Below are 54,701 nucleotides of genomic sequence, written 5' to 3' on the forward strand. Positions count from 1 at the left end.
CTTCGCCTTCGCGGGTGGCGCGACGGGCGTCGTCCAGCAGTTCGAGCTCACCGCCCAGACGGATGGCGGAGTGGTGTCCAACCCGGTCCGCACCTTGAACGTGGGGGGCGCCGTGGTGGGCCTGGCGGTGGACGATGCCCAGCGCACGCTCTACGTCGTCCAGCAGGGCGTGGGCATCTGGCAGTACGGCGCGGAGCCCGACACCGCGGATGCGCGGACCTCGGTGGATGCCGTCACGGGAGGCGGGCTCTCCCAGCCCCTGGGCGGCGTGGCGCTCTACAAGGCTTCCGGAGTCCGGGGCTATCTGCTGGCGGCGAGCGGGGGCGACAACTCCGTGCGCATCTACGAGCGAGCGCCCTCCGCGCATACCTTCCGGGGCAGCGTCACCCTCGCCGCGGATGGCGGGATCGATGCCGTGGATCGTCCGCGCTTCGTGGTGGCGAGCAACCTCGCCCTGGGCAGCCGCTTCCCCTTGGGGATGGTGGCCGTGCACGACAGCGCCAACTTCACCGGCAACGAGAACTTCAAGCTCGTCCCGTGGCCGGCGATCGCCAACGCGTTCACCACGCCCCTGGTCGTGGACACCGCTCCCGGGAACGGAACGGGGACTGGGGACGGGGGCACGCCGGACGCGGGCGTGGACGGGGGCGGTGGTACGGGTGGCATCGGACCGCCGGTCGGCCGTCCGGGCGAGATGCCGGACGGCGTCGAACGGCCCGAGGGCCCCAGTTGCTACTGCGCCTCGGTGTCCGTGCCGGGCTCGGTGCTGTTCGTGCTGGCGGGCGTGCTGCTGCTCTCGCGCCGGCGCCGCGGAGCCTGATGCCGGTTGCCTCCGGGGGGCGGCTGGGCTCAACTCGGCGCCCGCATGCATCCCTCTCGACTCCTCCTCGCGCTGGGGGCCCTCGTGGCCTCCGGTTGCGCCAGCGCTCCGCGTCTCGCGGAGTCTCAGACTCCTCCCGCCCAGACCCAGGCCGTGAAGGCCCCCGCCGAGCCCGTGCGGCTCACCCTGGTGGGCACCAACGACTTCCACGGCTGGTTGATGCCCCACACCACCACCCTGGCCGGCGGCCTGGAGCTGCGGGAGGGTGGGGCGGCCGTCTTCGCCGGCTACGTGGCCCGGCTGCGCGCGGACAACCCGGACGGCGTGCTGCTGCTGGACGCGGGTGACCTCTTCCAGGGGACGCTCGCCTCCAACCTCACCGAGGGCGCTTCGGTCGTCGACGTCTACAACCAGCTGGGCTACGCCGCCGCCGCGCTCGGCAACCACGAGTTCGACTACGGGCCGGCGGGTCCCAAGGCGGTGCCCGGGCCGGGAGAGGATCCCTTCGGGGCGCTCGTCGCGCGCATCCGCCAGGCGCGCTTCCCGCTGCTCTCCGTCAACGTCCGCGAGGCCGCTTCCGGCCAGCATCCCGCGTGGTTCGGCAATGACGGCACGCTGCTGGTGACGCTCAAGGGCGTGAAGGTGGGAGTCATCGGCCTCACCACGCCCTCCACCCCCCGCATCGTCAACCCCGCGCTCGTGTCCACCCTGCGCTTCGACGACATGGTGCCCGCCACGCTGGAGGCCGCGAAGCGCCTGCGCGCCCAGGGCGCCGAGGTGGTGGTGGGGGTCGCCCACGCCGGTGGCAAGTGCGCCGATCTCTCCAACCCACGTGACACCTCGAGCTGTGACCGGAAGGACGGGGAGATCTACGAGCTCGTCGAGTCGCTGCCGCCGGGCACCCTGGACGTCGTCTTCGCCGGCCACACCCACCAGGCCATGGGTCACTTCTTCGGGGACGTGCCCGTCCTGTCCACCTGGGGCCTGGGCCGCTCCTTCGGTGTGGTGGAGCTCTTCGTGGACCCGGAGAGCCGCAAGGTGCTGACCGAGCGCACCCGTCTCCAGGCCGCCATCCCCGTGTGCGCCCAGGTGGACGAGAAGACGGGCAGCTGCGACCCGCGCAAGCTGAAGGAGGCCGGCGCCACGGTGCGGCTCGTGGCCCCCACCTTCCTCGGAGGGCCCGTGGTGGCGGACAAGGAGGTGGAGGCGCTCGTGGCCCCCGTGCTCGCGCGCGTGGAGGAGGAGCAGCGCCGGCCGCTCGGCGTCACCGTCACCGCGCCCCTGGGGCGCAACTACGAGAACGAGAGCGCGCTCGGCGACGTCCTCACGGACTCGCTGCGGGAGATGGAGAAGGTGGACGTGGCCCTGCTCAACTCCGGCGGCCTGCGCGCCAACCTGAAGGCGGGGCCGCTCACCTATGGCGACCTCTACGAGGTGTTGCCCTTCGACAACACGGTGGCCATCGTCACCGTCACCGGGGACGAGCTGCGGCGCCTGCTGGTGGCCGCCTATGGCACGGGCAGTGGCGTCTTCCAGCAGTCCGGGCTGAAGGTGAAGCTCGCGCGCTGCGCCGGCCCCGAGCGCCTGCGTGACGTCACCCTGGCCAATGGCAAGCCGCTCGAGCCCAAGCGCCTGTACCGGGTGGTGCTGCCGGACTTCCTGGCCCGAGGCGCCGCTGGACTTGGCACCGTGCTGTCCCAGGTCCCCCCCGAGCGTATCGACCTGGGCCTCGGCCGCGAGCAGATCCTCCGTGACGCGCTCGCCACATGGTGGAAGAGCCGCGGCGCGCCCATCTCGGCGCCCGCTACAGGCCGCATCAGCTTCGTGGAGGGCGGTGAGTGCGCCTCCAAGGGCCCCGCGGCGCCCCGCTCCGTGCGGCCTTGACAAAAGGGCCGACATCGCGCGCGGGCCGGAAAATCGGCTCGCGCGCGGCCGGGCACTTCGCTGGAGCATGCGCAAGTGGCCGAGATCCGGGCAGATCACGGCCCGAGCCTAAAAATCGGCCTGGGATCAGTTTCCAACTCCCGGATTCCTCCTTACTCTAGGGGAGGCGCGTCGTGATTCGCCGAGCCTCTCAAGGCCCGAATCACGGTCCGCCGGCAGGGAGGGAAAGACATGCTTTACAAGGTGACCCCGATGATGCCACCGCCGGCCTCCAAGGAGGCCAAGGCGCGTGAGCCGGGGCAGCCGCGCAAGCGGCGCAAGTCGGCCGTCTACGATGCCGACGGGCACGAGGTGCTCATCTCGCTGATGTGCATCAAATGCCGCTCGCTCAAGCCGCTCGCGCAGTTCGGCCTGCGCAAGATGGCGGATGGCGCCATCCGCAACCAGCCCTGGTGCCGCACCTGCCGCTCCGGCGCGGGGACGCGCAAGCCGAAGGCTGGCGAGAAGGCCAACGAGGTGCTCGAGGCCGTCAACGAGGCCGAGGCTCCCGAAGCGCCCAACCTCCAGGTCGTGCCGGTTCCGGCCGCCTCCGAGGAAGAGACGCCGATCTCCGTCGCCTCTCAAGGCTGACGCAGGGCCAGGCTGATCCGCCGGGGACCGTGTCCTCCCGAGGGCCGGAGCGCTTCGCTTCGACCCGGAATGGATCGATCCGTCCTCGGTGCGAGGTGCGGAGCCTGGAAGAGGCGCGGAGTGTGAGAAAATGATGCGCCGGGGATCGGAGTGGGCGCTACCGGACAGCGCTTCTCCATCCGTGCTTCACGGGCATTCCTGGACGCGTACAACGGACGCGTGATCGCTCTGAAAACCAGGGACCCGAACGTCCTCCGTAGGAACAACGTCAAAGTCACGGGCAGGGGAACGCAGCCGATGCTGTTCGCGCACGGTTTTGGCTGCGATCAGCACATGTGGCGCTTCGTGAGCCCCGCCTTCGAGGATGACTACCGGGTCATCCTGTTCGACTACGTCGGCTCGGGCCGGTCGGATCTCCGCGCGTACAACGCCGAGCGCTACTCCGATCTGAACGGCTACGCGCAGGACATCCTCGACATCTGCGAGGCCCTGGAGCTGGAGGACGTCATCCTCGTCGGGCACTCCGTCAGCAGCATGATCGGGCTGCTGGCCTCCATCAAGGAGCCCAGGCGCTTCCAGCGCCTCGTCTTCGTGAGCCCCTCGCCCCGCTACATCAACGACGCTCCGGACTACGTCGGCGGCTTCGAGCGCAAGGACATCGAGGAGCTGCTGGACACGATGGACAAGAACTACATCGGCTGGGCGAGCTTCCTGGCCCCGACGATCATGCAGAACGGGGACAGGCCGGAGCTGAGCGACGAGCTCCGGGACAGCTTCTGCTCCACGGATCCGAACATCGCCCGGCGGTTCGCGCAGGTGACGTTCTTCTCGGACAACCGGAAGGATCTGCCCAAGCTCACCGTGCCCTCGCTCATCCTCCAGTGCTCGGAGGATCTGATCGCGCCGAGGGAGGTGGGCGAGTATCTCCACCGCCACGTGCCGGGCAGCACGCTGCGGGTCATGAAGGCCACGGGCCACTGCCCGCACATGAGTGCCCCCGAGGAGACGATCGGCCTCATCAAGGACTACCTGGGCTCCCCATGCGTGCCGTGATGGCTTCGCGTAGAGACGAGATGACGACCGGACACGCGGAAGATCTGCTCGACATCGCGCCCTGCGGTTTCTTCTCGTTCACCGATGAGGGAACCCTCGTGGTCGTCAACGACACGTTGCTGGGCATGCTGGGATATACCCGCGACGAGCTGGTAGGCAGCCACGTGGAGACGATCCTGACACTGGCGAGCCGCCTGTTCTACCAGACCCATTTCTTCCCGCTGCTCCGGATGCAGGGCAAGGCGGAGGAGATCTCCCTCTCGCTGAGCTCGAAGGGCCGCGAATCCGTTCCCGTGCTCCTCAGCGCCGTGCGCAGGGAGCGCGAGGGAAAGGTCGTCAATCACTGCGCGCTCCTTTCGGTGCGCGAGCGTGGGAAGTACGAGGACGAGCTGCTGAGGGCGAAGCGGGAGGCGGAGGAGGCGCTGCGCAGCAACGAGCAGCTGGTCCAGGCCCGGCAGGAGTTGCAACTGCGGGCCCAGGAGCTCGACCAGCAGCTCCACCGGCTGGAGCAGAACAACCAGGAGCTCACGCGCATCAGCACCATCCTGGCGCATGATCTGCGGGAGCCGATGCGCAAGCTCTCCGTGTTCGCGTCCCTCTTCACGAAGGAGGACCGGCAGGTGCTGTCCCTGACGGGCCAGCGCTCGTTGGATCGGATCAAGGCGGAGAGCGCGCGCATGGATCGGCTGCTCACGGCGCTCCAGCAGTTCGTGTCGCTGGACATGACCGATGAGCCGACCGAGGAGGTGGACCTGAATGACGCGGTGAGCAGCGCTCAGCAGATGGTGTCGGAGAGGACCGAGCGGGGCGCGCCGAAGGTGCGGAGCGAGCCGCTCCCGGTGATCCACGGCCGGCGCCGGCAGCTGGTGATGTTGTTCTACCAGCTGCTCGACAACGCGGTGAAGTTCCGCACCCCCGAGGTGTTCCCGCAGGTCGACATCGACTTCCAGGTGCTCCAGCTCAACAGCTTCCGGGCGATCAAGGACAAGTACCGCTACGTCGATTTCGTGCGGATCGTGCTCGAGGACAACGGAGTCGGGTTCCACGGCCGCTACAGCGATTACGTGTTCGAGGCGCTGAGGAAGTTGGACACGAACAGCCCGGGCCCTGGAATCGGTCTGGCCATCTGCCGCAAGGTGGTGGAGAGCCACGGCGGCTCCATCTCGGCCGAGTCGGAGCCGGGCCGCGGGGCCAGGTTCACGATCCTGCTGCCGCTGGAGCAGTGACAGCAGTCACCGCTCCCGTACGGAGGGGTCTACAGGCGCAGGCCCGCCGGGAGCGTGTCGCCCAGGGCCCGTGCTTCATCCGCGGCCTCGAGCGCCACCACTTCCGTCACCATCCGTACCCAGGTGTCGGACGCCTTCGACTTGCGCAGCGCCTGGGCGGCCCTGGCTCGCAGCTCGGGGCTGATGTCCCGCGTCCGGTCTCCCGTGAGCCGCGCGAGCTGCGCCGCCGCGAACTGCGCCCCGTCGATGCGCTCGAGGCCCAGCTCCAGCAGCAGGGACAGCCAGGACTCCGCCACCTCCACGTCCACCACCTTGTGGCCGCTGCCGTACAGCGGCACCCGCGCGCCCAGCCGTCCCAGCGCCCATGCCCAGGGGCCGCCGCTCTTGTTCTCCGCCTTCAGCCGTGCCGCCACCCAGCCCCCCAGCTCCGCCTTGTCCTCCGGCGCGATGTGCTCCAGCGAGGCCGCCGTGCGCACCATCTCGTCCAGGCCCTCGGGCTGGATGCCCTTCTGCTTCGTCTGCGGCTGCGACGTCTCCGGCGGCACCCTCCGCGCCAGGTGCGGCTTCAGGTAGTCGTACAGCTTGCGCTGCTGCGCCTCGCTCAGTCCGCCCGCCATCCGCCGCCACATCACCCAGAACTCGATCCAGACCGACTTCTCGGTGTGGTGCTGCACCAGCGGGTCGAACAGCGAGAACGTCTGCTCCGCCCGCCAGTGGTCCAGCGGGTAGCCGAAGCCCGGCCGCAGCGTGAAGCCCGTCAGGCTGTAGAAGACGCGCTCGTGGTCCGCCGTGCGGCGCCGCTTCGACGCTCCCGCGAACAGGGAGCTCCACAGCTCGCGCAGCACCGGCACCCGCCACGTCTCCTTCGGGCCCAGCACCTTCTCCAGCGTGCGCGACAGCTGCTTCACGTCCTTTGGACCAATGGGCAGCGGCTTGTTCCCGTACACCCGCTCGACGTTCTCCTTCGCCTCGGCGAAGCGCGCGGGCATGGACTCGGTGACGGTCAGCTCGCGCTCGCCACCCGTGCCCCGCAGCTCGAACTCCAACCGCCAGCGCTCGTCCGCCACGTTCGACACGGCGAAGAGCTCCAGCGTGCCGATCTCCGTGAGCCCCGCCTGCAGGTGCACCGGCACCTCCGCCGTCTTCCCCGAAGTCCCCTTGAGCACCGTGTGGATCGGCGGCAGCGGCTTCAGGTCCTCCGTCAGCGCCACCACGTCGCCCGGCTTGTCGATGCGGTCGCTCGTGGTGGAGTGCAGCGTGAACTGCACCGGGCGCCCCAGCGTGAGCGTGAAGGAGCGCTCGCCGATGTCGACCTGGTTGCCCTCCTCGAAGCCTCGCGGGATGAGGCACAGCACCGGCTGCTCCGCGCTGTCCGCCGCCCGTTGCAGGGACACGTAGTACGCCCGCGCCGCGCCACCGCCGATGCGCAGGCCGTGCCCGCGCCGCACCAGCCCGTAGTAGGCCGCGCCGCGCGCCACCGCCAGCTCCAGTGACTCGTGCTTCAGCAGCCGGATGCGCGGGGCTCCCGGCCACCAGGCGCTCACCGCCTCCACCAGCCGCTCGGACAGCTGGGGCGAGTTGAAGACACCGCCATTGAGCAGGATGGCGTCCGGGCGGGGCAGGGCACCTTCCGCGGGCGCCGTCTCCCCGAGCGCCGCGAAGCCCGCCGCCGCGTGCTGCGCGAGGAAGGCCGCCAGGTGACGGGTGATGGCCGCGTCCTGCGCGTACGGGAGCCCCAGCTCCTGGAGCGCCATGCGCGACACGCGTCGCGGACGCTCGTTCGAGCCCGAGCGCGGGAAGAAGCCATCCATGACGATGGCCTCCGCCTCCTCGCGCGTCAGCTCCGTGGACAGCGAACCTCCCAGCAGCCGGCTGCCCTCGGCCACCAGTGACACGCCGTAGCGCTCGGGCGGGCTGGAGCCCAGCAGCGCCTCCTTGGCGGTGCGGGCGGCCTGGATGGCCTGCGTCCACTGCGTGGCGGACAGGCGCCGGTTGCCATCCGGGAAGAGCTTCTCCTCCACGCGCCTGGCCAGCGCGGCGTCCATGTTGTCGCCGCCGAGCATCAGGTGCTCGCCCACCGCGAGCCGCCGCAGCATGGGGCCCTCGGGGGACACGCCCGCGTGCACCAGGGTGAAGTCCGTGGTGCCGCCGCCCACGTCCACCACCAGCACCAGCCGCACCGTCTCCAGCGACTTCGCCAGGTCCTTCCGGTGGCGCGCCGTGTAGTCGTAGAAGGCCGCCTGCGGCTCCTCCAGGAGGGTGAACTTTTCCAGGCCCGCCTTGCGCGCGGCACTCACCGTGAGGGCTCGCGCCGCCTCGTCGAAGGAGGCGGGCACGGTGATGACCACCTCCTGCTGGGCGAGCGGCGCGTCCGGGTGGGCGTGGTTCCACGCCTGGGCCATGTGCTGGAGGAGCAGGGCGCTCGCCTCCACCGGGGACACCTTCGCCACGTCCGCCGGAGCGCCCCACGGGAGGATGGGCGCCGAGCGGTCCACGCCCGGGTGGCACAGCCAGCTCTTCGCCGACGTCACCACCCGGCCCGGCACCCGGGCGCCCTGCCAGCGGGCGAGCTCGCCCACCACGTGCGGGCCGCTCTCGCCCCAGGGGAGGCGGAGCGACCCGGCGGCGAGCTCATGTCCGGCGGGCACGTAGACGCACGAGGGCAGCAGCGAGCGCGGGCTCACCTCGCCCTGGCGCACCAGCTGGGGGACGGGGAAGTCCTCCACGGGTGCGGCGGGCCCCTTCGAGGGGTCCACCGAGGCGACGGCGCAATGGGTGGTTCCGAGGTCGATGCCGACGATGTGCATAGGCGTGCGTGCGGCCCTCCCTGGCCGCGGGCCCCTTCTACTCCTTCATGCGGACGTTGAGCTCCAGCTTCCACTTCCCGGGGCCGTCCTTCTGCAGGCAGCGCAGCTCCAGCGTGCCCACCTCGGTGACGGCCGCCTGGAGGTTGACGGGTGTGAGGTCCCCGAAGGGCGTGGGCGTGCCCGGGAGCGTCGTCTCGATGGGGGCGAGCTCCTCGAACTCGTCGCCGTCCACGTCGTCCACCATGACTCCCACCTTGTCGTCGCGCCGCACGGACGAGGCGAAGAAGCGGAAGCTGGTGGGCTCGCCGGTGACGAGGCCGAACTCCTGCGGAGGCACGTCCGCCTGGGTGCCCTCCTCCATGCCGAAGGGGGCCACGCACAGGGCCTTCACGGGGGGCTCCATGCCGGGCACCGCGGGCATCGCCGTCTCCACGCCCACGTAGTAGGCGCGCGCCGTGCCGCCGCGGATGCGCAGGCCGTGGCCCTGCCGCACCCAGCCGTAGTAGGCCGCGCCGCGTGCCACGGACAGGTCCAGGTCCGCGCCCGACAGCTCCTGGGCCGGCTGGCCACCATCCGCGGTGAGCCACGAGTTGAGCACCTCCATCACCCGGGCCTTGAGCGGGCCCGCCTTGAAGACGCCACCGTTGAAGAGCACGGCGGTGGGGTGGATGAAGGACTTGCCGCCCACGTCCACCGGCGAGTCCGGCGAGTTGGCCAGCGCCTGCGCCTGACGGGTGAGGAAGGCGGCCAGGTGCCTCGTCACCGCCGGGTCCTGGGCGTACGGCAGCGCCATCTGCGCGAGGCCCGTGCGCCGGGCCATGCGCGGCAACTCCGTGGCGGGGGAGGGCGGGAAGAAGCCATCGGTGAGGACACGGTCCAGGTCCTCGCGGGCCAGCTCCGTGCGCAGCGTGCCGCCGATGAGCGACGAGCCCCGGCCCGGAATGGCGATGGGTGCCTTCGCCATGGCCGGGTCCGCGTACAGGGTCTCCTTGGCCATGCGGCAGCCGTAGGTGAGGGCGTTGAACTGCCAGGCGTCCAGCTTCTTGCCCTCGGCGGTGAGGCGCTGGTTGAGCGTGTGCGCCAGCGCCAGGTCCATGTTGTCGCCGCCCAGGAGGATGTGGTCGCCCACCGCCACGCGCGTGAGCTCCACGTCGCCCGCCCTGTCCCTCACGGTGATGAGCGAGAAGTCCGTGGTACCACCGCCCACGTCCACCACGAGGATGACCTCGCCCACCTTCACCCGCTTGCGGAACGCCTCGCCCTGCGCCTCCAGCCACGCGTAGAGCGCCGCCTGCGGCTCCTCCAGGAGGATGATGTTCTCCAAACCCGCGGCCCGGGCGGCCTCGAGCGTCAGGTCGCGCGCGGCGGCGTCGAACGAGGCCGGGACGGTGATGATGACGTCCTGAGAGGCCATGGCGTTGCCCGCGTCCTCCTTCGTCCGGGCGAAGGTGTGGTCCCACGCCTCGCGCAGGTGGCGCAGGTAGCGGGTGGAGGCCTCCACCGGCGAGACGCGCTGCACCTCCTCGGGCGCCTGCCAGGGCAGCAGGGCGGCGCGCCGGTCCACGCCCGGGTGGCTCAGCCAGCTCTTCGCCGAGGACACCAGCCGGGTGGGCACCTTGGCGCCGTGCGCGCGGGCGAACTCACCCGCGATGCTGGTCGCCGCCGGGTTCCACGGCAGCGCGAGGCTGCCCTGGGGGAACTCCTGGCCGCTCGGCAGGTAGAGGAAGGAGGGGAGCAGCGGCCGGGCCTCCACCGTGCCGGGCGCCGTCAGCTGCGGGATGGGCAGCATCGACTGCGCGGCGCCCCGGGGCCTGGCCTCCTCCAGGTTGAAGTAGGAGACCGCGGAGTGCGTGGTGCCGAGATCGATTCCAATCGCGTATCGGGCCATATGGGCTCAATCTGGTGTCAGGGCAGCTCGACTTCAGCGGGCGCGAGGACCCGAGGGTCCATCGCCGGACTGGTGGACGGGAATTTCACGGCCGTGGTCACCCAGCCGTGGTGCTTCAGCGCGCCGTTGTAGGGAGGCTGGCCCGCCACGTTGCCGGTGAGGCGGATGCGCTGGGCGTCGAAGCCGGCGGGCACGTTCACCGCGTCACCCTCGGACTGGGGCAGCACCGGCTCCAGGGTGAGGTACTGGCGCAGCACCTTGCGGCACCCCTCGTGGACGATGCGGGCCGCGGCGCCCACGTCCGCGTCCGGGAAGGCGGCCACGTCCTCCTGGAGGAAGTCGATGAGGCGCCCCTCCCGCTGGAGCATGGCGAGCACCTGCAGGGCCGAGGCGTGCTCCCGCTCGGGGGGCGGCGGAGCGGGCGGTTGCTTCTCCACCGGCTCTGCCTTGTTCGGCAGCTCGGCGGGCGTGGCTCCGGCCGGCAGCAGGCCAGCCTTGTCGGCCTCGCGCACGGGCAGTACGGCCTGCGCGAACGGCGGGTTGAACCAGATCCGCCAGAAGCACACGAACGCGAGCCAGAAACGGGCGAAGAACGAAAGCGAGGGCTGTTCGGTCATCGGCCCCGGATAACAGAGCGCCGGAGCTTTTCAACGAACTCGAAGCCCAAATGAAAAGGGCCTCACTGTTTCCAGTGAGGCCCTTCTCACTTCATGGTGGAGGTGGACGGGATCGAACCGACGACCTTCGCATTGCGAACGCGACGCTCTCCCAACTGAGCTACACCCCCACATTGGGTGTCCTACCGGCGACGCGGTTTCTCGCCGCCGAAAGACGAACGGGCAATTACAGGACCCTATTCCACGTGTCAAGCCGGGAATCTTCCGGCCCTCTTGTGCGATTGACGCGCGGCAACTCGGGGTGTCATAAGAACCCCCTCCACAGGCGCCCCTTTCGGAATGTCTACTCCATCATCGAAGACGTTGAGCCCGGCCGAGCTTGCGAAGCTGGAGCACTCGTTCGCTTCCGACCCCTCATCTGAAGCCTACAAGCCACTGGCCGAGGCCTATCTGGCCATGGGCCGTTTCATGGAAGCGATGGTCGTCTGCAAGAAAGGGGTGAAGGCTCACCCCAATCGTGCCGATCCCCGCCTCCTCCTCGCCCGCGTCTACTCCGAGCAGGGCAAGGACAAGAAGGCCCTGGAAGAGGTGCTCGGCGCCCTCCAGGTCCAGCCCACCGACAAGGCCTCGCTGCGCATGGCCGGTGTGCTCCAACTCAAGACCGGCGAGGCCGACGCGGGCAAGGCCAACCTCCTCAAGGCGTACGAGGCGGATCCGGCCGATGCCGACACGCTGGCGGCGATGCAGCAGTACGCGGTGCCGGCCCCCGTGGCCGCCGCGCCCGCGCCAGCACCCGTGGTGGCCGCGCCCGCGCCCGTGGCGGCTCCCGCTCCCGTAGCGGCTCCCGCTCCGGTGGCCGCCGCTCCGGCGCCCGCGCCCGTGGCCGCCGCTCCGGTGGCCGCGCCGGCTCCCGCGCCCTCCCGCAAGCACGCGGCCGAGGACGAGGAGGAGGCGCCGCGTCCCAAGCGCTCGCAGCCCGCGCGCCCGGTGGCCCGTGCGGCGGTGGTCGATGACGACGTCGACACCGACGACGACGATGACGCGCCCCGCAAGCCGCGCAAGTCCGGCTCCGGTGCGAGCAAGTACGTCACGCTCGGCCTGCTGGTCGCCCTGCCCGTCATCCTGGGTGGCTTCTTCGTCCAGGGTCGCATGGCCGCTCAGCGCAACCGGGAGATCAAGAAGCAGCTCGAGGCCGCCACCGAGCAGCTCAAGCACGACTCCTTCGACTCCTACAAGAAGGCCTGCGAGGCCGCCGACAAGGCGCTCGAGGTCGACGCCGACTCCACCGCCGCGCACGGCTACCTGGCCTACGCCTACGCCATCCGCTGGGGTGAGCACGGCGGCGGCGACGAGGCCAAGCGCCGCGCCGAGGATCACCTGGTCTCCGCCAAGAAGAGCGGGGAGATCAGCTCGCACCTCTACGCCGCCGAGGCGCTCGTCAAGACGTACGGTGGCAAGGGCAAGGAGGCTCTCACCGAGCTCGAGCAGCGCGTGAAGTCCTTCGACGAGCAGGGCAAGCGCAGCTCGCTGCTGTACCTGACGCTCGGCCTCATCCAGATGAACGCGGGCGACATGGAGCGCGCCAAGGACAACCTGGAGAAGGCCCAGGGCCTGTCCCCGGATGATCCGCGCATCTACGCCGCGCTCGGCGCGGTGTACCGCCGGCTCGGCCAGGACGGCACCGCCTGGAAGAACTACGACTTCGCCCTGCGCTACGAGAAGGACCACCCCGAGTCGCTGCTCGGCAAGTCCCTGCTGATGCTGGAGCAGGACTCGCCCAACTACGAGCTGGCGGCCGTCATGGTGAAGAAGCTGCTGGAGGCCCAGCCGCCTCCGTCGCCCCGTCAGCTCGCGGCGGCCTACCTGGCGCGCTCGCTGCTCATCTCCCGCGTGTCCGCGGGCATGGACAAGTTCAAGCCCGAGGAGCAGGCGAAGATCTCCGAGGTCACCGGCGTGCCCACCGACAAGGAGAAGGCGCGTCAGGAGCTGATCAAGGCCGAGGACACCGGCTTCACCCTGGACAAGCTCAGCCCCGAGCTGTCGCTCATCAAGGGCCGCCGGCTGCTCCTGGAGAACCAGTTCGACCAGGCCGCCACGGAGATCCGCAAGGCCATCAAGATCGACCCCACCCGCGCCCAGTTCTACGTCGAGCTGGCCAAGGCCCTCATGGGCAAGCCGGGCGGCGAGAAGGAGGCCTCCGAGGCGCTCGCCACCGCCATCAAGACCATGGGTGACAGCCCCAAGCTGCTCACCATGCTGGGTGACGCCTACCGCCGGCAGAACAAGCTGGACGACGCGCTCAAGACGTACGAGCGCGCGGTGAAGGACGCCAACGCCAAGAACCCGGAGGCCCGTCTGGCCATCGGCACCATCTACCGCCAGCGCTCGGAGTGGACGAAGGCGCAGGAGTCGCTGGAGAAGGCGGCCACCGAGTTCATCGGCCAGCCGGACCGGGCCGCCACGACGCTGCTCGAGCTGGCGCGCGTCTTCGAGGGCAAGGGCGACACCGCCAAGGCCGACGAGACGTACCAGAAGGCGCTCAACGCGGACGAGGAGTACGCTCCGGCCTACTTCCACTACGCGGCGTTCCTCGCCAAGGACAAGAAGCAGGCCGCCAAGGCCAAGCTGCTGGCGCAGGAGTACATCAAGCGCGAGCCCAAGGGCGAGTTCGTGGCCCAGGCCCAGGCGCTGTGAGCCGGGCTCCCGCTTCCCACAAGCGGGACTGATGTCGACGGGCGCGGGGATGGTCTTCATCCCGCGCCCGTTTGCTTGATGTGGGCCGCCCCTCTGTGTAAGGGGAATGGCGTTTTCCAGCAGGGGAGTCCGCGTGAGCGCGCGAGCCGTGAGCCAGTCGAACATCGCTTCGGATCTGCTGTCCCTCACCAAGCCCAGGCTGTCGGGCCTGGTCATCGCCACCACCGCGGGCGGCATGTGGCTGGCCCCGGGTGAGCTGACGGTGAGCCGCATCCTGGTGACGCTGCTGGCCACCTCCGGCACGGTGGGCGCCGCCAACGCGCTCAACTGTTACTGGGAGCGCCACAGCGACCGCTTCATGGCGCGCACCCGCAACCGCCCGCTGCCCTCGGGCCGCATGGAGCCGGCGATGGCGCTGGGCTTCGGCCTGCTGCTGGCGGCCGTGTCCCTGCCCGCGCTCGCCCTGGGCGCCAACCTGCTCACCGCCGGGCTGGGGCTACTGGCACTCATCAGCTACGTGCTCATGTACACGCCCCTCAAGCCGCGCACCTCGACCGCCATGCTGGTGGGCGCGGTGCCCGGCGCGCTCCCTCCGCTCATGGGGTGGACGGCCGTGACGGGGCAGATCGACGCGGGCGGCTACGTCCTCTTCGCCATCCTCTTCCTGTGGCAGATCCCCCACTTCATCGCCATCGCCCTGTTCCGCAAGGACGAGTACGCGGCGGCCGGCCTCAAGTCCGTGCCGCTCGAGCGGGGCGATGACTCCAGCCGCCTGCAGATCGTCCTCTACCTGGTGGCGCTGGTGCCCATGACGCTGCTGCCCTTCCAGCTGCGCATCGCCGGAGGCTGGTACCTGTCGGCCGCGGTGGTGCTGGGCCTGTCGTTCCTCGGGCTGGGGGCCATGGGGCTCTTCCGGAGGCTGGGAAGGACCTGGGCCCGCCAGACGTTCCTGTTCAGCCTGCTGTACCTGGCCGGCCTCTTCGCCGCGCTGATGCTCGACAGCGGGGGACACGGTTGATTCGAGGATGTCCACGGCCCTGAAGGCCCTCTCTCCGGCGCCTGGCCGCTCCGCGGCGCCCCTGCTCCAGCTCGACGGTCTCACCCGGCGCTTCAAGCAGCGGGTGGCGCTGGATGGGTTGAGCCTCTCGGTGCGGGCGGGGGAGATCGTCGGCCTGCTCGGCCCCAACGGCGCCGGGAAGTCCACCACCTTCCAGCTGCTCGCCGGACTGCTCGCCCCGGATGCCGGGCGCGTGCTGTTCGAGGGGCGGCCCCTGTCGCTCAACGATCCGGCCCTGCGCCAGCGCATGGGCATCATCTTCCAGCGCAGCAGCCTGGATGACCTGATGAGCGCGCGGGAGAACCTGATGCTCGGTGCCCGGCTGTATGGGCTGACGGGCGCGTGGGCCCGCGAGCGCGTGGAGCAGATGCTGCGCCTCATCGGCCTCGAGGAGCGCGGGGACGAGCGGGTCTCCACCTGGTCCGGAGGCATGCGCCGGCGGTTGGAGCTGGCGCGCGCCCTGGTGCACCAGCCGAGCATCGTCCTCATGGACGAGCCCACCCAGGGGCTCGACGAGGCCTCCTTCCGCTCCTTCTGGGCGCACCTGCGCGCCCTGCGTGACGCCGAGGGCCTCACCGTGCTGCTCACCACGCATCGCGCCGACGAGGCGGAGATGTGCGACCGGCTCGCGGTGCTGGACTCCGGCCGGCTGGTGGCCACCGACACCCCGGCGGCGCTGGCCTCCCGGGTGGGCGGGGACATCCTCACCCTGGAGGCCCGGGAGCCCGAGGCCCTCGCGGCCGAGCTGCGCACCCGGTTGGGCCTGGAGGCCCGTGTGGTGGAGGGCCGGGTGCAGGTGGAGGTGGAGCAGGGGCACGCCCTGGTCCCCCGGCTGGTGGAGGCCTTCCCGGCCGGCCGGCTCGCCTCCGTGTCCTTGCGCCGTCCCACGCTCGCGGACGTGTTCCTCCAACTCACCGGCCGCGTGCTCGGGGCGGACCAGCCCGCCGCCGAGCCCGCTCGCCGCAGGAGTCGTCATTGATGAATGCCCACGCCACCACCGCTCCCGGCTCCGAGGTGCCCGAGACAGGGCCGTCCGGGCCGGAGCTGGACATCCGACGGGACTCCGGCGCGGAGGCCAGAGCCCCGAGCGCGCTGGCGCTCCAGTGGTCCACCGTGCGCGTGCTGCTGGCGCGCGACGTGGTGCGCTTCTTCCGTCAGCCCAGCCGCATCGTCGGGGCGCTCGCCCAGCCCATCCTCTTCTGGTTCGTCATCGGCGCGGGCTTCGCCGGCTCCTTCCGCGTGGAGGGCGCCCAGGGCATGGACTACCAGCGCTTCTCCTTCCCCGGTGTCGTCACCATGGTGGTGCTCTTCAGCGCCATCTTCGCCACCATCTCCGTCATCGAGGACCGGCGCGAGGGCTTCCTCCAGTCCGTCCTCGCCGGGCCGGGCTCCCGCCTGGCGGTGGTGCTGGGCAAGGCGCTGGGCTCCTCGGCCATCGCGCTGCTGCAGGCCTCGCTCTTCCTCCTCTTCGCCCCCATGGCTGGCGTGAAGGCCGCCACCCTGGACGTGCCGCTGCTGTTGGGGGTGATGGTGCTGTCCGCCCTGGGCCTCACCGGCATGGGCATCGCGCTCGCCTGGTGGGTTCGCTCCACCGCCGGCTACCACGCGGTGATGAGCATCGTCCTGTTGCCCATGTGGGTGCTCTCCGGCGCGATGTTCCCCCTCAAGGGGGCCGGGCCGCTGCTCGCCTGGGTGATGCGCCTCAACCCCATGCGCTTCTCCGTGGAAGGCATCCGGCGCGCACTCTACGGCGCCGAGGCTTCACTCGCCGTGGGGACCGCCTCCTCCGGCGCGGGTCTCGAGGTTCCGGTGCTGCTCGCCTTCGCCACCGTCTTCCTGGCGCTGGCCGCCTTCAGCGTCAGCCGCCGTGAATGATGGGATGGTTTGTCCTGCGTTGACTTCCGGGTCCTCTCTTCTGCTACGACAGGAAGACCCAGTACATCAGGCAGCCCGCACCCGAGCCGGTACGTGGGGGCGCCACGAGGGAGAGTTCACATGAAGCTGCGTATGCTGGGCGTCACGGTGCTCGGTGCCGTGGGGCTCGCCGCCCTTCCGGCCTGCAAGGAAGAGCAGTCCGCGCCGGTCACCGGCCGGGCGTCCACCCCCCCGCCCTCCGCTCCGGCTCCGGCCGCGGTGAAGAAGGCCGAGGCCCCCGCGGAGGCTCCCGCCCCCGAGGTCGGTGGTGGCACCGTCCGAGGCACCGTCTCCTTCAAGGGCATGCCTCCCGCGGCGGCCCCGGTCGCGCCCAGCGAGGATCCCGCCTGTCAGGGCATGGCGCTGACGGACCAGTCCCTCCAGGTGAAGGACGGCAAGCTGGGCAACGTGCTCGTGCGCGTGCGCGGCCTGGTGCCCCGCTCGCGTCCGGCGAAGCCCGCGATCATCGACCAGCAGCAGTGCACCTACCTGCCGCGCGTGCAGGGCGTCGCCGCCGGTCAGCCCATCCTCATCAAGAACAGCGATGGCACGCTGCACAACGCGCGCGCGCTCGCCGGGGCGAAGACCCTCTTCAATGTGGCCCAGCCCCCCAACGGCAAGGCCGTGGAGCGCAACCTGCCCGCCGAGGCCGAGGTGGTCCGCCTCAAGTGCGACATCCACCCGTGGATGGTCTCCTGGGTGGTGGTGAATACCAATCCGTACTTCGCTACCTCCGGCGCCGATGGCTCCTTCTCCATCGAGCACCTGCCCGCCGGCAGCTACACCCTCGAGGCCTGGCACGAGACGCTCGGCACCCGGACCGCCGAGGTGTCCGTGAAGGAGGGCGAGGCCACCTCTGTCTCCTTCGAGTTCGCGGCGACCGCGCAGGCGAAGGGCTCCGCCACCGGGGGCATGAAGTAGGGGACGGATACCCTCACCCCGGCCCTCTCCCAGAGGGAGAGGGTGGTTGGTTTGGAACCCTCTCCCTTACGTTTGGGACGAGGGCCCCTCTCTCCGCAGGGTGAAGCCCACCCGGGCTCCTCCTCCCGGTCGGTTCTCCGCGAAGGTGTCGCCACCGTGCGCCCGGGCAATCCGCTGCACCAGCGCCAGCCCCAGTCCCAGCGAGCCCGCCTCTCGCGCCTCTCCGCCCCGATCCTTCCGGTAGAAGGGCTCGAAGATGCGCGTCTCCTCGCCGGGCAGCAGCCCCGGGCCCCGGTCATCCACGCAGAAGGCCAGTCGTCCGTCGCGCTCGAGCAGCCGCAGGGTCTCGGCGCCTTGTCCGTGCTTGCGTGCGTTGTCCAGCAGGTTGGCCAGTGCCCGCCCCAGCAGCGTGGCGTCCCCCACCAGCTTCGCGTCGGCCACCTCCACCGTCAGCGTCTCCACCGGCTGCCCCATCCGCTCCAGCGCCCGCACCGCCAGGTCCTTCCCATCCAACTCGCGAGCGCTCAGCTGCCCGAAGTCCAGCCGCGAGCTCGCCAGCAGCTCGCCCACCAGGGCGTCCAGCTCCACCACCTCGCGCTCCATCTGGTCCGCCGTGCGCTCCGGGCCTCCGGCGTCGCGCATCAGCTCCACCAGGACGCGCAGGCGCGCCAGCGGCGTGCGCAGCTCGTGTGACACCGCCGCCAGCAGCTCGCGCTGGTCCGCCATCTGCCGCTCGATGCGAGAGGCCATCTCGTTGAAGGCCTCGGCCAGCACGGACATCTCCCCGGTGGCGTGCCGGCCCAACTGCACGCGCGCGTCCAGCTTGCCCTCACCGAGCTCCTGTGCGGCCCGTGCCAGTGTGTCCAGCGGGCGTGACAGCTGCCGGGCGAGCCACCCCGTGGCCATCCACAGCGTGGCTCCGGCCAGCAGCAGCACCATGGGCCCCCGCCAGGGTTGCCGGGGCCGGAAGCGTCCGTAGCAGGCCTTCGCCGTGCCGAGCTTCACGCCCTCGCGCTCCACCGGCACGGTGAGCTCCGAGTGGGGGGAGCAGGGCCCGCCGGTGCGCACCAGCAGGGCCCCGGAGGCATCTCGCAGCTCCACGTCGAAGCCCAGGTCCCGGGTGACCGACCGGACGAGCGCGTCCCGGCGCGCGGGCTCGTCCCACACCGCGGCGAGCTGGTGGCTGACGAAGGTGCGCACGCGCTCCGTCTCTTGATGCCAGGGGGAGCCGCCCATCAGGCCGCCCATCACGCTCATCACCGTGCCCACCACCAGGACGGTGATGAAGATGGACACGCCGAACCAGACGAAGAGCCGCCGGCGCAGGTGGGCCCGGATGAACCAGCCCAGCCGGCTCATGGGCCCTCGCCGCCGGGCCCAGCCCCCATGCCCGTGAGGCGGATGGCCCGGGTGGAAGCGCGAGTGCCGTCTCATGGGCCCTCTTTGGCGAAGAGGTAGCCCACGCCGCGCACCGTCTTGATGAGGCGTGAGCCCTCGTCGCCCAGCTTCTGCCGCAGGTGGGAGATGTGCACGTCCACGGTGCGCTCGCCCACCACGGTGTCGCTCCGGCCGGCCTCGCCGAGCAGCGCGTCGCGGGGAATGACGCGCCCCGCCCGCCGTACCAGGGCCACCAGCATGTCGAACTCGAGCCCGGTGAGCTCCACCAGCCGGCCGCCCACGCGCACCTCGCGGGCCGATACGTCGATGGAGACGCCGCTGGACTCCAGCTTCTCGGCCACGGACGCGGGTTGGGCGCGCCGCAGCACGGCCCTCAGGCGCGCGAGCAGCTCTCTCGGGCTGAAGGGCTTGGCCAGGTAGTCATCCGCGCCGAGCTCCAGTCCCACCACGCGGTCCGTCTCGTCGCCGCGCGCGGTGAGCATGAGGATGGGCAGGGTGCTCTTCGCGCGGATGCGCCGGCACACCTCCAGCCCGTCCATGCCCGGCATCATCACGTCCAGCAGCACGGCGTCGTAGGTGTTGGCCTCCAGCGCGGCCAGTCCGCGTCCTCCATCGGGTGCATGGGTGACGGTGATGCCGTGCTGCCCGAGGTACTGCGCGAGCAGCTCGTACATCCGGGTGTCATCGTCGATGAGGAGGACGCGGGTGGCCATGGGCGTGCTTCGACTCTAACGCGGGCCGGGCTCGCCCGGAGTGCCGGTGACGGGGGCCTGGGCCTGGGAGTGTCCGTGGTGGTGGCAGGACCAGCCGTGGCCACGGCCGTGGCCGTAGCGGTGCCAGCGATAGAGGCTGGCGAAGCCGGACGAGTATCCAGCGAGGGTTCCAATGGCGAGCAGGACGATGAGGGCGCGGCGGCGCATGGTGTGTTCCTTTCGGGGTTCCGGGGTTCTGGACGGCTCAGTAGGACCGGGCGCCGCGCCAGCCGCCGCAGCCGCCTCCGTAGCCATGGCGGCGGTAGCCGTGACCCCAGCCGTGCTCGATGAGGTCCGCCAGCTCGCGCCGCTGCTTCGCATCCAGCGCCTCGTGCGTCTTCGACAGTGAGGCGCGCAGCGTCTTGCGCAGGTTGTCGATGAGCTCGTCGTGCTTCGCGTCCAGCTCGCGCAGGGCGGCGCCATCGAAGGCCTCGCCCCGCAGCGAGCGGGCGATGGCGGCGCGCGTGGCACTCATCTCGTCCCGCATCTTCTCGAAGGCCTCGGTGAGATCATCCGCGGCCTGGACGAGGACCTTCTCCTGGCCGGGCGAGGTGTCCAGGCGCTCGAAGAGCCAGCGCATCCGGCCGCGCCAGCTCCAGCGGCCTTCGTGGTGGTGGTGGCCCCAGCGGCGGTTGCCGCGCAGGGTGTAGAAGAGGCCAGCCAGGCAGGCGGTACCGACAACGAATCCGAACATGGTGCTGCTCCTTCCGTGAGCGGCCGGGCAGTCAGCGGCCCGGCATCCATCGGTTGGTGCAGAAGGTACGGGGGGGGTGTGAAGCGGGCGCCCAGTACTTATGAAGAAGTGTGAAGGCCGGTGCGGGAAGACCGGTAGGGAATGGGGGAGGTGCGGGGACCGTTACCTCACCCTGGCACCCCAAGGTCCGGGGTGTCTGTTCAGCAGTCCGTAGAAGCAGAACGCAGAAAGCAGGAAAGAGTATGGCAACTGGTACCGTGAAGTGGTTCAACGACGCGAAGGGCTTCGGCTTCATCGCGCCGGACGACGGTGGCGAGGACGTGTTCTGCCACCACACCGCCATCAACATGGATGGCTTCCGCTCCCTGGCCGAGGGTCAGAAGGTGCAATACGAGGTGACGCGCGGCCCCAAGGGCTTGCAGGCGCAGAACGTTCGTCCTGCCTGAGCCTTCGAGCCACGGCCCCCCGGGCCGTGTCCTTCGCGCCCGCTCTTCTCTTCGAGGGGGGAGCGGGCGTGTCATTGCGGGGTTCGTCTCGTCTGTCGCTCCTTACCTTGTCCGGCAAAGGCCAACCGCCAACGTCCGCGAAGGAGACGAGATGGGCGACACCAGCGTGAAGAAGGTCGACTCCCAGCATTCACCCAGGGGGCAGATGGGGCAGAAGTACCTGGCCGGAGGCATCCGCGTCTCCATGCGCCTGTGGGAGAACGAGCAGCCCGCCGAGCCGCTGCCCCCCACCGCGCGCGATTACGAGACCGTCGGCTACGTCATCAAGGGCCGCGCCGAGCTGCACCTCGAGGGACAGGTGCTGCTGCTCAACCCGGGCGACTCGTGGCTCGTGCCCAGGGGCGCCAGCCACACGTACAAGATTCTCGAGTCCTTCACCGCCGTGGAGGCCACCAGCCCGCCCGCGGCCGTCCACGGGCGCGACGAGAAGGTCCGCGACGACCAGGCCAAGGCTTGAGCAGGGGAAGGGGAGTGGGCCCTCCTGGATTCGAACCAGGGACCAATCGGTTATGAGCCGGGAGGGAGCGGGTTAGCAGGGGTTCGCCGCCCCTGTCACCGGCTCGCAACCTGCGGAAAGGGCTGGGGTTCCGCAAGGGGCAGGGACGGTGCCGGTTGGCACTGCTCCCACGGCTTCGACTGGCCGTGGTGCGCCGGTGGTGCGGAACGTGGTGCGGCCGGTGGGCCCGCCGATGCTCACGGTGCGCGAGGTGGCGGAAGAGCTAGCCGTCTGCCGGGCCACCGTCTACGCGCTCCTCGAACGTGGGGAACTGGAGCGGGTGTGGGTCGGGCGCTCCATCCGCATCCCGGCCGCGTCCCTGGATGCGTTCATCGCCCGGGGGCGGCGCTGAGGAGCAAAGAGGGTTCCAACGTCCTATCCCTGGTTCGGCTCTCAACCTCTTGGCTCCGGCGGCGCATTGCCGCGCCTGTATTGACACATTGTCTCCGACAGCGGAGCGTCTTGAGGCACGACAGCGGGAGCCGCCATCATGCCGAACCTGGAAAGCGACACATGCCGCAACTGCCCCTACCACCCCCGCCAAGGGCTGGTCCCCAGTCCCAGGAGTGGTCGGGCCCACGTTCCTCTGAGCGCTGAGGTTCACGGCTCGGAGACGCTGCTGCTGTTTCAGGCTCCTGGCATCAACGAGTGGAGCGACGGCAGGGTGCTGTCGTCGCAGGAGAGCCGCTCTGCAGGCCAGAGATTCGACACTGCGCTGGCGAACGCCGGAAAGCGTCGTGAAGACTTCGACATCGCGGAGGCGGTCAACTGCTACCCTGGCCAGAATGCGAACGGACGTGACCTAACGCCGAAGATCGGCGCGGTCGAAGCGTGCAGCCGGTGGCTCGCAGAACTCATCAATGAGAAGAGGTACACGAAGGTCGTGCTCTTCGGCCGTGTTGCCGAGCAGTCACTGGCGCTAGCGTGGTTCTCCACCCCAACTATCGCGCATTCGATCACGAGCATCGTGAGGAAGCAGTACATCAACATGGAGCGCGATGAGTCGATAGCCGAGGCCCTTACAGATCTTGAGGCGTCGGAGCCTGAGGCGTCGGAGCCTGAGGCGCCTCCGGAATGAGGAAAAGGCGTCTTCCTCGCCCGGTACAGCGTCGATGCGCGTCCGATGGTTCCCGGTTCCCGCCCCTGTAGGCGGAACCGGAACCTTTCAAGCTTGTCGGCGGTTGCCCGCCTCAAGGATCGCCCGAATCCGCTTGGCCGATTCGAGCGCCTGCTCTGCGCGTTTGATTGCGTCGCCGCTATCGGCCGCACGGGCGAGATCGCGCCGAACCGCTCCCGGATTGTTACGTCGGCCGCCCGGATCGAAGGCGTCGCTCTGGTAGTACTCGTGCGCCTGTTTGCAGCGCTCAAGGTGCTTCTCGGCCTCTGCAACGTCGGCACTCCGCGCGATATCCCGGTCGTAGTTCTCAAGCGCCTGCTTCGGGTCTGCGAGGAGCTTCTCGACATCCTCCTTCAGAGTCCTCCTCGTGGCGCTCAACGAGCAATGGGCCCAAAGTTCGCGGTCCGTCGGCCGGAAGTACCATGTGACTTCTTCCCACCAGCGATCGCAGCGGTACTCGAATCCGTTCTTCGTGTGAATTTTCTGAGCTTTCTTCGGCATCAGAACCACCCCTCCGTCACACGATTCCGCCGCATGCCGTGACGGTAGGCGGGCTGTCGGGAAGGGTGCAACGGGGCTCGGCCGAAGGGCGGAGCGGTGGAGTATCCCCGCGCGCCCCATCGGCCGAACATCAAAGCTACCTACGGAGGACTAGGGAGCGGCGGGCGGGGGTTCCTTCGACTCCTCACCCTGAGCGCTGGGGGACTCCGGGGCCGGTTCCCTCGCCTTTCGTCTCTTGGACCCCCTCCCATTCCTCGCCATCCGTTCCTCCAGGATCATCGCCTTCCGCTCCTTCCGCTCCTTCCGCTCCTTCGCTTCGACCCCCCAGGCCGAGGGACGGGCAAGCACCAGAGGCATCCCACGGGCGCTCCACGGGAACAGGACGATATCCCCGTCAACGTCGTCCAGTGACTCGGGGAGGGTGATCGCGTTGTGAGGCCCCCAGATGTGCTCTGGGTCCTCCTCTCCACGAATCACCCGACGCACTTGCTCGAAGCGTCCCCTCACCAGGGAGAGTATGGAGAGGATGCATACGGGGGCATTCGCCTCCGTCTCATCATCCATGAAGCCCTTGCGGGTCTGGTAGTCCGCGAGGATCTCCGCTCCCCGTGTGGCACTTGCCAGGGTGGATAGCTCCAGGTCGAGGCTAACCGCCCTCGGTTCCTGGCTCCTTACCTCGGTCTCTTCGGTCATGCAGGCCGTCCTTTCGTCGATTGGGCCGGCAGACATGGTAACTCGTATGTGGTGTAACTCGTCAGTTACATGACCTGTGGGCTAATGCGGCCGTAGCCGCCCAATAAGGTCGGAAACATACGAGTTGTGTAACTTGTGAGTTGACCCGGCCAATGTCGCCTCGTGCCTGCCGCCCCTCGCAAGTCACCTCACTCCCACGGACCTTCCGAAGTTCGGACACGGAAGGACTTGGCTCCCCTTATCAAGCGGGAGCTAAAGCGCCTCGGGAAGCGACTCCGAGAACTTCGGGAAGAGCGGGGGCTTACTCAGGAGCAGGCCGCCGAGATGATCGGGGTTCACCCCAAGTCGATGCCGCGCATAGAGGGAGGCACCGCGAATCCCACGGTGGCTACCCTGGTAGCCGCATCCGTGGCCTACAAGGTCCCTTTGCGCGACCTGTTCCCCGAGGAAGAACAGGGAACTTGATCCACCGGGCTGCCTTGAAGAACCCGGGAGGCGGCGGAGGAGAGCCGCCTTAGACCGAGCACGGGGCGCCGGAGCGGACCCACGGGAAGGCGCCCAGGAGCCCCGGAGACCCGAGCCGCTAACCCGAGACCCCGGAGCCCCGAGGCCCCGAAAGAGGCCCAGCGGGGCACCGGATGTTCTCCTAGCGCTACTTTTTGATGATGGCAGGCACCGTGAATCGCCACGCGGGATGTGGTCGTAGGATGGACCCCGGCTTCGCAGCGTTGGCCCTTTCGCCGTTGAGCTTGAGCAGATACGAGCGCGGGATGTTGAGCGCGTACCCACCTCCCGTCAGGGGCACTGCGCCTTCCGGTGCGGTCCCAACTAGTCCCCGGTTCTGAATGTCCACGGACAACTCGTGAGCGCGCAAGAAGTCGAATCCAATCAGCACCTCCTCTGCGTCCGGGATACAGATCACATCGAGGGTCGACTTAAACCCCTGCTCCTCGTACATCGTCCAGGCGACGAGGCACCGGTATACGTCGCGGGCCGTCGGTTCGTACCCTGGACTCGACACGTCGATTGTGCCGCACGGGTCGAGTTCAAGCTCGTCGACGACCGCCTGCGTAATGCACGTTTGCTGCGCGCCGATGTCAATGACCGCGTTGGCGGTGGTGTACGAGCGGGTCCCGTTGCGAAACGTAAACTCCTCAACGACCTCCAACCCTTGGCTCATTCGATCCTCCTGTAGCGCGGCGTTGCAGCGCTCCAAACCCGGAGATACGCCGGGGCTCGATCCCGTCAAATTCTCATACACGCCGGTTCGTGCCCTTGTCGTTCTGGCGGACAGAGCAGAACCCCCACAGCCTCCCGCTCGGCTTCCTGCGAGCCGCGCGGCGTGGAGGGCCCACGGCGGCGCCCTGACGCGCTGAGCGGGCCCAGGCGCGACGAACGGCCACGGGCGAGGGGCAGGGAAGGGCGCGGCGTAGGAGGGTCCACGGAGGCCCCTGGCGCGGCTGCGGCGCGGGCTCTGGGGAGGACACCCCAGGGGGGCCTTCGAGACCTATGGACCCTCAGCCTTGCGACCGCGCCCCAGTCAATTTCTCGCGCCGTCAAAATCCTAGTCCCTTTTCGGAGCCCACCCATGCCCACATCTGGACTCACCGCAGGACGCCCGCCCAAGCCCGACGAGTTGAAGCGCCTGGAGGGCACCGTCCGGAAGGACCGGGACACAACCCCCGGGCGCCCGCTACGGCGCCGCTGGCGGCCCTCCCGCGCCCTCCAGACCTCACGGGGCGGGAGCGGGCGCTTTGCTTGTCACCCCGTTCCCCCCTTGCTACGGCTGTTCTTGCGGGCACGGCTGGCCGGCCAGCCAGGTTCCCAGGTCTGGCGGCCCGCACCTTCTCAGCCTGGGGGAACGCCTGGGAGCGTTCATGCCAGCAACGAGAGCGGCACGCGCAACGCGCCTGCCGGTTCACGGGCGCACGGCCGGGCGAGGGGCGGCGGCTGCATCGCTTTCGCGGCGCTCCTGGTACGCGCAGAACTTCGCCGGACAGCTCCGCTCGCAGGGAGACCGGCGCGCGGCTGAGAAGCACCTCCGCCCCCGCCTGAGTGCGCTGGCTCTTCCCGAGGTGACAGCGGCCCGCATCGATGAGGCGCTCTCGGCCGCTGCGGACGCGCTCACGCCCAAGTCGCTCAACAACCTCCAGGGTTTCGCACAGACCATCTTCTCCAAGGCCATCCAGCGCGGGCTTTGGATGGGCGCCAACCCTGCGGATGCCGTGCCCCGGCGCAAGGTGCCCAAGCGCGTGCCGTTCTACCTCAAGGCCGAGGAGGTGGGGCCGGTGCTCGCCCAAGTGCCCACCGAGTGGCGGTGCCTCTTCGCCACTGCCGTCTATACGGGGATGCGGCGGGACGAACTCGTGGCCCTCCAGAAGGTGGACGTGGACCTTGAGCAGGGGGAAATCCTCGTCACGCGGAGTTGGGAGGCGGGCACCACGAAGAGCGGGCGGGCTCGCGTCGTCCCCATCCACCACGAATTGAGGCCCTATCTCGTCCATGCGATGCGAGAGAGCCCCTCGGGGCTGGTGTTCCCCCGCCCGGATGGCTCGATGCACTCCCCGAACGTGGACCTTGCCGCGTTGCTCCGCTCGGCGTTGAACCGGGCCCAGCTTGTCGAGGGGTGGGCCCACAAGTGCCGCCGCTGCGGGCACGTCGAGCACTCGGCTTCCTCCGAGGTGCGCCGCTGCTCCAAGACGGGCTGTGGCTACACGCTCTGGCCCTCGCCCAAGCCGCGCACCATCCGCTTCCACGACCTGCGGCACACCACGGCCACACTGCTCCTCAAGGCACGGGTGCCGCTGGCGGTGGTGCAGCGCATCCTCGGGCACTCCTCGCCCACCATCACGGCGGGGGTCTACGGACATCTCGACGTTGACGACATGCGCGCGGGCCTGGAGCAGCTCAGTTTCCAGCCAGCCGAGGAACCCCTTGCCGAGGTGCTCCCGCTGGCGGTGGGCGGCCCGCATGGTGCGCCGGTGGTGCGGAACTCGGCGGGGGCGGCTCAACGCGCAGACGCCTCCTGGGAGATTCCCGAGGCGCTGTGCGGGGTTAAGGGGAATGGGCCCTCCTGGATTCGAACCAGGGACCAATCGGTTATGAGCCGACAGCTCTGACCGCTGAGCTAAGGGCCCCCATGCCACCCATGGACGGCGCCGAGGCGCCGTACCAACCCGGGAAGTATCGCGCACCCCGCTCGCGCGCAAGGGGGGCGCGTGCCCGGCCTGCTCAGCGCTTCACTCGCCAGCGCGTGCCCTCTCCTTCCATGCCCACGCCCTCGGCCTTCAGCCGCCGGGACTGTTCCACGGCTACGCTTGGTGCCAGCGTCCCGTTCGAGCGGATGACCCTCCACCAGGGCACGTTCTCCAGCGTCTTCAGCTCCCTCCCCACTCCTCGCGCTGCTCCGGGCCTGCCCGCGTAGAGCGCTACCTGCGCGTAGGAGCGCACCTCCCCTCGCGGAATGGCTCGCACCGCCCGGCGCACCGCCTCGGGAAAGGGTGGGGGAGGCTCCGGTTTTCGTTCCTTCCCCGTCCTCGGCGCTGTCTTCCGCTTCGTCGGCATCGGACCTCCCACGGCGTAGACCCTCACCCCAGCCCTCTCCCAGAGGGAGAGGGGGCTTACACGGAAAAAGCCCCCGATCCTCGGTGGGAACGGGGGCTTCTTCTTACTTCAGCCGCCCCATGACACGGAGCGACCTCCTGGGACGGGTACCCTCACCCCGACCCTCTCCCGCAGGGAGAGGGAGGAGGGGGGCTCAGCTCTCCACGAAGGAGCGCAGACGCTTCGAGCGGCTCGGGTGCCGCAGCTTGCGCAGCGCCTTGGCCTCGATCTGCCGGATGCGCTCGCGCGTCACCTCGAAGTCCTGGCCCACCTCTTCCAACGTGTGGTCGCTCTTCTCTCCGATGCCGAAGCGCATCCTCAGCACCTTCTCCTCACGCGGCGTCAGCGTGGCCAGCACCTTCCGAGTCTGCTCGGCCAGGTTCATGTTGATCACCGCGTCCGACGGCGACACCAGGCTCTTGTCCTCGATGAAGTCGCCCAGGTGGCTGTCCTCTTCCTCGCCAATCGGCGTCTCCAGGGAGATCGGCTCCTTGGCGATCTTCAGCACCTTGCGCACCTTGTCGAGCGGCAGCTCCATCTTCTCCGCGATCTCCTCCGGCGTCGGCTCGCGGCCGATCTCCTGCACCAGGTAGCGGCTCGTGCGGATGAGCTTGTTGATCGTCTCGATCATGTGCACCGGGATGCGGATGGTGCGCGCCTGATCCGCGATCGCGCGGGTGATCGCCTGGCGGATCCACCACGTGGCGTACGTCGAGAACTTGTAGCCACGCTTGTACTCGAACTTGTCCACCGCCTTCATCAGGCCGATGTTGCCCTCCTGGATCAGATCCAGGAACTGCAGGCCGCGGTTCGTGTACTTCTTCGCGATGGACACCACGAGGCGCAGGTTGGCCTCGACCAGCTCCGTCTTGGCGCGCTCGGCGCGGCGCTCACCCAGGCGGATGGCCTCGTAGTTGCGCCGCAGCTCGTCCACCTCGAGGTTGGCCTCCTCCTCCACGCGCTTGATGTTGCGCGTCGCGGTGCGCACGTCGCGCTCCAGCGCGTCCAGCTGCTCGCTGGTCACGTTGAGCTTGCGCTGCGCCTTCTTCATGGCCTCGGGATCCTCCTTGGCCTCGCGCAGCAGCTCGCGCATCTGCTCCAGCGGCACCCCGTAGCGGCGCTCCAGCTCGCGCAGCTCCGCCTCCGCCTTCTCCACCCGCTCGATGAGCCCCTTGAGGTTGGCGACGATGCGGTCCACCTGCTTCTTGTTCAGCCGCATCTCCTCCAGGACCTCCATCATCTTGGTCCGGAGATCCTTCACCTCCTGCTTGAGCTCCTTCTTCTTCACCTCGGTGAGCTTCTTCTTGCCGAGCAGCTCCGCGTCCAGCGCCTCGCAGTCCTTGGCGAACTTGCGGATGCGCTCGATCTGCTTGTTGATCTGCTCGATCTTGTTCAGCTCGCTCTGCGCCAGCTGCTGCGGCTGGGCCTCGCCCTCGGCGCCCTCCTCCGTGGCCTCCACCTCGGCCTCGCCCTCACCCTCGCCCTGGGCCTCCTCGGGCGCGTCCTTGATGACGTCGCGCACCCGCAGCTTGCCGTTCTTCAGCTTGTTGCCGATGTCGAGGATCTCCACCATCGCCACGCGGCACGCCAGCAGCGCGCGCAGCACTTCCTTCTCGCCCTCCTCGATGCGCTTGGCGATCTCCACCTCGCCCTCGCGGGTGAGGAGGCTCACGCTGCCCATCTTGCGCAGGTAGAGGCGCACAGGATCGTTCGACTTGCCACCCGGCTCGTCGTCCTCGTCCTTCTCGTCCTCCTCGGCCTCGGCGCGCTCTTCCTCCACCGCGACCGTGGGCTTGATCTCCGTGCTCTGCGCGGCCTTCTGGGCGTCGACGATCTCGATGTCGTTGTCGCCGAACATGCTCATCACGTCGTCGATCTGATCCGACGACACGATGTCCGCGGGCAGGGCGTCATTGACCTCGTCGTAGGTGAGGAAGCCCTTCTCGCGGCCAGCGGCCAGGAGGTCCTTGACCTCCTTGCGGTCGGCGATGGGCTCCTCATCCACCTCGTCCTCCACGGCGTCCGGATCGACCTCGACGGCGGCGGCCGCCTCCTCCGCGGCCTCCTCGGGATCGACGTCACCGTCATCCACCTGCGTCACGGCCTTGCGCTTCTTGAGCGTCTCGGTGGCCTTCTCCGCGGCGGCGGCCTTCTCGCTCTTGTCGGCCTTCTTGGCGGACAGGGCGTTGGCGTCGGCGGTCTCGGTACCCTTGGCCGCGGCGTCCTCCGGCTTCTTCTTCTTGCGGATCTCCGGGGCCACCTTCTTCTTGGGCTTGACGGCCACCTTCGAGGAGGGCTTCTGCGTCGGCATTCGGGTACTTCTCCTTGGAAAAACAGGGACCTGGCCTGGAGCGAGCCGGCCGATCTATCGCAAAGTGGAGGATTCTTACAAACGCGAACTCAAACCGGTTGCATCGGTGCCTTTGTTCCCGGGGGAGGCGGGCGGATTTCCTCTTCCACCCTTTTCTTCAATGCGAGCAACTCGATCCGCTGTGCCAGGAGGCGCCGGGTCTCCTCGGACAGGTCATGTGCGCCCACCGTCTGGCGGGTGGCGCGCTCGATGTAGGACAACTGCTCGCGGATACGGCGGAGGATGAGGTTCCGGCAGACGAGCAGGAACGTATGCTCGAGGGCCGAGCCGCCTTCCGGCAGCTGGCGCCAGGCGGCCTCCAGGGCCCGTTTGACGGTGTCGTGGGCCTCGAAGAGGGCGTCCTCGACGCCGATGCCGGAGGTGGCCTGGGCGAGCGCCAGGCGCAGGCCAGGGTGGGCCAGCTCGTCGCAGACGCGGAAGGTATCGCGGGCCACCAGCCGGGGCTCGCGCAGGGCGGCGGCCACGTACATGGCCTCCAGCGCGTCCGGGGGCTTCACGGGAGGCGGGCGGGGGGCCGTGGGGGCCGCTCCCCGGGCAGGCTGTCCATTGGGCCGGCCCGCCTGGGAGGACGCCTCCTGGCCGGGCTTGGGAACGGGCTTCACCTGGGGAGGCGCCTTGCCGCGCAGCGTGGCCTCCAGCTCGGCGGCGGGCAGGCCGCACCAGGCGCTCAGCGCGGTGAAGAAGGCCGAGCGCACCAGCCCCACCGGCAGCTGGGCCGACACGGGCTTGAGCCGCTCCAACGCGGCCATCTTCTCCTCGAAGGAGGCCTCCTTCCCCTGGGGCAGGACGGTGAGGAAGACGTGGTGGGTGAGGGGACGGGCCTCGGCGAGCAGCCGCTCCAGGCCCGTGGCGCCCTCGCGGCGGATGAAGGTGTCCGGATCGTCCCCCTGGGGCAGCAGGGCCACCTTGGCGGCCGCTCCCGCGGCGAGCAGGGGGCCGGCCAGGCGCTCCACGGCGGCGAGGCCCGCCTGGTCTCCGTCCAGCAGCAGGAAGAGCTCCCGGGCCTCGGCACGGCCGAGCACCTTGAGGTGGCCGGGGGTAAGGGCGGTGGAGCACAGCGCCACCGTGTGCTTCACCCCCTCCTGGTGCAGCGCGATGCAGTCGAAGTAGCCCTCCACGAGGACGGCGGCCTTGCGGCGGCGGATCTCATCGCGCGCCTGGTCCATGCCGAAGAGGGTCTCGCTCTTGTTGTAGAGCCGGGACTCGCGGGAGTTGAGGTACTTGGGGCCCTCCTCCGCGTCCACCAGCCGGCCGCCGAAGGCGATGGGACGGCCCTCCGGGGCGCGGATGGGGATGATGAGGCGGCTGCGGAAGAAGTCGTAGTAGCCGTCGCCCTTCTGACGCTTGGAGATGAGGCCCGCGTTGAGGCCCCAGTCGATCATCCCCACCTTGGCCAGCCGGTCCGCCAGCGAGGTCCACGCGGCCGGGGCCCAGCCCAGCCCGAAGGCGCGGGCGGTCTCCTCGGAGATGCCGCGGCTGGCGAGGTACTCGCGGGCGCGGCGGCCCTCCTCCTCCCACAGGAGTGTCCGGAAGTGCTCGGCCGCCTGGTCGGTCACGTCCTTGAGCTGCTGCCGCTCCCGGGCGCCCGGGTCCTGCGCCGCCTCCAGGTCCACCCCCACCTCGCGGGCCAGGTCCCTCACCGCGTCGATGAAGGTTTTTCCCAGGTAGCGCTGGACGAAGGACACGGCGTCGCCACTGGCCCGGCAGCCGTGGCAGAAATAGAAGCGCTTCTCCGGGACGACATAGAAGGAGGGCGTCTTCTCCTGGTGGAACGGGCAGCGGCCCTTGAACTCGCGGCCGGCCTTCTTCAGCTCGACGTAGCGCGAGACGAGGTTCACCAGGTCCACCCGCTCGAGGACCTCCTGGATCTTGTGCTCGGGGATCACAGCCACCCCCTCCGCCCGGCGAGGCCGGACCGACATGGCCCGCGCGCCAGCTCCAGCGGACGAGTATGGGGCGCACCCCTGACACAGGGGGCACGGACCCCCGGGGCAGGAGGGCCGATGTAGGTCCGGCTCGGGTCGGGGGTATGCAGAGGGAGGGCCATTTCCGGCGCTTCGAGGGCCGCCCGGAACCTGGGCGGGAAGTCAACCGGAATACCCTTAATGGCCGATCAGCGGCCGGGCAAGTTCTCAAGAACCCGCCCGCCGCCATTCGAGGCCGGAAACGTCAGGACAGCTTGGACAGCTGGTTCTTCACTTCCTCGGAGATGGCGCGGCCCTCGGCCCGGCCCTGGAGCTTGGGCGTGAGGAGCTTCATCACCGCACCCATGTCCTTGGCGCTCTTGGCGCCCGCCTGGGTGATGGCGGCCTGGACCTCGGCGCGCAGCTCGTCGGCGGACAGCTGCTTGGGCAGGTAGTTCTGGAGGACGGAGATCTCCTGCTCCTCCTTCTCGGCCAGCTCGGGGCGGCCGCCCGTCTTGTACTGCTCGACGGAGTCGCGGCGCTGCTTGATGAGGGTGCCGATGACCTGAAGGATGGCGCCCTCGTCGAGGGGGCCGGAGGCGCCGGGCTCCACTTCCTTGTACTTGATGGCGCTCTTGAGCATCCGCAGGACGCTGGTGTGCAGCTCGTTCTTCGACCGCATCGCGTCCTTGAGGTCGGCGTCGATGCGCTCTCTCACGGTGGCCATGACAGGGCTCCAGGAATGTGTGGGAAGGGTGCTACAGGGACGAGAGCCAGGGCGCGAACTGACGCGGCCCCGGCTCCCGTGGGGCGGCTAGTACGTCTTGCGCGCCTTCTTCACCGCGCGCTTCTTGGCCGCGAGAGCCTTCTTCTTCCGCTTCACGGAAGGCTTCTCGTAGTGCTCGCGCTTACGGATCTCGGAGAGGATACCAGCCTTCTCGGTGGCCTTCTTGAAGCGCTTGAGGGCGCTCTCGATGGACTCACCATCCTTCACTCGAATGCCGGGCATGCCTGTCACCTCCTTCCGCGTGCGCTAGATGTTGGGGGGCGCCGATATGACGCAGCGGGCGTGAAAACGCAAGGACACCCGCAGAAAAGGGCTTGCCGGGTAGGCTAAAATAGACCCTCCGTGACCCCCGCCCTCTTCCTCGTCCTGTTCTTGTCCGCCGGTCAGCACGGCGGCCAGGGAGCGATCGGCTGCTGGACATCCTGCCAGAGGCACATCCAGGACTCCGCCCTTCGCACCCAGGTCTGCAAGCTGTGCGTCACCTCCGGCCGCTCCGATGCCTGGGTGATGGAGCTGGGGCGCAGGCCTGGTCTCCATGCCTCGGCGGCGCTGAAATCGGCCCTCTCCGACCCCGACTGGCGGGTGCGGTGGGGATCCCTACGGGCCCAGGCGAAGGCCCGCGGCCTCACCGAATCCCGAGTGCTCGCCGACTGGGTCGCCGACGTCCCAGCCAAGGAGGAGGTGCTCGCCTGTCTCACCGCCGCGCGGGCCGCCGCGGACACGGGCCGCTCCACCGCCTCCTTGCTCAAGGACGCGGGGAGCAGGGGAGGGGCGGCGGCGGCCCGGGTCTGGTCTCGCCGGGACGCCATCCGGGAGGCCCTGGAGGTAGAGGTGTACGCCGAGAACGCCGCCCTCCGGGGTGAGGCGCTCGCCCACCTCGCCACCTTCCTCGGCCAGCCACCCGCCCGGGTGGTGCTCGGGGCCATGGAGGGACGCCCCGAGTCCGCTGACGCCGCCCCCGCTTCCGCGCTCCTCTCCGTGGCCGACAAGCAGGGCACCTCGGTGGGGCGGATGCTCCTCAAGGAGGCGAAGCCGGCGGACCAGGTCCTCATCAACCGCCTCTTCGCCATCTACTCCCAGCACCTGGAGAAGCTGCAGAAGGGGCTCGCCTCCGCCGACATCACGGAGCGGCGCGGTGCCGTGCAGTCGCTGCGGCGCTACGGCCCGCTGGCGCAGCGCGAGCTGGAGCGCGCCCTGGGCGACACGGAGGTGCTGGTGCGCCGGCAGGCGGCGCGCGGGCTCGCCGAGCTCGAGGGCCTGCCGCTGATGGAGACCGCCGCCCGCCGGATCCGCGCGGACGGGGCCACGCTGGCCACCCAACGCGCGTGGTTGCAGGTGGCCGCGACCGACAAGGGCTGTGAGCCCTTCCTCCTGGAGGTGGCGCGCGACACGCGGCTCCCCGCGGAGACCCGGGGCGAGGCGGTGGGCCAGCTCCCCGATTGTGATGGCGGTGGCAAGCGCCGCTTCCAGGTGCTGTCCCCCTTCCTCCAGGACCCGCAGGCCCTGGTGCGGGCCGGGGCGGTGCGGGCGCTCGCCGTGCCGCACTCTCCCGAGGGAGACAAGGCCCTCGCCGCCGCGCTCGGGGACTCCGCGCCGGAGGTGGTGGTCGCCGCCCTCGACGTGGTGGGCCAGCAGCGCCAGCTGGGACAGGCGGAGGCCGCGGTGGCGTTGCTCGGCTCCGAGCACCCCGCCGTGCGCGAGGCCTCCGCCCGGACGCTGGAGTGGATCGGCCGGGCCCAGCACGTGAAACCCCTCGCCCAGACGCTGCATGAGGACAGTGTCCCCGCGGTGCGCGTGGCCGCCGCGCGGACGCTGGGGGTGCTGGGGGGGCCCTTCGCCGCCTCCGCCCTCAGTCAGGCCCTCGCCAAGGACCCGGACTCCCATGTCCAGCACGTGGCGCGGCGGGGACTGGAGCGGCTCGGCTTCAGCCCTCCCTGACGGCCCGCGCGCCCCTTGCGGGCCGTCCAGGTACGTCGCTATGGTGTGAGGTCTGGAGAGGTGGGAATGAGGATTACACGAGCCATCGTCATCGAGCCGGGTGCCGCCGGGCGCCGCAAGCTGAAGGAGGGCCTGGAGAAGGCGGGACTCGGGGTGTCCGCCGTGGCGGGGTGGGAGGAGGCACAGGGCCGGGCCCAGCTGGTGGTGCTGGGCCCCACGGTGGAGAGGCCGGCCCAGGTGGCGCGCGCGGTGCGGGAGCAGCTTCCGCAGGCGCTCGTGCTGGCCGCCCAGGAGAAGCCCGGGAAGGCCAGCTTCGCGGAGGGCGTCCTTCCGCTCCCCGTCTCTCCGAAGGATCTACGGGTGCGCCTGCCCGAGCTGGTGAAGCTGCGGACGCTCACCCGCGGCCCGTCCGTGCGCAAGGCGCGCCGGGAGCGCTCCGCGTCCGCTCCCGAGACGGTGCGCACCTCGGGAGAGGCGCTGTTGGATCCGCTCACCCAATTCTACGCCTTCGCGCACTTCAAGGACTTCGTCTTCGTCGAGGTGAAGCGCTCGCGGCGCCACGGGCTGCCGCTGGCCCTCGCGCTGGTGGCCTTCGATCCGTTCGAGGTGCGGGTGGGCCGTGAGCTGCGCGAGCAGCTGCATGGAGGCCTGGCGCTCGCCATCCGGCGCTCCCTGCGCGACACGGACTACCCGGTGCAGTACTCGGCGGATCGGGTGCTGCTGCTGCTTCCCCACACGGACTTGGCCGGAGCCCACACCGTGGCCCGCCGCGTCTGCGAGCGCGTGGCCCGCTCCAGTCTCACCTTCGACGACAAGGTCATCCACCCCACCGTGTCCGTGGGGCTGGCCGCGCTCGCTCCGGGGCGGGAGCTGTCCTTCTCCGATCTCATCCGCCAGGCCCAGAACTCCTTGGAGTCGGCCCGGTCCGCTGGCGGCAACCGCGTGGAGATGCTCGCGGAGACGCCGGGACTGGAGATCGAGGGGACGTAGACCCTCACCCCGACCCTCTCCCAGGGGGAGAGGGCCTGACTCACGGACCGCTGATGGCCTTGCCGTCCACGCGGTTGCGGCCCGCGCGCTTGGCCCGGTAGAGGTACTTGTCCGCTGCGGCGATGATGTCCTCCGCCTGCGCGAAGTCCGAGTCGTGCAGCGTGGCCACGCCCAGGCTGATCGTCACCTTGATGGGCGTGCCCGCGAAGATGAAGTCCGTGCGGTCCACCGCCACCCGGCAGCGCTCGGCGCACGACAGGGCCTGCTCCTCACCGGACTCGCGCAGCATCAGGGCGAACTCCTCGCCTCCGTAGCGCGCGAACAGGTCCTCCGTGCGGATGGTGTCGCTCACCCGCTGCGCGATGCGCGCCAGCACGTAGTCGCCGGCCGGGTGCCCGTACACATCGTTGATCTTCTTGAAGTAATCCACGTCGAACATCACCAGGGACAGGGCCACCCGGTGGCGCAGGCAGTACGCGAACTCCTTGCGCAGCGTGTCGAGGAAGAACTTCTTGTTGTACAGGCGCGTCAGCCCGTCCCGCGTGGCCGACTCGTAGATGCTGCGCTGGTAGGCCTCCTCCAGCTGATCCTGGATGGAGAACTTGAGCACCGTGTTGGAGCCGATCTGGATCTTGTCGCCGTCGTACAGCGGCGCGGCGCTCACCTTCAGCCCGTTGAGGAACGTGCCGTTGGTGCTGCCCAGATCCACCAGCTGGAAGCGCCCATCCCCGAGCGACACCACCTTCGCGTGCTTGCGCGAGATGCCATCGTCCTCGACCTGGAACTGCGCCTCCGTGCTTCGGCCGAGCACCGTCTCCGATCGATCCAGCTTGAACATCCGGCCGATGCCCGCCGGAGACTTCGTGCTGATGACGATCAGATACGCGCTCTGCTGCTGTGGCGCCGCGGCACCCAGCAGGTCCGAAATCGAATGGACGGCGGTCTTCTCGTCGGACATCGTGCCCCCCATCTTATGGGCCGGAGATGATTACCAGCAAGCAGGCCTCGGACCGGACGCCCACGGATGGTCGCTCCTAACGCGCGCGTTTCGAGTTTTTGGCCGGGCGCTCCTGAACGGCTGGAGGGCGCTCGGTCATCTCCCCGACAATTGGCGTCTGGATGAAGCGTGCCAGCGCCTCCCTGTTCCGGTGGTAGGCGAGCCCCTGCATCAGCTTCACCAGCGCCGCCGAGGGCGTCATGTCGCCCCCGCTCAGCGCCCCCTCCGCGAGTGCCGCCGCCCCGGACTCGTAGAGCGTGAGGTCCACCCCATTGCGGTGCGCCTGGCTCACCACCACCACCGGCACCTCGCGCTCGCGGGCCTGCCGGAAGAGCGGGAGCAGCGAGCGCCCGAGCGCCGGGTCGATGGGGACATTGCCCGCGCCATAGGCCTCCACCACCAGGCCGCGCACGTGGGGCAGCAGGGCCAGGGGCAGGGCGGGATCCAACCCCGGGAAGACCTTGAGCAGGAAGACGCGGGGCTCCAGCTTCTCGCGCAGGCGGAAGGGCCCCTTCTGTCGCAGACCCGGCGCGAAGGTGGCATCCACTCCGAGTATGCCCAGCAGGGGGCAGTTGGGGCTCTCGAAAGCGTCGTACTCGGACACCTTCACCTTGCGGGTGCGGTTGCCGCGGTAGAGGTGGGAGTCGAAGCAGATGCTCACCTCGGGAGGCCCCTGGAGGGCGGAGAGCACCGCGTCGATGAGGTTGAGCCGCGCGTCCGAGCGGATTTCACCCAGGGGCCGCTGCGAGCCCGTCATCACCACCGGCTTGGGCAGCCCGGGCAGCATGAAGGAGAGGGCGCTCGCGGTGTGGGCGAGCGTGTCCGTGCCGTGCGTCACCACGGCGCCGTCGAAGTCCGGCAGCCGGCGGTGGAGGTGCTCGGCGAGCCGGCTCCACAGCTCCGGCTGCATCTCCGAGCTGTCCAGGTTGGAGAAGAGCTCCAGCTCGATGTCGGCGAGCTGGAAGAGCTCGGGGCAGCGGCGCTCGAGCGTCTTGAAGAAGGCGGCGGGACGCAGGGCGGACGGGCGGCCTCCGGCCATTCCCAGGGTGCCGCCGGTATGCAGCAGGAGGATTCGGGGCATATCGCGGGGCCCCTCCCTCGCAGAGCCGGGGTTGCTTTACAAGCCCCGCGCGCATCGCTAAGACCGGCCCGTGCTCCCTGCCCGTTTCAATCGAGTCCTCCTGGCGCTCTCCGTGGCGCTGCTGGCCGCTGCTTGTTCCAAGAGCTCCGAGGCCGCCGCTCCGCCCCAGGCCGCCGCCCCCAAGCCTGCCGCCCCGGCTCCGAGCGCGCCTCCCCCGGCCGCCGCTCCGGCCCGCGGTGGCGACGTGCTCTCCGGGATTCCGGGCATGGACTTCTCCGCGCTGCCGCCCGCCGCGAAGCGCGAGCTGTCCACCGTCCTCACCGATGAGTTCTGCTACTGCGGCTGCCCCCACACCCTGGGCCAGTGCCTGAAGGGGCACACCACCTGCCAGCACGGCAAGCGCATGGCCCGTCTGGCGGCGAAGCAGGCCGCCGCGGGCGTGCCGGCCACGGAGATCATCGTCGCGCTCTCCGAGTACTACGCCTCCTTCCGCGCCCCCCGGAAGACGCTCGAGGTGGACCCGCGCATGTGCATGGGCGACCCCAAGGCCCAGGTGACGCTGGTGGAGTTCTTCGACTTCGAGTGCCCCTACTGCGGCAAGGCCCGCCCGCTGCTGGAGGCCTTCGCGAAGAAGAACGCCAGCCGGGTGCGCATGTGCGCCGTGCCGTTCCCCCTGCCCATGCACCCCAACGCCATTCCCGCCGGCCAGGCGGCCATGTGGGCGCGTGACCAGGGCAAGTACTGGGAGATGCACGACGCCCTCTTCGAGAACGCGCAGAACCTGTCGCCCGCGCGCATCGTGGAGATCGCCAACAAGCTGGGGCTCAAGGGCGCGGACCTGCAGAAGGCGCTCCAGGCCGGCACCTACGCGAAGGAAGTGGAGAAGTACAAGAACCTGGGCCAGGCGGCCAACATCCACGGCACGCCCAGCCTCTTCTTCAACGGCCGCTCCTACGACGCCAACATGGGCCTCACCGAGGACGCGCTCACCCACACCCTGGAGGACGAGCTCGAGTGGCGCGCGAACAAGAACGCGTGGGCCGCCGACTGATGGCGCCATGAGCCAACGCTTCCGCATCGACGGCTCCCAGCTCGTCCCCGACGAGCGTCAGGGTGCGCAGCAGCCCTCCCCGCTGGTGGGCCGCACGGGCTCGTACGTGCTGCAGCCCACCTCGCCGGATCTGCTCGTCTTCTCGCGCACCCCCGCAGAGGGCGGCGCGCTGGCCGCTCCGCGCGTGGTGCTGTCCGGGGACGCGGCTGGCTTCCCGTTGTCGGACCTCATCGCCTTCCTCAGCCAGGCGCGCTGGAGCGGCGTCGTCCGCGTGCAGGCGCCCGGCGGTGAGCGCTCCGTCATCCTGCGCGAGGGCGAGGTGCGCGGCGCCACCTCGGATGTGGTGGCGGACCGGCTGGGCGAGGTGCTCGTCCGGCTGGGCTACGTGGACCGGCCCCAGCTGGAGACCGTGCTGCGCGAGCAGCCTCCCTCGAAGATCGGCCGCACCCTGGTGGAGCGCGGCCTGCTTCAGGCGCACGACCTGTTCAAGTGCGTCACCCACCAGGTGAGCGAGATCTTCCACGCCATCGTCCTGTGCCGCGAGGGCAGCTTCTTCCTCGTGGACCAGCCGGTGGAGGACAAGCTCGGCCACAACATCCAGCTGTCCACGCAGAGCCTGCTGATGGACAGCATCCGGAAGATCGACGAGCTGGCGCACTTCCGCAAGCGCATCCCCCACAGCCGCCTGTACGTGCTGCGCAAGGGGCAGATGAACGCCAAGCTGGACGCGGATGAGGACAAGGTGCTGGCGCTGGTGGACGGCCGCCGCACATTGCTGGACCTGGGCCAGGCCGCCCGGCTGTCCGAGTTCGACGTCACCAAGGTCGTCTACGGCCTGTTGGAGGGCGGCTTCGTGCAGCTGTCCGACAAGCCCATGGGTGGCACGGCGCAGTCGCTGTCCGGCCTCCCCGCGGTGCGCCCGAAGACCTTCATGGGCATTCCCGTGGTGCGCCCGTCCTCCACCGGCCTGCCGGCGGTGCGGGTGTCACAGTCCGGGCTGCGCGCCATCACCCAGTCGGCCACGCAGACCCCGGTGCTGGACGTGCGCGAGGTGGTGCGCGTCTTCAACCGCATCTTCCGGGAGATCGCCTCCGAGGTGTCCAAGCAGGGTCTGGCGCGTGAGTTCATCGCCTCGGCCAACGCCGCGCTCTCGGGCCAGGCGCTGTCCTCGTCGCCCGTGCTGGCGGGGCTGGCCTTCGCTCAGGACGGGAGCCTGCCGGATGTCCGGCTGGTCGAGTCCTACGAGCGCTACCGCGCCTCGCTGGGGCCGGAGCCGCTCGCCGCCTTCCGGCAGGCGCTCAGCGACGTCATGTTCTTCCTCCTCTTCCAGGCCGGTGAGCTGCTCGAGTCTCGCGCGGACGAGGACCTCGCCCGGCGCGTGAAGGACATGCTCGCCACGCTCGGCGGGTCATGAGCGACGCTCGGCTCCCCCGGCTGACGGAGGACGTGCCGGGGTGCGGTGGCGCCTTCAAGCTCGTCCCCGAGGACTTCGAGGTGGAGGAGCTCCCCGCCTACCAGCCCTCGGGGGAGGGGGAGCACCTGTACCTCTGGGTGGAGAAGCGCGGCCGGGACACCCGCGAGCTGGTGCGTGCCCTGGCCACCGCGCTGGGCGTGGACGAGGGAGACGTGGGAGTGGCCGGCATGAAGGACCGGCAGGCCATCACCCGGCAGCTGCTCTCCGTGCCGGCAAAGGCCGAGCCGCGTGTCCCGGACTTCTCGCTGGAGGGCGTGCGCGTCCTGTGGACCCGGCGCCATGGCAACAAGCTGCGCACCGGGCACCTGCGGGGGAACCGCTTCCGGCTGCGCCTGAGGGGCGTGCGGGACGTGGGCGCGGCGCGCGAGAGCTTCTCCCGGTTGAGCACCCGGGGCGTGCCCAACTACTTCGGCGAGCAGCGCTTCGGCCGCGACGGCGACAACGCGGACTTCGGCCGCCTGTTGGTGCTGGGCCAGCGGCTGCCGCGCCGGCCCGACAAGTTCCAGCGCAAGCTGTACCTCTCGGCCTTCCAGTCCCGCCTCTTCAACCGCGCCCTGGTGGACCGGCTGCGCGCGGGCACCTTCGACACGGCGCTCCTCGGGGACGTGCTGCGCAAGGAGGAGACGGGAGGCCTCTTCGTCTGCGAGTCGCCCGAGGTGGATGGGCCCCGCGCCGCCTCCTGGGAGGTGAGCCCCGCCGGGCCCCTCTTCGGGCCGAAGATGACGGCGTCCGCTCATGCCGTGGCCGAGGCCGAGGCGAAGCTGCTCGCCGATGAGGGTGTGACGCTGGACGACTTCAAGCGCGGGGGCGACGAGACCCAGGGCGGGCGCAGGCCCTACCGGGTGCGGCTCTCGAATCCGTCGCTCGAGGTGGAAGGGGAGGACGTGGTGCTCACCTTCGAGCTGCCCAAGGGCTCCTACGCCACCGAAGTGCTCCACGAGTTGCTCAAGGACGGCTGAGGACCCTCACTCCCGTTGGAGTTCATGAGAGTCCCTGAAAAGGAAGAGGGTGCTCGCGGCCCGGAGGACGCGGCACCCTCACCCCGACCCTCTCCCGGAGGGAGAGGGGGTTACTGCTCGACGATGTTGAACTCGGTGCGGCGGTTCTCCGCGCGGCCCTTCGCCGTCCCGTTGGTGGCGATCGGCTTCTCCTCACCGTAGCCCACGGCCTCCATCCGGCCCGGGTCGATGCCGCGCTTGATGAGCTGCGCCATCACCGAGTCCGCCCGAGCCTGGGACACCTTCAGGTTGACCAGGTCCTTGCCCAGCGAGTCCGTGTGGCCCTCGATGCGGATCTTCTTGATGCTCGGCATGTCGAGCAGCACCTGCGCCACGTCGTCGAGGACGGCGAAGCTCTCCTTGCCGATGATCTTCGCCGAGCCGGAAGCGAACTTGATCTGCTTCTTGATCTCGACCTTGTTCTTCTTGACGACGACCATCTTGTACTTCTTGGCGCACCCGCGCTCGTCCTTCACGCCGGGCTCGTCCGGGCACACGTCCACGCGGTCCGGGATGCCGTCCCTGTCGGTATCCGGATCCGGGCAGCCACGCATCTCCTTCGGACCGGCCTGCTCGGGGCACACGTCCATGCGGTCCACCAGACCGTCCTTGTCGGTGTCCGGATCCGGGCAGCCGCGCATCTCCTTGGTACCGGCCTGCTCGGGGCACACGTCCTGGCGATCCACGACCCCGTCGCCGTCCTTGTCGTCATCCGGGCAGCCGCCGTTCTCCAGCGGGCCGGACGTCACCGGGCAGCGGTCGATGCCATCGGGGATGCCGTCGGCGTCGTTGTCCAGGTCCGGGCAGCCGTCCTCGTCCTGGAAGCCGTCCTTGTCCTCGGGCTCCTCCGGGCACTTGTCCTGCGAGTCCTCGACGGCGTCCCCGTCCTTGTCCGTCCGGGGGCAGCCCAGGTTCTGGATGGCACCCGCGGCGTCCGGGCACTTGTCCGCAGTGTCGATGAGGCCGTCCTGATCATTGTCCGGATCCGGGCAGCCGTCCTCGTCCTGGAAGCCGTCCTTGTCCTCGGGCTGGTCGCGGCACTTGTCGGCGTTGTCGGAGACCGAGTCGCCGTCGCTGTCCTTGGGCGCGTCCTCCGGGCAGCCCTGGTTGGACAGCGGGCCGGGCGTGAGCGGGCACTTGTCGTTGCCGTCCAGCACGTCGTCCTTGTCGTTGTCCGTCTCCGGGCAGCCGTCCGAGTCCTCGAAGCCGTCGCGGTCCTCGGCGCGGTCCGGGCAGGGATCGTCCTTGTCGAAGATGCCGTCGCCGTCGGAGTCCCGCTCCTCGATCTGCACCACCACCTGCTGCGAGGGCTTGGGGGTGATCTCCACCTGGGTGGGCGACTGCGGGGTGGGGGTGTCCGGCTTCTCCTTGACCAGCACCTTCTGGGGCGCGCAGCTCTTGGAGGACTCGAGCGCCCGCTTGATGGCGGTCTCGGCGGTGCGGATGTGCACCGAGGCGCGGTAGCTGGTGCCCTGGCTCAGCTCGCCACGGGCGAAGTCGAGGTGGGCCTCGGCGGTGGCGAGCTCCACCGGGGCACAGCGCATGGCGCCACTGCGGCGCGCGCGCTCGATGTCGGCCTGGATGACCTCGGAGTCCGCGCGGACCTTGTTACCACTCACGCAGGCCACGGAGAGCAGGAGCAGCGAGGAGGCGAAGAGACGTCGCATCGGGAGGGGGCTCTCGCGTCAGGGGTTGGGGCTGGAAGGAGGAAGTTCTTCGCCGTTGGCGTTGGCCATGGCCCGCTGGCGGGCCTCGGCGGCGAAGCGGGCGGCCTTCTCCGCGAAGTCCACACCGGCCTGGTAGTCGGAGTAGCTGACTTCCTCGCGGGCCTTGTGGATGTAGAGGTTGGCGGCCGTCCACTCGTAGGGGGCCAGCTTCTCGGCGCCAGCGGTGCGCGCGGCCTGGATCTGCACCTCGGCATCCAACAGGTGCGAAGTGGACCTCACGGGACCACAGCCGGCGAGGGCTCCCGCCGCAGCCACCAGTACCAGGAGTCGCTTCATGGGAGGGGCCTCGGGATAAGGGCTGGAAGACACTGGCCCCGGTCGTATCAATCGCGTCGGGGAGGGTCAAGAATCGGGCACTCCCACATCTCCGAGGGAGGGAGCGGGCCGGGACGGGGTTTTGACAGCCCGGCGCGGGGCTTGTCATCGTGGCCGGCCGTGCGCACCCTGCCCGCCTGCCTGCTGCTCGTCCTCGCACTCACCTCGTCGTCCGTCCTGGCCGCGCCGCCCTCCGTGCAGAAGCGCGTGGAGCGCCGCGCGGAGACGGAGCAACTCGTCCTTCAGGTCCTGGAGGGGAAGCTGGCCGTGCCCACCGCCGTCTCCCGTCTGCGTCTGTTGCGCGAGGAGGCCCACGCGGCGGGGATGATCTCCCAGGCCCTCCCCCGGGTGTTGGAGCCCCGGCGGCTGCGGGACGTGACGGCCGTGCTGGCCGGGCTGGAGGTGCGCACGGCGGAGCCCACCCTGGTGGCCCTGGCCAGGCACGAGGACGGGGCGGTGCGCATGTACGCCGTCCAGGGCCTGGGCAAGCTGCGCAGCCAACGCACCGACGTGATGCTGCCCCTGCTGCAGGACAAGTCGCTCGGGGTGCGCCGCGAGGTGGCTCGCGCCCTGGGTGCCACGCGCAACCCCAAGGTGGGCAAGGCGCTCCTCGACTCGGCGCGCGTGGAGACGGATCCCCAGACGCGCGTCCTGCTGCTGGAGGCGGTGGGAGCCTCGGGCGACAAGAAGCAGGCGCCGGCCTTGAAGGCCTTCCTCGACGACAGCTCGGAGAGCACCCGCTTCTCCGCCGCCCGCGGGTTGTGCCTGCTGGGCGCTCCCGAGGGCTTCGACTTCTCGCGCAAGCTGCTGGCCTCGGAGGACAAGCTGGTGCGCCGCCAGGGCCTGGCCCTCTACGAGGGACTTCCGGTGAAGCAGTCCACCCCCGCGCTCCGCCCGCTGCTGGAGGACAAGGACCGGACGCTCGCGGCCGGCGCGGCCCGCATCCTCTACCAGGGAGGCGACAAGACGATGATGTCGTGGTTGGTGCTCGCTTCGTGGAACGCCAAGGGCGAGGAGAAGCTCACCTACGAGAAGGAACTGGAGACGCTCCAGCTCGCGGATGACGAGCGCAAGGCCATCCTCCGCAAGGCCGGGGTGGTGAAATGAAGGCACTCGCCCTGGCCGGGGCACTGCTCGCACACGCGCCCGCCTCGAGCACCTCGCCGGCCCCGGCCGCGCCCGGAACGCCGGCGCGCAAGCCCGCCACGGCCCCGGTGGTGGTGTGGGCCTCGCTCAGTGAGCAGGAGCGCGCCACCTTCATCTCCGAGGACTCGCGCCTCCCGTTGCGGGAGCGGTTGCTGCGCGTGAGCGAGCGCTTCCTGGGCACGCCCTATGTCCACTCTCCGCTGGGGGAGGGGAGCGGGGTGGATCCAGACCCGACCTTCCGGCTGGACGCGGTGGACTGCCTCACCTTCGTGGAGCAGGCGATGGCCATGAGCATGGCCCGCGCCGATGCCGAGGTGGCGGGGCTGCTCGAGCGCCTCCGGTACGCGAACACCCCCACCTACGAGGACCGCAACCACCTGATGGAGGCCCAGTGGCTGCCCAACAACCAGCGCAAGGGCTTCCTGGCGGACGTGACGCGGCGCTACGGCGGTGAGGACACGGTGCGCGTGCAGAAGGCGCTCACCGCGCTCACCTGGACGTCGCGCTCCTCGATGGCGCTGGGGTTGCCCAAGGCGCACCAGCCCCGGGGCACCTACAGCCTGGACATGATTCCGCTGGACAAGGTGATGGCGCACGCGCGCCAGCTGCCCTCGGGCACCATCCTCGTGGTGCTGCGCGAGGACCTGCCGCTGAAGGCCACGCGGGTGACGCACCTGGGCTTCGTGGTGCAGAAGGGCAAGCGCACCTGGCTGCGCCATGCGCGCCGAGGCGTCGATGGCAACGGCCGGGTGGTGGACGAGGACCTGGAGACCTTCCTCGCGCGCAACGCGAAGTACGACAAGTGGAAGGTCTCCGGCGTGAGCCTCTACGAGGCGCGCAACCCCGATTCGGGCAACGGCGAGCTCGTCAGCTCCCCCTGACGGCTCGCGGACCCGCTCAAATCGCTCCGGGTGGAGGGCTGGTGGCTTCCGTGGCCAGCTCCTCCTCCTCGGCGGCACGGGCGGCCTCGTCGGCGGTGGCGTCCAGCTCGGCCTTCTCGCGCGACAGCAGCTGGATGGCGCGCTCCAGGTACTCCTCGCCGACCATGATCTCCCACCAGGGCTCCAGCACGCCGGTGGTGAGGACGTCCACGGAGCCGGTCCGGCGCGGGCGGACGAAGACGGGGATGCGCTCGGTCTCCAGCACGCGGACGTAGTCGTCCGCGGTCAGCGGATCCTCCGCCGTGGCCGCGCGGACGAACTTGCGGGTGTCCGCCTCGCTCGAAGACTGGGCCTGGTGCTGGCGCAGGGTCTCCGCGTCCACCAGCAGGCTGCCGGGGCAGTCGGCGCACTCCTTCACGCCGTCCTGGTACTCCGAACCGCACTGCATGCAGTACTTCATCGGGCCTCCCTCCAGGAACCACACCCTGGCAACCGGGCTCGATTTTAGCACGGACCGCCTCAGTGCCTGGCTGCTTCCCCCAGACTTCCCACCGCCGCTGACAAGCGCTCGACATCGATGGGCTTGCGCAGCACCACGTCACAGCAGTCGGAGTCCACGTTGGTGTAGCCGGACACGAGGATGACGCCCGCCTTGGGCTGACGGTGCTTCACCTCGTGGGCGAGCTCCGTGCCACACATCCCGGGAAGGGACTCGTCGGTGACCACCACGTCGGGGTGACCGTCCTCGAAGGCCCTCAGCCCCGAGACTCCATCCGGCGCCGTGATGACGTCGAAGTCCACCTCGAGGAGCTCCGCGAGGAGCTCGCGGCTGTCGCCGTCGTCCTCGACCAGCAAGACCTTGATTCGCTCTCCCATGCGACTGAGCAACCCCAGTGGTGGGCGAAATCGTCCGCGTCCGCCCGGCGCTCCGTCCCCCGGCAGGTGGGCGGGCGAGGGAGCTCGCACGAAAGCCGCTCACCGAATGCTTCCGGGCTGACCATTTTGAAGGCCCAAGGGAGGTGACGGCATGAAGGTGTTGATGCGAGGAGTCCACCTGGATCTGACCGACTCGTTGCGGGACTACGCCAACCAGCATCTGGTGGAACCCATCGCCAGGTACATCGACGACGAGGCGACCGAGATCGAGATCGCGATGGTGGACATCAATGGTCCCAAGGGGGGCGTGGACCAGGAGTGCCGGGTGACGGTGCGGATGCCGGGGTTCGCGGGTATTCACATCACGGAGACCGCGGAGACCATGTTCCAGGCAATCGACGCGACGCGTGATCGTCTGGAGAAGACCGTCAAACGCACCGTGGAGAAGCGACGGGAGGCGAGCAGCCAGGGCCTGCCGGACGACGTGCGCTTCTAGCGCGCGGGCGGAGCCCGGACCCCTGGTTGGTGTCCGGGCTCCCAGGCGGACCTGCCCCGATTCTTGCTGGCCCCGAGCGGTGGAAGCTATAAGCGGGACCCTTCACCCCGGGCTAAAGGTCGGCGATGGTCCGCTTCAAGTTCTTCCTCTTCGCGCTCCTGGTCCTCGGACTGGGACTGGCTCATCTCCCCCTGCTGTCGGGACCGCTGAGCGCCCAAGCCGTGGATGGTGCTTCGGCGCCGACCCTGGCGGCCATCTCCGAGGTGGCCCGGGCGCTGGAGGCGCGCCGGCTCGTGGTGCAGGGACTGGCGCTCAAGCTGGCGGCGAGCCCGGACGTGGCGTCCGCGGTGCAGCCCCAGGTGGTGCCGCTGCCCAGGGGCAAGGGCATCCGCATCGTGGAGCCGCCCGTGGCCGAGCGTTTCACCGGGCTGCGCTCCTCCGCCCAGGGTCTGGTGCCCGAGGCGCTCAAGGGCTCCATCGTCCTCGCGCTCGCCACCAACGACGGCTCGCTGTACGCGCGCGCCGACGGCGAGCCCGCGTCGGATGACACGCTCAACGTGCAGGAGCTGCTGAAGGCGGGCAGCGAGGGCGTGGTGGTGGACGCGTTCGACGCGGCCCATGTCTTCTTCGCCGTGCCGGTGCTGTGGAACGCCGAGGGCGGCCGCTCGCAGGTGGCCGCGACCGTCCTGGTGGGCGCGCCGCTGGTGGTGGACGAGAAGGCGCTGGAGTCCGCGGCCCATTCGTCCGGTGTTGCCGCGCTCGCGGTGGTGAAGGGGGACAAGGTGCTGGGCTCGGCGGGCTCGCAGAAGGCGCTCGCCGACGAGGCCCTCGAGAAGCTGCAGGCGGGCCAGGTGGGCCACGTGGTGCAGCGCGGGGGCGTGCGCGGGCTCATCGCCCAGCTTCCCCAGGTGAAGCTGCCGCTGCTCACCCAGCCGGATGACTTCAAGGGCGGCGAGGCTCCGCTCGCGGTGGGTTCGCGCAAGGCGCTGGACGGGGGCTACGAGGTCGTGGCCGTGTCCAGCGTGCGGCCCTTCATGAGCGCGCTGGCGGACTACCAGCAGAACGCCCTCTACGGCCTCGTGGGCCTGCTGGGCTTCTCCCTGGTGTGGACGCTGGTGATGGGCTCGGGTCAGAGCGCCTCGGCCGCGGCTCCCGCCAAGAAGGAAGAGAAGAAGAAGAAGAAGGGCAAGAAGGGCCAGGAGGAGGAGGCCAGCGAGCCGGCTCCCGCGCCCGTCGCGGCGGCGCTGCCCGTGCAGGCCACGCCGGAGCCGCCCGTGCCTGGCCCGGATGACTTCCCCTTCCCGGCGGCGCCCGCCGCCGCGCGGCCCGTGCAGGCGGAGCCCGCCCCGGCCGGAGACGCCTTCCCGTTCCCTCCGCCTCCGGCTCCGGGCGCGGATCCGTACGCGGCCCAGGCTCCCGCCGCGGACGCCTTCCCGTTCCCCCCGGCTCCAGTGTCCGGGAACGACCCGTTCGCCGCGCGTCCCGGGGCGGATGCCTTCCCGTTCCCCTCGGCGGATGCACCCCCGGCTCCGGGCGTCGCCTCGGCGGCGGCCCCCCGGGGCGCGTTCGCCTTCGAGGACCAGCCGACGGCGGCCTACTCGCTGCAGCAGGCGGCGGATCCGTTCGCGGCGGCCGCGGCACAGGCCGGACTGCCGTCCTCGGGCTTCGGCGATGAGGACGCTCCTCCCGAGAGGACCCGCGTGGCGGCCATCCCGCAGGAACTGCTGGCTCGCGCGGCCCGTCCCGCGACGACCGAGATTCCCGTCCAGCGCGCGCCCGGGCACCCCGGGGTGGCCGCTCCGTCGTTGGCGCCCACGCCCGTCATGGGCACGCCGATGGGCGGCATGGCCACGCCTCCGCCGCCTCCTCCTCCCAGCGGAGCGATCGCCTGGTCCGAGGAGCAGCACTTCCAGGACGTCTTCCGCGAGTTCGTGGCCACGCGCGAGCAGTGCAGCGAGCCCAACGACGGCCTGACCTACGACAAATTCGTGGCCAAGCTGCGCAAGAACAAGGAGCAGCTCGTCCAGAAGTACGCCTGCAAGACGGTGCGCTTCCAGGTGTACGTGAAGGAGGGCAAGGCCGCCCTCAAGGCCACGCCCGTCAAGGACTGACGCGAGGCGCGGACGAACTGTCGTCTTCAGAGGGCTCCAGGTCCGCATGACCTGGGGCCCTCTCTCTTTTCCTGGTAGCTCTGGCGGCTCGCTTCCGGAGGAGAGCACATGAAGGTGGGCTTCATCGGTCTGGGGAACATGGGCCAGCCCATGGCGGGGAACCTGCGCGCGGCGGGGCACGAGCTGGCCGTCTACAACCGCTCGCGCGAGAAGGCCGAGCCGTTGCGTCAGCAGGGCGTGCGGGTCGCGGACTCGCCGGCGGACGCGGCGCGGGGGGCGGAGGTCGTCTTCTCCATGCTCGCGGATGACGCCGCCGTGGAGGGGGTCGTCTTCGGAGACACGGGCCTGCTGGCCGGGCTGGGCCGGGGAGCGCTCCACGTCTCGTCGAGCACCATCTCGGTGGCGCTGTCGGAGCGATTGACCGAGGCGCATGCGAAGGCCGGGCAGCGGTACGTGTCGGCACCGGTGTTCGGCAGGCCGGAGGCGGCGCAGGCGAAGCAGCTCTGGGTGCTGGCCGCGGGCGCGAAGGAGGACGTGGAGCGGTGCCGGCCACTGCTGGAGGCGGTGGGGCGCGGGCTCACGGTGCTCGGCGAGCGTCCGTCCGCGGCGAACGTGGTGAAGCTGTCGGGCAACTTCCTCATCGCCTCGATGACGGAGGCGCTGGGGGAGGCGTTCGCGCTGACGCGCAAGTCGGGCATCGAGCCGCAGGTGTTCCTGTCCGTGTTCCAATCGGTGTTCGCGCGCTCGCCCATCTTCGAGCGCTACGCGGAGCTGATCGCCAGGGAGCAGTACGAGCCCGCGGGCTTCAAGCTGCGGCTGGGTCTCAAGGACGTGCGGCTGGCGTTGGAGGCCGCGGGAGCGGCGGAGGTGCCCATGCCCCTGGCGAGCCTCGTGAGGGACCACCTCGTCGAAGGCGTGGCCCGGGGCCTGGGAGACAAGGACTGGACGGCGCTCGGGGCGCTGGCGGCGGAGCGGGCCGGATTGGACGAGCCCGGCTCGAAGTAGGAAAGGGAGCGCCGCCCCCGTTGCCGGAAGCGGCGCTCCCCTTGTCACCTCACCGCCGTGACGACGCCGGCGCCAATCGTCTTCCCACCCTCACGGATGGCGAAGCGCATGCCCGGCTCGACCCCGATGGGGCGCAGCAGGCGGAAGCCCACCCGGGCCCTGTCACCCGGCTGGACGAGCCCCTCGCCCACCACCTCCACCGTCCCCGTCACGTCCGTACTCCCGAAGAAGAACTGCGGCGTGTACCCCGTCCCGAACGGCGTGTGGCGGCCTCCCTCGTTGGCGGACAGCACGTACAGCTCGGCCTCACCCTCGGCGTGCGGGTGGATGGAGCCCGGCGCGCAGAGCACCTGGCCGCGGGCCACCTCCTCACGCTTGAGCCCGCGCAGCAACAGCCCCACGTTCTCCCCCGCACGGGCCTCCGGGCACTGCCGGTGGAAGGACTCGATGCTCGTCACCACCACCTCCCGCGGGCCCCCGAGCCCCACCAGCTCCACCTGCGCCCCCGCCGTGAGCACCCCGCGCTGGATGCGCCCCGTCACCACCGTGCCGCGCCCCGAGATGGTGAACACGTCCTCGACGGGCATCAGGAACGGCGAGGTGTAGTCCCGCACCGGCTCCGGAATGTGCCTGTCGAGCGCGTCCACCAACTCGCGGATGCAGCGCGTGGCGTCATCCTCCACCCGCCCGGCGGTGACGGCCTCGAGCGCCTTGAGCGCCGAGCCCTTCACCACCGGCACGTCCTTGTAGCCCTGGGTCGTCAGCAGCTCCTGCGTCTCCAGCTCCACCAGGGTGAGCAGCTCCGGGTCCGCCACGTCCACCTTGTTGATGAACACGACCATGTGCGCCACGCCCACCTGGCGCGCCAGGAGGATGTGCTCACGCGTCTGCGGCTGCGGCCCCTGCGAGCCGTCCACCAGCAGGATGGCGCCATCCATCTGCGAGGCGCCGGTGATCATGTTCTTCACGTAGTCCGCGTGACCGGGGCAGTCGATATGGGCGTAGTGACGCGTGGCCGACTCGTACTCGACATGGGTGATGTTGATGGTGATGCCGCGGGCCCGCTCCTCGGGCGCGCTGTCGATCTGGTCGTAGCCCAGACCCTTGCCGCCATGCAGCGCGGCCATCACCTGGGTGAGGGCGGCGGTGAGGGTCGTCTTGCCGTGGTCCACGTGGCCGATGGTGCCAACGTTGACGTGCGTCTTCTGCGTGCCCATGGGAGTGCTCCTGGTTGTGGGCCGGGCCGGCCCGGGTGAAAGCGCTGGAAAAAGAAAAACCCCTCGGACCACGCGGGCCCGAGGGGTCGGCCAGGGAAGGCGCTGACGGACTCAGCCGGTCAGAGCGCCACCTCGCGCCGCGCACGCGGGTCTCGCGACGAGCGGTTCGCCGCTGAGACTGAGACTGATGACGTGGGCGCGAAGGAGGTCATGGCCGTGGGAGGAAATGAAGAATCCAGGGAGCACGGACGCGGGGAGGCCGGAAGACCTGACACGCCCCGGCTCAGACTTCGATTCCCCGCAGGAAGACCCGAAGCAGTGTGTCCGCGCCCCGGAGGAGGTCGTCGATCTGCTTCGTCTCCACCGCTCGCATGAGCACGCTTCGCACCATGCCCAGCAGCAGCGTCGCGTAGAACTCCGAGCCCTCGCTCCGCAGCTGTCCCGCGGCGACTCCGCGCTGGAGGAGCTGCTCCACCCGCTTCGTCAGCTCCACCAGGGTGCCCGCTCGCTGGGGGTAGCCGGAGCCGCGGAAGACCTCCGACTGCACCACGATGGCGAAGAATCGGGCGTGCTCGTGGAAGTGCCCGAACACCTCGTCGAGCAGCGCGCGCAATTGATCCCGGACGGGGCGGCCCTCCACCTCGGCGAGCACCTGGTCCACCTGGGCCAGCAGCGCCTCGCGCCGGGCCTGGATGAGCACCAGCAGCAGCGCGTCACGGTCCTCGAAGTGGTTGTACAGCGTGCCCACCGACACCCCCGCCCGCGCGGCGATGTCCTCCATCCGGGCCCCGAATCCCTGCTCGGCGAACACCTCCTCCGCCGCCGAGCGGATGGCGTCCGTGGTCGCCTCCCGGAGGCGGGCGCGCAGCCGGGACGCGGGTGGTTTTTTCGCTGAATCCCGATTCATTTCCTGAGTCCGGGCTTGATCTTCCTCTAGAGACGGACAGGGTGTCACGCTTTCCAGGCAGCGGCCCATAAGGGCCACGATGCTGTTGGAGAACAGCGAACGTCAGCAGCTGCGGCGGTGGCTGGCCTGCCTTCACCTGCCTCCAGCCGCTCCTGGAGGGCTTCTGCGCGCGGCTGCTGCCGTGCCGCGAGGATGCCGAGGACGCGGCGCAGGCGGCGCTGTTGGATGTGGCCATGGGAGATCGGGAATGGCGAAGGAGTTCGCCGAGCGGCTGGCCTCACCGGGCAATGGCCAGGGCGACTTCTATGAAGTACCGCTCGCCGCCGTGGGGCTGTCCGCGCCGGGGAAGTCGCACGTGTGCTAAGGCCACGAGTGAACGACGCCGGGTGGGAGGCTCCCCATGTCCAGATGCGTGGCCTTGCGGTGTGTGTTGGCACTCCTGCTCCTGGTCCCGGCCATGGCTGGGGCGGAGCAGGGGAGGAGCTGGGACGCTCCCACCCGGGAGGGCGGGAGCCGATCGCGGCTGCGGCTCGTGGAGGAGCCGGCCGGAGACGCGCCGAGGCGCATCCCGGATGTCGTGCAGGTGGCTCCACTCGAGCACCCCCTGGGGATGAGGCTGCTCGTCGAGACGGGGGCGGGGTTGGGGACCGGCCTCGCGGGAGGGCTCGTGGGCGTGGGGCTGTACATGATGGGGAGCGGCCTCCGTCTGTTCAGCGGCGATGACGGCCGGGGGGTCCTTCCCTTCGCGCTCGCGGGAATGGCCGCCGGTTTCCCGCTGGGAGTCTGGTGGGGCGGCGCGTTGATGGCGGGGGACGGGAGCCTGTTGTGGACGGTCGGAGGTTTCGCCCTGGGAGCGCTCTCGACGGTGGGGCTGTGGAACCTGGCGGAGAGCTCACGCGAGCCGCTCGCCAGCATCCTCGTGGTCGCGCCCATTCCCCTGGCGATGGCGGGGGCGCTGCTGGGATACGAATTGTCCTCCAGCGCTCGGAAGAAGGCACGGGGGCTCCAGGTCCAGCCGGCCCTCGTGCTCGGCGCCAACCACCAGGCGATGGTGCTGGCTGGCAGCTTCTGAGCGAACGGCTCGCCGGCTGGATGGCCCTCGCGGGGACGGCGTGGTACCCCCATGCCGTGAGCGATACCTTCCAGCAGCTCGGTCTGTCCCCCGAGTCCCTCGACGCCCTGCGCCGCGCGCGCTTCTCACGGCCCACCCCCATCCAGGCCCAGGCCATTCCCCCGGCGCTCGAGGGCCGGGACATCATCGGCTGCGCGGCCACGGGGACGGGCAAGACGGCCGCGTACGTGCTGCCCCTGGTGGAGCGCTTCGCGGGCCGCAAGGGGACCCTGGGGCTGGTGCTGGCACCCACCCGCGAGCTGGTGCAGCAGATCTCCGAGCCGGTGGAGTTCTTCGGTGGGTCGCGCGGTGTCTCGCACGCGGTGGTCATCGGCGGCGAGGACATGGCGGCGCAGGCGGAGGCGCTCAAGCGCAAGCCCACGCTCGTGCTGGCCACGCCGGGGCGGCTGGTGGACCTGCTGGAGTCGCGCGCCGCGGCGTTCCCGCATCTGGAGGCCCTGGTGTTGGACGAGGCGGACCGGATGCTGGACATGGGCTTCCAGCCGCAGCTCGAGCGCATCCTCGCGGCGCTGCCTCGGAAGAGGCAGACGCTGTTGTTCTCCGCGACGCTGGGACCAGACGTGAGCCGCTTCGCCCGCGAGGAGCTGTACCGGCCGGTGCGTGTGGAGGTGACGCGCAGTGGCACGCCCGCCGAGCGCGCCGAGCAGCGGCTGTACGTGGTGAAGCCCGAGGAGAAGTCGGCGCTGCTGCTCACGTTGCTGGCGCGGGACGAGGAGACGGCGCTCGTCTTCACGCGGACGAAGGAGCGGGCGGACAAGGTGCACCAGGCGCTGCAGCGGGCGGGGTACCGGTGCACGGTGCTGCACGCGGACCGGACGCAGAACCAGCGCAACCAGGCGATGAAGGGCTTTCGGGATGGGACGTACCGGTGCCTGGTGGCCACGGACATCGCGGCGCGGGGACTGGACGTGGAGGACGTGGGGCACGTCATCAACTACGACCTGCCGCACGCGCCGGAGGACTACGTGCACCGCATTGGCCGTACGGCGCGCGCTTCCGCGAGTGGCGTGGCCTCGACGTTCGCCACGGCGAAGGACCGGCTGATGGTCGAGCGCATCGAGAAGATCATGCGGGCGGGGATTCCCCGAGCGACCGTGCCGCGCGAGGACCCCGTCTTCCAGGCGGAGGTCGAGCGCCTCCTGGCCGCGCAGCGGGACCCGGGCCCGCCGCAGAAGGACCACGGTGTGTCCAAGAAGGAGCCAGGACAGACCCCGGGACGGCACGCGCGGACGCACGGGAAGGGGTCGCGCTCGGGCCAGTCGGAGAAGTGACGCTCGACCCCGAGCAGGCCGACTCCGCCGGTTCGTTCACTTCGGGTGGGAGGCGACCTCCAGTTCGTACCCGTCGTATTGACCGGAGTGCTCCTGTGCCAGGTGCTCCAGGGAATCCCGCGCCGAGTCGAACTGCTCTCCATCGCTGACGAAGTGCTCGACCAGCACCAGCCAGTTCTTCCCATCGGCGCTCTTGCGGCTCGTCACTTCGAAGCCGCGAGTGACGAGCTGGGCCGCCACCGCTTTGCCCACCTTCGCCGTGGTGAAGTACAGGTAGTGCCTGACATGCCGGGGCTTGGAGACGTCCGAGGCGCTCTCCTCTGACTTGGGCTCAGCTGACGAGGCAACCGTGCCCTCCGGTTCCGGGGGACTGCCGATGTCCTGCTCGGGCCGCCATTCCTCCGTGAGGGAATACACCAGAGCCTCATGGTTCCAGATGGAGGCGATGGGCAATTTGCGCTGCTCGTCGTTGAGTTCCCGCACCAATGTCTCCTTCATCCCTTCACAGATCAGCCAGGCCAGCACCCTGCCTTCCCGGCTCCTTGCTCCAGCTCGCCGGTATACGGTGGGAAGCCCTTGCTCTGGCGGAACGGGCTGATGAGCGACGACCTCGACGATCCTCTGGGAGACCGCCACGGCCGCTGGGTAGAAGGTGAAGTATGCATCCGGACTGGTGGCCAGGGCCGTGAAGTCCGATGGTCGAGTGGTGAAGAATCCGGGTAGGACGCGGATGGCATCCCCGTATTCCGGGTCCC

51 protein-coding genes, 2 tRNA genes and 2 pseudogenes (1 of these 55 only partly in view) are annotated in these 54,701 nt (G+C 69.9%); 29 read left to right on the top strand and 26 right to left on the bottom strand.

Going from position 1 to position 54,701, the window contains the following annotated elements; all coding sequences use genetic code 11:
* The 5 genes from NR810_RS22840 to NR810_RS22865 form a co-directional block, all read left to right on the top strand.
* A protein-coding gene (locus NR810_RS22840; protein WP_326522516.1) for a myxosortase-dependent phytase-like phosphatase crosses the window boundary here: on the top strand, nucleotides 1-820 show its 3' portion. It extends 467 nt beyond the left edge of the window; the window shows 820 of its 1,287 coding nt (coding positions 468-1,287); its start codon lies off the left edge, out of view; its stop codon occupies nucleotides 818-820.
* A gap of 45 nt (nucleotides 821-865) precedes the next feature.
* Nucleotides 866-2,704, top strand: a complete 1,839-nt coding sequence (locus NR810_RS22850; protein ID WP_257455384.1) for a bifunctional metallophosphatase/5'-nucleotidase — start codon at nucleotides 866-868, stop codon at nucleotides 2,702-2,704.
* A gap of 231 nt (nucleotides 2,705-2,935) precedes the next feature.
* Complete coding sequence (locus NR810_RS22855) at nucleotides 2,936-3,334, top strand: hypothetical protein (RefSeq protein WP_257455387.1); 399 nt, start codon at nucleotides 2,936-2,938, stop codon at nucleotides 3,332-3,334.
* Nucleotides 3,335-3,631: 297 nt separating this feature from the next.
* Nucleotides 3,632-4,387 carry an alpha/beta fold hydrolase gene (locus NR810_RS22860; protein ID WP_257455388.1) on the top strand — a complete coding sequence of 252 codons (756 nt, stop codon included), beginning with the start codon at nucleotides 3,632-3,634 and terminating at the stop codon, nucleotides 4,385-4,387.
* Nucleotides 4,388-4,407: 20 nt separating this feature from the next.
* Nucleotides 4,408-5,613, top strand: a complete 1,206-nt coding sequence (locus NR810_RS22865; protein WP_257455389.1) for a sensor histidine kinase — start codon at nucleotides 4,408-4,410, stop codon at nucleotides 5,611-5,613.
* A gap of 29 nt (nucleotides 5,614-5,642) precedes the next feature.
* Here NR810_RS22865 and NR810_RS22870 read toward each other — a convergent pair whose 3' ends face one another.
* The 4 genes from NR810_RS22870 to NR810_RS22885 all read right to left on the bottom strand — a co-directional run bounded on the left by NR810_RS22870 (nucleotide 5,643) and on the right by NR810_RS22885 (nucleotide 11,095).
* Nucleotides 5,643-8,420, bottom strand: coding sequence for an Hsp70 family protein (locus NR810_RS22870; RefSeq protein WP_257455390.1), 2,778 nt, complete (start codon nucleotides 8,418-8,420; stop codon nucleotides 5,643-5,645).
* Between the two features lie 37 nt (nucleotides 8,421-8,457).
* Nucleotides 8,458-10,308 (bottom strand): Hsp70 family protein, encoded by a 1,851-nt coding sequence (locus tag NR810_RS22875; protein WP_257455391.1) that lies wholly within the window; start codon nucleotides 10,306-10,308, stop codon nucleotides 8,458-8,460.
* A 17-nt stretch (nucleotides 10,309-10,325) separates the two neighbouring features.
* The gene (locus NR810_RS22880) at nucleotides 10,326-10,925 is read right to left on the bottom strand and encodes a DUF2760 domain-containing protein (RefSeq protein ID WP_257455393.1); all 600 of its coding nucleotides are present in this window, start codon (nucleotides 10,923-10,925) and stop codon (nucleotides 10,326-10,328) included.
* A 94-nt stretch (nucleotides 10,926-11,019) separates the two neighbouring features.
* Nucleotides 11,020-11,095: transfer RNA gene (locus NR810_RS22885), tRNA-Ala, on the bottom strand.
* Between the two features lie 169 nt (nucleotides 11,096-11,264).
* Here NR810_RS22885 and NR810_RS22890 point away from each other — a divergent pair.
* The 5 genes from NR810_RS22890 (at nucleotide 11,265) to NR810_RS22910 (ending at nucleotide 17,511) form a co-directional block, all read left to right on the top strand.
* Nucleotides 11,265-13,619, top strand: a complete 2,355-nt coding sequence (locus tag NR810_RS22890) for a tetratricopeptide repeat protein (protein WP_257455395.1) — start codon at nucleotides 11,265-11,267, stop codon at nucleotides 13,617-13,619.
* A 133-nt stretch (nucleotides 13,620-13,752) separates the two neighbouring features.
* Nucleotides 13,753-14,637 carry a heme o synthase gene (cyoE, locus tag NR810_RS22895; RefSeq protein ID WP_257455397.1) on the top strand — a complete coding sequence of 295 codons (885 nt, stop codon included), beginning with the start codon at nucleotides 13,753-13,755 and terminating at the stop codon, nucleotides 14,635-14,637.
* Nucleotides 14,638-14,644: 7 nt separating this feature from the next.
* Entirely contained in the window at nucleotides 14,645-15,655 is a 1,011-nt protein-coding gene (locus tag NR810_RS22900; RefSeq protein ID WP_257455398.1) for an ABC transporter ATP-binding protein, read from the top strand.
* Complete coding sequence (locus NR810_RS22905; protein ID WP_257455399.1) at nucleotides 15,655-16,551, top strand: ABC transporter permease; 897 nt, start codon at nucleotides 15,655-15,657, stop codon at nucleotides 16,549-16,551. Before NR810_RS22900 ends, NR810_RS22905 begins: the two co-directional genes overlap by 1 nt.
* A gap of 120 nt (nucleotides 16,552-16,671) precedes the next feature.
* Nucleotides 16,672-17,511 (top strand): carboxypeptidase regulatory-like domain-containing protein, encoded by an 840-nt coding sequence (locus NR810_RS22910; protein ID WP_257455401.1) that lies wholly within the window; start codon nucleotides 16,672-16,674, stop codon nucleotides 17,509-17,511.
* A 66-nt stretch (nucleotides 17,512-17,577) separates the two neighbouring features.
* On the opposite strand, the gene NR810_RS22915 is transcribed toward NR810_RS22910, so the two are convergent.
* From NR810_RS22915 to NR810_RS22930, 4 genes are read right to left on the bottom strand one after another with little or no spacing between them, the layout of a single operon-like run.
* Nucleotides 17,578-18,945 carry a sensor histidine kinase gene (locus tag NR810_RS22915; protein ID WP_407653819.1) on the bottom strand — a complete coding sequence of 456 codons (1,368 nt, stop codon included), beginning with the start codon at nucleotides 18,943-18,945 and terminating at the stop codon, nucleotides 17,578-17,580.
* Nucleotides 18,942-19,622, bottom strand: a complete 681-nt coding sequence (locus NR810_RS22920; protein WP_257455402.1) for a response regulator transcription factor — start codon at nucleotides 19,620-19,622, stop codon at nucleotides 18,942-18,944. Before NR810_RS22920 ends, NR810_RS22915 begins: the two co-directional genes overlap by 4 nt.
* 15 nt (nucleotides 19,623-19,637) lie before the next feature.
* Nucleotides 19,638-19,829, bottom strand: a complete 192-nt coding sequence (locus NR810_RS22925; protein WP_257455404.1) for a hypothetical protein — start codon at nucleotides 19,827-19,829, stop codon at nucleotides 19,638-19,640.
* Between the two features lie 37 nt (nucleotides 19,830-19,866).
* The gene (locus tag NR810_RS22930) at nucleotides 19,867-20,355 is read right to left on the bottom strand and encodes a periplasmic heavy metal sensor (protein WP_257455405.1); all 489 of its coding nucleotides are present in this window, start codon (nucleotides 20,353-20,355) and stop codon (nucleotides 19,867-19,869) included.
* A gap of 242 nt (nucleotides 20,356-20,597) precedes the next feature.
* Here NR810_RS22930 and NR810_RS22935 point away from each other — a divergent pair, with 242 nt between their 5' ends.
* From NR810_RS22935 to NR810_RS22950, 4 genes are all read left to right on the top strand, one after another.
* Entirely contained in the window at nucleotides 20,598-20,801 is a 204-nt protein-coding gene (locus tag NR810_RS22935) for a cold-shock protein (protein WP_204220550.1), read from the top strand.
* Nucleotides 20,802-20,952: 151 nt separating this feature from the next.
* Entirely contained in the window at nucleotides 20,953-21,318 is a 366-nt protein-coding gene (locus NR810_RS22940) for a cupin domain-containing protein (RefSeq protein ID WP_257455406.1), read from the top strand.
* 199 nt (nucleotides 21,319-21,517) lie between these two features.
* Nucleotides 21,518-21,709 carry a helix-turn-helix domain-containing protein gene (locus NR810_RS22945; protein ID WP_257455407.1) on the top strand — a complete coding sequence of 64 codons (192 nt, stop codon included), beginning with the start codon at nucleotides 21,518-21,520 and terminating at the stop codon, nucleotides 21,707-21,709.
* A gap of 138 nt (nucleotides 21,710-21,847) precedes the next feature.
* Nucleotides 21,848-22,435: a uracil-DNA glycosylase family protein gene (locus tag NR810_RS22950; RefSeq protein ID WP_257455408.1), complete on the top strand. Its 588-nt coding sequence runs from the start codon at nucleotides 21,848-21,850 to the stop codon at nucleotides 22,433-22,435.
* 87 nt (nucleotides 22,436-22,522) lie between these two features.
* Here the strand turns inward: NR810_RS22950 and NR810_RS22955 are convergent, their stop codons facing one another.
* Nucleotides 22,523-22,975: a hypothetical protein gene (locus NR810_RS22955; RefSeq protein ID WP_257455409.1), complete on the bottom strand. Its 453-nt coding sequence runs from the start codon at nucleotides 22,973-22,975 to the stop codon at nucleotides 22,523-22,525.
* Nucleotides 22,976-23,125: 150 nt separating this feature from the next.
* A complete protein-coding gene (locus NR810_RS22960; RefSeq protein ID WP_257455410.1) occupies nucleotides 23,126-23,668 on the bottom strand; it encodes a hypothetical protein in 543 nt (180 codons plus the stop codon).
* Nucleotides 23,669-23,830: 162 nt separating this feature from the next.
* Here NR810_RS22960 and NR810_RS52830 point away from each other — a divergent pair, with 162 nt between their 5' ends.
* Entirely contained in the window at nucleotides 23,831-24,133 is a 303-nt protein-coding gene (locus NR810_RS52830) for a helix-turn-helix transcriptional regulator (protein WP_407653820.1), read from the top strand.
* Between the two features lie 187 nt (nucleotides 24,134-24,320).
* Here the strand turns inward: NR810_RS52830 and NR810_RS22965 are convergent, their stop codons facing one another.
* Entirely contained in the window at nucleotides 24,321-24,848 is a 528-nt protein-coding gene (locus NR810_RS22965) for a hypothetical protein (protein WP_257455411.1), read from the bottom strand.
* A gap of 1,168 nt (nucleotides 24,849-26,016) precedes the next feature.
* On the opposite strand from NR810_RS22965, the pseudogene NR810_RS52835 reads away from it, so the two are divergent.
* A pseudogene (locus NR810_RS52835) lies at nucleotides 26,017-26,484 on the top strand (tyrosine-type recombinase/integrase); the annotation flags it as partial.
* Between the two features lie 248 nt (nucleotides 26,485-26,732).
* Here NR810_RS52835 and NR810_RS22970 read toward each other — a convergent pair.
* From NR810_RS22970 to rpsU, 6 genes are all read right to left on the bottom strand, one after another.
* Nucleotides 26,733-26,805 (bottom strand) — tRNA-Ile (locus NR810_RS22970).
* A gap of 94 nt (nucleotides 26,806-26,899) precedes the next feature.
* Nucleotides 26,900-27,232 (bottom strand): MGMT family protein, encoded by a 333-nt coding sequence (locus NR810_RS22975; protein WP_257455413.1) that lies wholly within the window; start codon nucleotides 27,230-27,232, stop codon nucleotides 26,900-26,902.
* Between the two features lie 193 nt (nucleotides 27,233-27,425).
* The gene (gene rpoD, locus NR810_RS22980; protein WP_257455414.1) at nucleotides 27,426-29,582 is read right to left on the bottom strand and encodes an RNA polymerase sigma factor RpoD; all 2,157 of its coding nucleotides are present in this window, start codon (nucleotides 29,580-29,582) and stop codon (nucleotides 27,426-27,428) included.
* An 89-nt stretch (nucleotides 29,583-29,671) separates the two neighbouring features.
* The gene (dnaG, locus tag NR810_RS22985; protein ID WP_257455415.1) at nucleotides 29,672-31,564 is read right to left on the bottom strand and encodes a DNA primase; all 1,893 of its coding nucleotides are present in this window, start codon (nucleotides 31,562-31,564) and stop codon (nucleotides 29,672-29,674) included.
* A gap of 247 nt (nucleotides 31,565-31,811) precedes the next feature.
* On the bottom strand, nucleotides 31,812-32,273 hold the full coding sequence (locus NR810_RS22990) for a GatB/YqeY domain-containing protein (protein ID WP_257455416.1): 462 nt from the start codon (nucleotides 32,271-32,273) through the stop codon (nucleotides 31,812-31,814).
* A gap of 87 nt (nucleotides 32,274-32,360) precedes the next feature.
* Entirely contained in the window at nucleotides 32,361-32,555 is a 195-nt protein-coding gene (gene rpsU, locus NR810_RS22995) for a 30S ribosomal protein S21 (RefSeq protein ID WP_002621505.1), read from the bottom strand.
* Nucleotides 32,556-32,675: 120 nt separating this feature from the next.
* Here rpsU and NR810_RS23000 point away from each other — a divergent pair, with 120 nt between their 5' ends.
* Together NR810_RS23000 and NR810_RS23005 are read left to right on the top strand one after the other, a co-directional pair.
* On the top strand, nucleotides 32,676-34,271 hold the full coding sequence (locus NR810_RS23000) for a HEAT repeat domain-containing protein (RefSeq protein ID WP_257455417.1): 1,596 nt from the start codon (nucleotides 32,676-32,678) through the stop codon (nucleotides 34,269-34,271).
* A gap of 66 nt (nucleotides 34,272-34,337) precedes the next feature.
* Nucleotides 34,338-35,261 carry a GGDEF domain-containing protein gene (locus NR810_RS23005; protein WP_257455418.1) on the top strand — a complete coding sequence of 308 codons (924 nt, stop codon included), beginning with the start codon at nucleotides 34,338-34,340 and terminating at the stop codon, nucleotides 35,259-35,261.
* Nucleotides 35,262-35,301: 40 nt separating this feature from the next.
* Here the strand turns inward: NR810_RS23005 and NR810_RS23010 are convergent, their stop codons facing one another.
* Nucleotides 35,302-36,219 (bottom strand): GGDEF domain-containing protein, encoded by a 918-nt coding sequence (locus NR810_RS23010; RefSeq protein ID WP_204220536.1) that lies wholly within the window; start codon nucleotides 36,217-36,219, stop codon nucleotides 35,302-35,304.
* A 76-nt stretch (nucleotides 36,220-36,295) separates the two neighbouring features.
* A complete protein-coding gene (locus tag NR810_RS23015; RefSeq protein ID WP_257455420.1) occupies nucleotides 36,296-37,339 on the bottom strand; it encodes an asparaginase in 1,044 nt (347 codons plus the stop codon).
* 70 nt (nucleotides 37,340-37,409) lie between these two features.
* On the opposite strand from NR810_RS23015, the gene NR810_RS23020 reads away from it, so the two are divergent.
* From NR810_RS23020 to truD, 3 genes are read left to right on the top strand one after another with little or no spacing between them, the layout of a single operon-like run.
* Entirely contained in the window at nucleotides 37,410-38,390 is a 981-nt protein-coding gene (locus NR810_RS23020) for a DsbA family protein (RefSeq protein ID WP_257455421.1), read from the top strand.
* A gap of 7 nt (nucleotides 38,391-38,397) precedes the next feature.
* Complete coding sequence (locus tag NR810_RS23025) at nucleotides 38,398-39,804, top strand: DUF4388 domain-containing protein (protein ID WP_257455423.1); 1,407 nt, start codon at nucleotides 38,398-38,400, stop codon at nucleotides 39,802-39,804.
* Nucleotides 39,801-40,823 carry a tRNA pseudouridine(13) synthase TruD gene (truD, locus tag NR810_RS23030; protein ID WP_257455425.1) on the top strand — a complete coding sequence of 341 codons (1,023 nt, stop codon included), beginning with the start codon at nucleotides 39,801-39,803 and terminating at the stop codon, nucleotides 40,821-40,823. The genes NR810_RS23025 and truD overlap by 4 nt, the downstream gene beginning before the upstream one ends.
* Before the next feature lie 110 nt (nucleotides 40,824-40,933).
* Here the strand turns inward: truD and NR810_RS23035 are convergent, their stop codons facing one another.
* Together NR810_RS23035 and NR810_RS23040 are read right to left on the bottom strand one after the other, a co-directional pair.
* On the bottom strand, nucleotides 40,934-42,529 hold the full coding sequence (locus NR810_RS23035; protein WP_257455426.1) for an OmpA family protein: 1,596 nt from the start codon (nucleotides 42,527-42,529) through the stop codon (nucleotides 40,934-40,936).
* Between the two features lie 18 nt (nucleotides 42,530-42,547).
* Nucleotides 42,548-42,865, bottom strand: coding sequence for a DUF4398 domain-containing protein (locus NR810_RS23040; RefSeq protein ID WP_257455427.1), 318 nt, complete (start codon nucleotides 42,863-42,865; stop codon nucleotides 42,548-42,550).
* Nucleotides 42,866-43,024: 159 nt separating this feature from the next.
* On the opposite strand from NR810_RS23040, the gene NR810_RS23045 reads away from it, so the two are divergent.
* Both NR810_RS23045 and NR810_RS23050 read left to right on the top strand, forming a co-directional pair.
* Nucleotides 43,025-44,011, top strand: a complete 987-nt coding sequence (locus tag NR810_RS23045) for a HEAT repeat domain-containing protein (RefSeq protein WP_257455428.1) — start codon at nucleotides 43,025-43,027, stop codon at nucleotides 44,009-44,011.
* On the top strand, nucleotides 44,008-44,931 hold the full coding sequence (locus NR810_RS23050) for a DUF1460 domain-containing protein (RefSeq protein ID WP_257455429.1): 924 nt from the start codon (nucleotides 44,008-44,010) through the stop codon (nucleotides 44,929-44,931). Before NR810_RS23045 ends, NR810_RS23050 begins: the two co-directional genes overlap by 4 nt.
* A 16-nt stretch (nucleotides 44,932-44,947) precedes the next feature.
* On the opposite strand, the gene NR810_RS23055 is transcribed toward NR810_RS23050, so the two are convergent.
* Nucleotides 44,948-45,391 (bottom strand): DUF2007 domain-containing protein, encoded by a 444-nt coding sequence (locus NR810_RS23055; RefSeq protein WP_257455431.1) that lies wholly within the window; start codon nucleotides 45,389-45,391, stop codon nucleotides 44,948-44,950.
* Between the two features lie 59 nt (nucleotides 45,392-45,450).
* On the bottom strand, nucleotides 45,451-45,807 hold the full coding sequence (locus NR810_RS23060) for a response regulator (RefSeq protein WP_257455432.1): 357 nt from the start codon (nucleotides 45,805-45,807) through the stop codon (nucleotides 45,451-45,453).
* A 151-nt stretch (nucleotides 45,808-45,958) separates the two neighbouring features.
* Here NR810_RS23060 and hpf point away from each other — a divergent pair, with 151 nt between their 5' ends.
* The 3 genes from hpf (at nucleotide 45,959) to NR810_RS23075 (ending at nucleotide 49,419) form a co-directional block, all read left to right on the top strand.
* Nucleotides 45,959-46,303, top strand: a complete 345-nt coding sequence (hpf, locus tag NR810_RS23065) for a ribosome hibernation-promoting factor, HPF/YfiA family (protein ID WP_257455433.1) — start codon at nucleotides 45,959-45,961, stop codon at nucleotides 46,301-46,303.
* Between the two features lie 125 nt (nucleotides 46,304-46,428).
* Nucleotides 46,429-48,414, top strand: a complete 1,986-nt coding sequence (locus tag NR810_RS23070) for an MXAN_5187 family protein (protein WP_257455523.1) — start codon at nucleotides 46,429-46,431, stop codon at nucleotides 48,412-48,414.
* A 108-nt stretch (nucleotides 48,415-48,522) separates the two neighbouring features.
* Entirely contained in the window at nucleotides 48,523-49,419 is an 897-nt protein-coding gene (locus NR810_RS23075; RefSeq protein WP_257455434.1) for an NAD(P)-dependent oxidoreductase, read from the top strand.
* A gap of 44 nt (nucleotides 49,420-49,463) precedes the next feature.
* Here the strand turns inward: NR810_RS23075 and tuf are convergent, their stop codons facing one another.
* Together tuf and NR810_RS23085 are read right to left on the bottom strand one after the other, a co-directional pair.
* A complete protein-coding gene (tuf, locus tag NR810_RS23080) occupies nucleotides 49,464-50,636 on the bottom strand; it encodes an elongation factor Tu (protein ID WP_257455435.1) in 1,173 nt (390 codons plus the stop codon).
* Between the two features lie 283 nt (nucleotides 50,637-50,919).
* Nucleotides 50,920-51,543, bottom strand: coding sequence for a TetR/AcrR family transcriptional regulator (locus NR810_RS23085; protein WP_306818420.1), 624 nt, complete (start codon nucleotides 51,541-51,543; stop codon nucleotides 50,920-50,922).
* A 176-nt stretch (nucleotides 51,544-51,719) separates the two neighbouring features.
* Between NR810_RS23085 and NR810_RS52840 the strand changes: the two are divergent.
* The 3 genes and pseudogenes from NR810_RS52840 to NR810_RS23095 form a co-directional block, all read left to right on the top strand.
* Nucleotides 51,720-51,800 (top strand): annotated as a pseudogene (locus NR810_RS52840) (hypothetical protein); the annotation flags it as partial.
* A 143-nt stretch (nucleotides 51,801-51,943) separates the two neighbouring features.
* A complete protein-coding gene (locus tag NR810_RS23090; protein WP_257455436.1) occupies nucleotides 51,944-52,615 on the top strand; it encodes a hypothetical protein in 672 nt (223 codons plus the stop codon).
* A 56-nt stretch (nucleotides 52,616-52,671) separates the two neighbouring features.
* Nucleotides 52,672-53,946: a DEAD/DEAH box helicase gene (locus NR810_RS23095; protein ID WP_257455438.1), complete on the top strand. Its 1,275-nt coding sequence runs from the start codon at nucleotides 52,672-52,674 to the stop codon at nucleotides 53,944-53,946.
* A gap of 36 nt (nucleotides 53,947-53,982) precedes the next feature.
* Here the strand turns inward: NR810_RS23095 and NR810_RS23100 are convergent, their stop codons facing one another.
* Nucleotides 53,983-54,429, bottom strand: coding sequence for a ribonuclease E inhibitor RraB (locus tag NR810_RS23100; protein ID WP_257455439.1), 447 nt, complete (start codon nucleotides 54,427-54,429; stop codon nucleotides 53,983-53,985).
* Nucleotides 54,430-54,701 lie beyond the last annotated feature (272 nt).

The organism is Archangium lipolyticum (assembly GCF_024623785.1).
Taxonomy (GTDB): domain Bacteria; phylum Myxococcota; class Myxococcia; order Myxococcales; family Myxococcaceae; genus Archangium; species Archangium lipolyticum.

What these genes read in the sequence shown, in the direction of transcription:
- NR810_RS23005 (WP_257455418.1), top strand. Translation starts at nt 34,338, where the DNA reads ATGAGGATTACACGAGCCATCGTCATCGAGCCGGGTGCCGCCGGGCGC.
- NR810_RS22960 (WP_257455410.1), bottom strand. Translation starts at nt 23,668, where the DNA reads ATGACCGAAGAGACCGAGGTAAGGAGCCAGGAACCGAGGGCGGTTAGC.
- NR810_RS23040 (WP_257455427.1), bottom strand. Translation starts at nt 42,865, where the DNA reads ATGAAGCGACTCCTGGTACTGGTGGCTGCGGCGGGAGCCCTCGCCGGC.
- truD (WP_257455425.1), top strand. Translation starts at nt 39,801, where the DNA reads ATGAGCGACGCTCGGCTCCCCCGGCTGACGGAGGACGTGCCGGGGTGC.
- NR810_RS22880 (WP_257455393.1), bottom strand. Translation starts at nt 10,925, where the DNA reads ATGACCGAACAGCCCTCGCTTTCGTTCTTCGCCCGTTTCTGGCTCGCG.
- NR810_RS23090 (WP_257455436.1), top strand. Translation starts at nt 51,944, where the DNA reads ATGTCCAGATGCGTGGCCTTGCGGTGTGTGTTGGCACTCCTGCTCCTG.
- NR810_RS22850 (WP_257455384.1), top strand. Translation starts at nt 866, where the DNA reads ATGCATCCCTCTCGACTCCTCCTCGCGCTGGGGGCCCTCGTGGCCTCC.
- NR810_RS22865 (WP_257455389.1), top strand. Translation starts at nt 4,408, where the DNA reads ATGACGACCGGACACGCGGAAGATCTGCTCGACATCGCGCCCTGCGGT.
- NR810_RS23055 (WP_257455431.1), bottom strand. Translation starts at nt 45,391, where the DNA reads ATGAAGTACTGCATGCAGTGCGGTTCGGAGTACCAGGACGGCGTGAAG.
- NR810_RS23025 (WP_257455423.1), top strand. Translation starts at nt 38,398, where the DNA reads ATGAGCCAACGCTTCCGCATCGACGGCTCCCAGCTCGTCCCCGACGAG.
- NR810_RS23070 (WP_257455523.1), top strand. Translation starts at nt 46,429, where the DNA reads ATGGTCCGCTTCAAGTTCTTCCTCTTCGCGCTCCTGGTCCTCGGACTG.
- NR810_RS22965 (WP_257455411.1), bottom strand. Translation starts at nt 24,848, where the DNA reads ATGAGCCAAGGGTTGGAGGTCGTTGAGGAGTTTACGTTTCGCAACGGG.
- hpf (WP_257455433.1), top strand. Translation starts at nt 45,959, where the DNA reads ATGAAGGTGTTGATGCGAGGAGTCCACCTGGATCTGACCGACTCGTTG.
- dnaG (WP_257455415.1), bottom strand. Translation starts at nt 31,564, where the DNA reads ATGTCGGTCCGGCCTCGCCGGGCGGAGGGGGTGGCTGTGATCCCCGAG.
- NR810_RS22950 (WP_257455408.1), top strand. Translation starts at nt 21,848, where the DNA reads ATGCCGAACCTGGAAAGCGACACATGCCGCAACTGCCCCTACCACCCC.
- NR810_RS23060 (WP_257455432.1), bottom strand. Translation starts at nt 45,807, where the DNA reads ATGGGAGAGCGAATCAAGGTCTTGCTGGTCGAGGACGACGGCGACAGC.
- NR810_RS22935 (WP_204220550.1), top strand. Translation starts at nt 20,598, where the DNA reads ATGGCAACTGGTACCGTGAAGTGGTTCAACGACGCGAAGGGCTTCGGC.
- NR810_RS22975 (WP_257455413.1), bottom strand. Translation starts at nt 27,232, where the DNA reads ATGCCGACGAAGCGGAAGACAGCGCCGAGGACGGGGAAGGAACGAAAA.
- NR810_RS22890 (WP_257455395.1), top strand. Translation starts at nt 11,265, where the DNA reads ATGTCTACTCCATCATCGAAGACGTTGAGCCCGGCCGAGCTTGCGAAG.
- NR810_RS22905 (WP_257455399.1), top strand. Translation starts at nt 15,655, where the DNA reads ATGAATGCCCACGCCACCACCGCTCCCGGCTCCGAGGTGCCCGAGACA.
- NR810_RS22990 (WP_257455416.1), bottom strand. Translation starts at nt 32,273, where the DNA reads ATGGCCACCGTGAGAGAGCGCATCGACGCCGACCTCAAGGACGCGATG.
- NR810_RS22940 (WP_257455406.1), top strand. Translation starts at nt 20,953, where the DNA reads ATGGGCGACACCAGCGTGAAGAAGGTCGACTCCCAGCATTCACCCAGG.
- NR810_RS22915 (WP_407653819.1), bottom strand. Translation starts at nt 18,945, where the DNA reads ATGAGACGGCACTCGCGCTTCCACCCGGGCCATCCGCCTCACGGGCAT.
- NR810_RS23050 (WP_257455429.1), top strand. Translation starts at nt 44,008, where the DNA reads ATGAAGGCACTCGCCCTGGCCGGGGCACTGCTCGCACACGCGCCCGCC.
- NR810_RS23010 (WP_204220536.1), bottom strand. Translation starts at nt 36,219, where the DNA reads ATGTCCGACGAGAAGACCGCCGTCCATTCGATTTCGGACCTGCTGGGT.
- NR810_RS22860 (WP_257455388.1), top strand. Translation starts at nt 3,632, where the DNA reads ATGCTGTTCGCGCACGGTTTTGGCTGCGATCAGCACATGTGGCGCTTC.
- rpsU (WP_002621505.1), bottom strand. Translation starts at nt 32,555, where the DNA reads ATGCCCGGCATTCGAGTGAAGGATGGTGAGTCCATCGAGAGCGCCCTC.
- NR810_RS23015 (WP_257455420.1), bottom strand. Translation starts at nt 37,339, where the DNA reads ATGCCCCGAATCCTCCTGCTGCATACCGGCGGCACCCTGGGAATGGCC.
- rpoD (WP_257455414.1), bottom strand. Translation starts at nt 29,582, where the DNA reads ATGCCGACGCAGAAGCCCTCCTCGAAGGTGGCCGTCAAGCCCAAGAAG.
- NR810_RS22875 (WP_257455391.1), bottom strand. Translation starts at nt 10,308, where the DNA reads ATGGCCCGATACGCGATTGGAATCGATCTCGGCACCACGCACTCCGCG.
- NR810_RS22870 (WP_257455390.1), bottom strand. Translation starts at nt 8,420, where the DNA reads ATGCACATCGTCGGCATCGACCTCGGAACCACCCATTGCGCCGTCGCC.
- NR810_RS22855 (WP_257455387.1), top strand. Translation starts at nt 2,936, where the DNA reads ATGCTTTACAAGGTGACCCCGATGATGCCACCGCCGGCCTCCAAGGAG.
- NR810_RS23035 (WP_257455426.1), bottom strand. Translation starts at nt 42,529, where the DNA reads ATGCGACGTCTCTTCGCCTCCTCGCTGCTCCTGCTCTCCGTGGCCTGC.
- NR810_RS23085 (WP_306818420.1), bottom strand. Translation starts at nt 51,543, where the DNA reads ATGAATCGGGATTCAGCGAAAAAACCACCCGCGTCCCGGCTGCGCGCC.
- tuf (WP_257455435.1), bottom strand. Translation starts at nt 50,636, where the DNA reads ATGGGCACGCAGAAGACGCACGTCAACGTTGGCACCATCGGCCACGTG.
- NR810_RS22925 (WP_257455404.1), bottom strand. Translation starts at nt 19,829, where the DNA reads ATGCGCCGCCGCGCCCTCATCGTCCTGCTCGCCATTGGAACCCTCGCT.
- NR810_RS23075 (WP_257455434.1), top strand. Translation starts at nt 48,523, where the DNA reads ATGAAGGTGGGCTTCATCGGTCTGGGGAACATGGGCCAGCCCATGGCG.
- NR810_RS22930 (WP_257455405.1), bottom strand. Translation starts at nt 20,355, where the DNA reads ATGTTCGGATTCGTTGTCGGTACCGCCTGCCTGGCTGGCCTCTTCTAC.
- NR810_RS22955 (WP_257455409.1), bottom strand. Translation starts at nt 22,975, where the DNA reads ATGCCGAAGAAAGCTCAGAAAATTCACACGAAGAACGGATTCGAGTAC.
- NR810_RS22920 (WP_257455402.1), bottom strand. Translation starts at nt 19,622, where the DNA reads ATGGCCACCCGCGTCCTCCTCATCGACGATGACACCCGGATGTACGAG.
- NR810_RS22910 (WP_257455401.1), top strand. Translation starts at nt 16,672, where the DNA reads ATGAAGCTGCGTATGCTGGGCGTCACGGTGCTCGGTGCCGTGGGGCTC.
- NR810_RS22900 (WP_257455398.1), top strand. Translation starts at nt 14,645, where the DNA reads ATGTCCACGGCCCTGAAGGCCCTCTCTCCGGCGCCTGGCCGCTCCGCG.